The sequence below is a fragment of the Acinetobacter rudis genome, assembly GCF_031157835.1.
Classification (GTDB): Bacteria; Pseudomonadota; Gammaproteobacteria; order Pseudomonadales; family Moraxellaceae; genus Acinetobacter; species Acinetobacter rudis_A.
In genome coordinates this window covers 1-57,671 of sequence record NZ_JAVIDR010000005.1, presented here as the reverse complement: position 1 = coordinate 57,671, position 57,671 = coordinate 1, and the positions used below count along the sequence as shown (strand labels likewise).

General features: G+C 39.0%; 54 protein-coding genes and 1 pseudogene (1 of these 55 running past the window's edge). 31 read left to right on the top strand and 24 right to left on the bottom strand.

All coding sequences use genetic code 11. From position 1 onward, the window contains the following. Together lnt and RFH42_RS07075 are read right to left on the bottom strand one after the other, a co-directional pair. Nucleotides 1-1,241 carry the 5' portion of an apolipoprotein N-acyltransferase gene (gene lnt, locus RFH42_RS07080; RefSeq protein ID WP_308974901.1) on the bottom strand. Its footprint begins 319 nt before the window's first position, so 1,241 of the gene's 1,560 nt are visible here — the first part of the coding sequence; the start codon lies at nucleotides 1,239-1,241; its stop codon lies off the left edge, out of view. Further along, nucleotides 1,238-2,077: an HlyC/CorC family transporter gene (locus RFH42_RS07075; RefSeq protein WP_308974900.1), complete on the bottom strand. Its 840-nt coding sequence runs from the start codon at nucleotides 2,075-2,077 to the stop codon at nucleotides 1,238-1,240. Before RFH42_RS07075 ends, lnt begins: the two co-directional genes overlap by 4 nt. 186 nt (nucleotides 2,078-2,263) lie before the next feature. Here RFH42_RS07075 and tusA point away from each other — a divergent pair, with 186 nt between their 5' ends. From tusA to RFH42_RS07060, 3 genes are all read left to right on the top strand, one after another. After that, a complete protein-coding gene (gene tusA / locus RFH42_RS07070; RefSeq protein ID WP_308974899.1) occupies nucleotides 2,264-2,521 on the top strand; it encodes a sulfurtransferase TusA in 258 nt (85 codons plus the stop codon). A gap of 179 nt (nucleotides 2,522-2,700) precedes the next feature. After that, entirely contained in the window at nucleotides 2,701-3,357 is a 657-nt protein-coding gene (locus tag RFH42_RS07065) for a hypothetical protein (protein WP_308974898.1), read from the top strand. 51 nt (nucleotides 3,358-3,408) lie between these two features. Further along, entirely contained in the window at nucleotides 3,409-4,308 is a 900-nt protein-coding gene (locus tag RFH42_RS07060; RefSeq protein WP_308974897.1) for a lysozyme inhibitor LprI family protein, read from the top strand. A 92-nt stretch (nucleotides 4,309-4,400) separates the two neighbouring features. Here RFH42_RS07060 and RFH42_RS07055 read toward each other — a convergent pair whose 3' ends face one another. Continuing rightward, a complete protein-coding gene (locus tag RFH42_RS07055; protein ID WP_308974896.1) occupies nucleotides 4,401-6,113 on the bottom strand; it encodes an electron transfer flavoprotein-ubiquinone oxidoreductase in 1,713 nt (570 codons plus the stop codon). A gap of 221 nt (nucleotides 6,114-6,334) precedes the next feature. Here RFH42_RS07055 and RFH42_RS07050 point away from each other — a divergent pair, with 221 nt between their 5' ends. From RFH42_RS07050 to RFH42_RS07030, 5 genes are all read left to right on the top strand, one after another. Further along, entirely contained in the window at nucleotides 6,335-6,907 is a 573-nt protein-coding gene (locus tag RFH42_RS07050) for a DUF1285 domain-containing protein (RefSeq protein WP_308974895.1), read from the top strand. 46 nt (nucleotides 6,908-6,953) lie between these two features. Continuing rightward, entirely contained in the window at nucleotides 6,954-7,844 is an 891-nt protein-coding gene (gene murI / locus RFH42_RS07045) for a glutamate racemase (protein WP_308974894.1), read from the top strand. A gap of 119 nt (nucleotides 7,845-7,963) precedes the next feature. After that, nucleotides 7,964-8,959: a DUF4062 domain-containing protein gene (locus tag RFH42_RS07040; RefSeq protein WP_308974893.1), complete on the top strand. Its 996-nt coding sequence runs from the start codon at nucleotides 7,964-7,966 to the stop codon at nucleotides 8,957-8,959. A 104-nt stretch (nucleotides 8,960-9,063) separates the two neighbouring features. Beyond that, complete coding sequence (gene hemH, locus RFH42_RS07035; RefSeq protein ID WP_374990820.1) at nucleotides 9,064-10,074, top strand: ferrochelatase; 1,011 nt, start codon at nucleotides 9,064-9,066, stop codon at nucleotides 10,072-10,074. Nucleotides 10,075-10,106: 32 nt separating this feature from the next. Next, nucleotides 10,107-10,751: an MBL fold metallo-hydrolase gene (locus tag RFH42_RS07030; protein WP_308974891.1), complete on the top strand. Its 645-nt coding sequence runs from the start codon at nucleotides 10,107-10,109 to the stop codon at nucleotides 10,749-10,751. Between the two features lie 30 nt (nucleotides 10,752-10,781). Here RFH42_RS07030 and RFH42_RS07025 read toward each other — a convergent pair whose 3' ends face one another. Next, on the bottom strand, nucleotides 10,782-10,955 hold the full coding sequence (locus RFH42_RS07025) for a DNA gyrase inhibitor YacG (RefSeq protein WP_308974890.1): 174 nt from the start codon (nucleotides 10,953-10,955) through the stop codon (nucleotides 10,782-10,784). A gap of 83 nt (nucleotides 10,956-11,038) precedes the next feature. Between RFH42_RS07025 and RFH42_RS07020 the strand changes: the two genes are divergently transcribed. The 3 genes from RFH42_RS07020 to RFH42_RS07010 all read left to right on the top strand — a co-directional run bounded on the left by RFH42_RS07020 (nucleotide 11,039) and on the right by RFH42_RS07010 (nucleotide 13,397). Next, nucleotides 11,039-11,701, top strand: a complete 663-nt coding sequence (locus RFH42_RS07020; protein ID WP_308974889.1) for an SAM-dependent methyltransferase — start codon at nucleotides 11,039-11,041, stop codon at nucleotides 11,699-11,701. Nucleotides 11,702-11,706: 5 nt separating this feature from the next. Beyond that, nucleotides 11,707-12,906 carry a TIGR03862 family flavoprotein gene (locus tag RFH42_RS07015; RefSeq protein ID WP_308974888.1) on the top strand — a complete coding sequence of 400 codons (1,200 nt, stop codon included), beginning with the start codon at nucleotides 11,707-11,709 and terminating at the stop codon, nucleotides 12,904-12,906. An 80-nt stretch (nucleotides 12,907-12,986) separates the two neighbouring features. Further along, nucleotides 12,987-13,397, top strand: coding sequence for a GFA family protein (locus RFH42_RS07010; protein WP_308974887.1), 411 nt, complete (start codon nucleotides 12,987-12,989; stop codon nucleotides 13,395-13,397). Nucleotides 13,398-13,525: 128 nt separating this feature from the next. Here the strand turns inward: RFH42_RS07010 and RFH42_RS07005 are convergent, their stop codons facing one another. Then, nucleotides 13,526-13,867 carry a hypothetical protein gene (locus tag RFH42_RS07005; protein ID WP_308974886.1) on the bottom strand — a complete coding sequence of 114 codons (342 nt, stop codon included), beginning with the start codon at nucleotides 13,865-13,867 and terminating at the stop codon, nucleotides 13,526-13,528. Nucleotides 13,868-14,152: 285 nt separating this feature from the next. On the opposite strand from RFH42_RS07005, the gene blaOXA reads away from it, so the two are divergent. Continuing rightward, entirely contained in the window at nucleotides 14,153-14,974 is an 822-nt protein-coding gene (gene blaOXA, locus RFH42_RS07000; RefSeq protein WP_308974885.1) for a class D beta-lactamase, read from the top strand. A 53-nt stretch (nucleotides 14,975-15,027) separates the two neighbouring features. Here blaOXA and RFH42_RS06995 read toward each other — a convergent pair whose 3' ends face one another. After that, the gene (locus tag RFH42_RS06995; RefSeq protein ID WP_308974884.1) at nucleotides 15,028-15,360 is read right to left on the bottom strand and encodes a HopJ type III effector protein; all 333 of its coding nucleotides are present in this window, start codon (nucleotides 15,358-15,360) and stop codon (nucleotides 15,028-15,030) included. A 210-nt stretch (nucleotides 15,361-15,570) separates the two neighbouring features. Here RFH42_RS06995 and crcB point away from each other — a divergent pair, with 210 nt between their 5' ends. Next, nucleotides 15,571-15,954, top strand: coding sequence for a fluoride efflux transporter CrcB (gene crcB / locus RFH42_RS06990; protein ID WP_308974883.1), 384 nt, complete (start codon nucleotides 15,571-15,573; stop codon nucleotides 15,952-15,954). A gap of 64 nt (nucleotides 15,955-16,018) precedes the next feature. On the opposite strand, the gene RFH42_RS06985 is transcribed toward crcB, so the two are convergent. From RFH42_RS06985 to RFH42_RS06970, 4 genes are all read right to left on the bottom strand, one after another. After that, nucleotides 16,019-16,828 carry a tetratricopeptide repeat protein gene (locus RFH42_RS06985; protein WP_308974882.1) on the bottom strand — a complete coding sequence of 270 codons (810 nt, stop codon included), beginning with the start codon at nucleotides 16,826-16,828 and terminating at the stop codon, nucleotides 16,019-16,021. A 238-nt stretch (nucleotides 16,829-17,066) separates the two neighbouring features. Then, complete coding sequence (locus tag RFH42_RS06980; protein ID WP_308974881.1) at nucleotides 17,067-18,371, bottom strand: ABC1 kinase family protein; 1,305 nt, start codon at nucleotides 18,369-18,371, stop codon at nucleotides 17,067-17,069. Between the two features lie 167 nt (nucleotides 18,372-18,538). Further along, on the bottom strand, nucleotides 18,539-19,858 hold the full coding sequence (locus RFH42_RS06975; protein WP_308974978.1) for an MATE family efflux transporter: 1,320 nt from the start codon (nucleotides 19,856-19,858) through the stop codon (nucleotides 18,539-18,541). An 88-nt stretch (nucleotides 19,859-19,946) separates the two neighbouring features. Then, a complete protein-coding gene (locus RFH42_RS06970) occupies nucleotides 19,947-20,405 on the bottom strand; it encodes a DMT family transporter (RefSeq protein ID WP_308974880.1) in 459 nt (152 codons plus the stop codon). Nucleotides 20,406-20,521: 116 nt separating this feature from the next. Between RFH42_RS06970 and hemW the strand changes: the two genes are divergently transcribed. Then, the gene (gene hemW / locus RFH42_RS06965) at nucleotides 20,522-21,676 is read left to right on the top strand and encodes a radical SAM family heme chaperone HemW (RefSeq protein WP_308974977.1); all 1,155 of its coding nucleotides are present in this window, start codon (nucleotides 20,522-20,524) and stop codon (nucleotides 21,674-21,676) included. A 97-nt stretch (nucleotides 21,677-21,773) separates the two neighbouring features. Here the strand turns inward: hemW and RFH42_RS06960 are convergent, their stop codons facing one another. Beyond that, nucleotides 21,774-23,597, bottom strand: a complete 1,824-nt coding sequence (locus tag RFH42_RS06960; protein WP_308974879.1) for an acyl-CoA dehydrogenase C-terminal domain-containing protein — start codon at nucleotides 23,595-23,597, stop codon at nucleotides 21,774-21,776. Nucleotides 23,598-23,845: 248 nt separating this feature from the next. Between RFH42_RS06960 and RFH42_RS06955 the strand changes: the two genes are divergently transcribed. Continuing rightward, complete coding sequence (locus RFH42_RS06955; RefSeq protein ID WP_308974878.1) at nucleotides 23,846-26,152, top strand: hypothetical protein; 2,307 nt, start codon at nucleotides 23,846-23,848, stop codon at nucleotides 26,150-26,152. Between the two features lie 53 nt (nucleotides 26,153-26,205). On the opposite strand, the gene aroE is transcribed toward RFH42_RS06955, so the two are convergent. Both aroE and hemF read right to left on the bottom strand, forming a co-directional pair. Beyond that, nucleotides 26,206-26,994, bottom strand: a complete 789-nt coding sequence (aroE, locus tag RFH42_RS06950; RefSeq protein ID WP_308974877.1) for a shikimate dehydrogenase — start codon at nucleotides 26,992-26,994, stop codon at nucleotides 26,206-26,208. Between the two features lie 97 nt (nucleotides 26,995-27,091). Next, a complete protein-coding gene (gene hemF, locus RFH42_RS06945; RefSeq protein WP_308974876.1) occupies nucleotides 27,092-28,045 on the bottom strand; it encodes an oxygen-dependent coproporphyrinogen oxidase in 954 nt (317 codons plus the stop codon). A gap of 219 nt (nucleotides 28,046-28,264) precedes the next feature. Between hemF and hemN the strand changes: the two genes are divergently transcribed. Then, a complete protein-coding gene (gene hemN / locus RFH42_RS06940) occupies nucleotides 28,265-29,629 on the top strand; it encodes an oxygen-independent coproporphyrinogen III oxidase (RefSeq protein ID WP_308974875.1) in 1,365 nt (454 codons plus the stop codon). Nucleotides 29,630-29,843: 214 nt separating this feature from the next. On the opposite strand, the gene ribA is transcribed toward hemN, so the two are convergent. Further along, on the bottom strand, nucleotides 29,844-30,446 hold the full coding sequence (gene ribA / locus RFH42_RS06935) for a GTP cyclohydrolase II (RefSeq protein WP_308974874.1): 603 nt from the start codon (nucleotides 30,444-30,446) through the stop codon (nucleotides 29,844-29,846). A 305-nt stretch (nucleotides 30,447-30,751) separates the two neighbouring features. Between ribA and dxs the strand changes: the two genes are divergently transcribed. The 10 genes from dxs to craA all read left to right on the top strand — a co-directional run bounded on the left by dxs (nucleotide 30,752) and on the right by craA (nucleotide 42,004). After that, nucleotides 30,752-32,665, top strand: a complete 1,914-nt coding sequence (gene dxs / locus RFH42_RS06930) for a 1-deoxy-D-xylulose-5-phosphate synthase (protein WP_308974873.1) — start codon at nucleotides 30,752-30,754, stop codon at nucleotides 32,663-32,665. Nucleotides 32,666-32,798: 133 nt separating this feature from the next. Further along, nucleotides 32,799-33,629, top strand: a complete 831-nt coding sequence (locus RFH42_RS06925) for an inositol monophosphatase family protein (RefSeq protein WP_308974872.1) — start codon at nucleotides 32,799-32,801, stop codon at nucleotides 33,627-33,629. Nucleotides 33,630-33,884: 255 nt separating this feature from the next. Then, nucleotides 33,885-34,499, top strand: coding sequence for a MarC family protein (locus tag RFH42_RS06920; protein ID WP_308974976.1), 615 nt, complete (start codon nucleotides 33,885-33,887; stop codon nucleotides 34,497-34,499). A 366-nt stretch (nucleotides 34,500-34,865) separates the two neighbouring features. After that, nucleotides 34,866-36,719, top strand: a complete 1,854-nt coding sequence (locus RFH42_RS06915; protein ID WP_308974871.1) for a DEAD/DEAH box helicase — start codon at nucleotides 34,866-34,868, stop codon at nucleotides 36,717-36,719. Between the two features lie 524 nt (nucleotides 36,720-37,243). Continuing rightward, complete coding sequence (locus tag RFH42_RS06910) at nucleotides 37,244-38,062, top strand: ABC transporter ATP-binding protein (RefSeq protein ID WP_308974870.1); 819 nt, start codon at nucleotides 37,244-37,246, stop codon at nucleotides 38,060-38,062. Continuing rightward, nucleotides 38,059-38,838, top strand: a complete 780-nt coding sequence (gene mlaE, locus RFH42_RS06905) for a lipid asymmetry maintenance ABC transporter permease subunit MlaE (RefSeq protein WP_308974869.1) — start codon at nucleotides 38,059-38,061, stop codon at nucleotides 38,836-38,838. The genes RFH42_RS06910 and mlaE overlap by 4 nt, the downstream gene beginning before the upstream one ends. Beyond that, nucleotides 38,838-39,500, top strand: a complete 663-nt coding sequence (gene mlaD, locus RFH42_RS06900) for an outer membrane lipid asymmetry maintenance protein MlaD (RefSeq protein ID WP_308974868.1) — start codon at nucleotides 38,838-38,840, stop codon at nucleotides 39,498-39,500. The genes mlaE and mlaD overlap by 1 nt, the downstream gene beginning before the upstream one ends. A 20-nt stretch (nucleotides 39,501-39,520) precedes the next feature. Further along, nucleotides 39,521-40,150 (top strand): MlaC/ttg2D family ABC transporter substrate-binding protein, encoded by a 630-nt coding sequence (locus RFH42_RS06895; RefSeq protein ID WP_308974867.1) that lies wholly within the window; start codon nucleotides 39,521-39,523, stop codon nucleotides 40,148-40,150. Nucleotides 40,151-40,174: 24 nt separating this feature from the next. Then, nucleotides 40,175-40,462 (top strand): STAS domain-containing protein, encoded by a 288-nt coding sequence (locus tag RFH42_RS06890; RefSeq protein ID WP_308974866.1) that lies wholly within the window; start codon nucleotides 40,175-40,177, stop codon nucleotides 40,460-40,462. Between the two features lie 312 nt (nucleotides 40,463-40,774). After that, nucleotides 40,775-42,004: a chloramphenicol efflux MFS transporter CraA gene (gene craA, locus RFH42_RS06885; RefSeq protein ID WP_308974865.1), complete on the top strand. Its 1,230-nt coding sequence runs from the start codon at nucleotides 40,775-40,777 to the stop codon at nucleotides 42,002-42,004. Between the two features lie 52 nt (nucleotides 42,005-42,056). Here craA and yccS read toward each other — a convergent pair whose 3' ends face one another. The 4 genes from yccS to RFH42_RS06865 all read right to left on the bottom strand — a co-directional run bounded on the left by yccS (nucleotide 42,057) and on the right by RFH42_RS06865 (nucleotide 46,827). Beyond that, nucleotides 42,057-44,207, bottom strand: a complete 2,151-nt coding sequence (gene yccS, locus RFH42_RS06880; protein WP_308974864.1) for a YccS family putative transporter — start codon at nucleotides 44,205-44,207, stop codon at nucleotides 42,057-42,059. 135 nt (nucleotides 44,208-44,342) lie between these two features. Beyond that, complete coding sequence (gene sodC / locus RFH42_RS06875; RefSeq protein ID WP_374990819.1) at nucleotides 44,343-44,909, bottom strand: superoxide dismutase [Cu-Zn] SodC; 567 nt, start codon at nucleotides 44,907-44,909, stop codon at nucleotides 44,343-44,345. A gap of 67 nt (nucleotides 44,910-44,976) precedes the next feature. After that, nucleotides 44,977-46,095 carry an AI-2E family transporter gene (locus RFH42_RS06870; RefSeq protein WP_374990748.1) on the bottom strand — a complete coding sequence of 373 codons (1,119 nt, stop codon included), beginning with the start codon at nucleotides 46,093-46,095 and terminating at the stop codon, nucleotides 44,977-44,979. Nucleotides 46,096-46,182: 87 nt separating this feature from the next. Beyond that, nucleotides 46,183-46,827 (bottom strand): ParA family protein, encoded by a 645-nt coding sequence (locus tag RFH42_RS06865; protein WP_308974862.1) that lies wholly within the window; start codon nucleotides 46,825-46,827, stop codon nucleotides 46,183-46,185. A 133-nt stretch (nucleotides 46,828-46,960) separates the two neighbouring features. Between RFH42_RS06865 and RFH42_RS06860 the strand changes: the two genes are divergently transcribed. Both RFH42_RS06860 and RFH42_RS06855 read left to right on the top strand, forming a co-directional pair. Beyond that, nucleotides 46,961-47,428, top strand: a complete 468-nt coding sequence (locus tag RFH42_RS06860) for a Holliday junction resolvase-like protein (protein ID WP_308974861.1) — start codon at nucleotides 46,961-46,963, stop codon at nucleotides 47,426-47,428. Between the two features lie 227 nt (nucleotides 47,429-47,655). Beyond that, nucleotides 47,656-48,225 carry a hypothetical protein gene (locus tag RFH42_RS06855; RefSeq protein ID WP_308974860.1) on the top strand — a complete coding sequence of 190 codons (570 nt, stop codon included), beginning with the start codon at nucleotides 47,656-47,658 and terminating at the stop codon, nucleotides 48,223-48,225. 92 nt (nucleotides 48,226-48,317) lie between these two features. Here RFH42_RS06855 and RFH42_RS06850 read toward each other — a convergent pair whose 3' ends face one another. Beyond that, nucleotides 48,318-48,833 carry a hypothetical protein gene (locus RFH42_RS06850; RefSeq protein ID WP_308974859.1) on the bottom strand — a complete coding sequence of 172 codons (516 nt, stop codon included), beginning with the start codon at nucleotides 48,831-48,833 and terminating at the stop codon, nucleotides 48,318-48,320. Nucleotides 48,834-48,867: 34 nt separating this feature from the next. Beyond that, nucleotides 48,868-49,641 (bottom strand): annotated as a pseudogene (locus RFH42_RS06845) (class I SAM-dependent methyltransferase). A gap of 306 nt (nucleotides 49,642-49,947) precedes the next feature. Here RFH42_RS06845 and RFH42_RS06840 point away from each other — a divergent pair. After that, a complete protein-coding gene (locus RFH42_RS06840; RefSeq protein ID WP_308974858.1) occupies nucleotides 49,948-51,210 on the top strand; it encodes a hypothetical protein in 1,263 nt (420 codons plus the stop codon). A gap of 39 nt (nucleotides 51,211-51,249) precedes the next feature. Here the strand turns inward: RFH42_RS06840 and RFH42_RS06835 are convergent, their stop codons facing one another. Then, complete coding sequence (locus RFH42_RS06835) at nucleotides 51,250-51,681, bottom strand: hypothetical protein (RefSeq protein WP_308974857.1); 432 nt, start codon at nucleotides 51,679-51,681, stop codon at nucleotides 51,250-51,252. A gap of 148 nt (nucleotides 51,682-51,829) precedes the next feature. Between RFH42_RS06835 and RFH42_RS06830 the strand changes: the two genes are divergently transcribed. Continuing rightward, nucleotides 51,830-52,786, top strand: a complete 957-nt coding sequence (locus tag RFH42_RS06830; protein WP_308974856.1) for a 2-hydroxyacid dehydrogenase — start codon at nucleotides 51,830-51,832, stop codon at nucleotides 52,784-52,786. Nucleotides 52,787-52,800: 14 nt separating this feature from the next. Here RFH42_RS06830 and RFH42_RS06825 read toward each other — a convergent pair whose 3' ends face one another. Continuing rightward, nucleotides 52,801-53,424 (bottom strand): hypothetical protein, encoded by a 624-nt coding sequence (locus tag RFH42_RS06825; RefSeq protein WP_308974855.1) that lies wholly within the window; start codon nucleotides 53,422-53,424, stop codon nucleotides 52,801-52,803. A 423-nt stretch (nucleotides 53,425-53,847) separates the two neighbouring features. Between RFH42_RS06825 and RFH42_RS06820 the strand changes: the two genes are divergently transcribed. Beyond that, on the top strand, nucleotides 53,848-54,249 hold the full coding sequence (locus tag RFH42_RS06820) for a hypothetical protein (RefSeq protein ID WP_308974854.1): 402 nt from the start codon (nucleotides 53,848-53,850) through the stop codon (nucleotides 54,247-54,249). Nucleotides 54,250-54,329: 80 nt separating this feature from the next. Here RFH42_RS06820 and glyS read toward each other — a convergent pair whose 3' ends face one another. Both glyS and glyQ read right to left on the bottom strand, forming a co-directional pair. Continuing rightward, entirely contained in the window at nucleotides 54,330-56,399 is a 2,070-nt protein-coding gene (gene glyS, locus RFH42_RS06815) for a glycine--tRNA ligase subunit beta (RefSeq protein ID WP_308974853.1), read from the bottom strand. Next, nucleotides 56,396-57,391 carry a glycine--tRNA ligase subunit alpha gene (gene glyQ / locus RFH42_RS06810; RefSeq protein WP_308974852.1) on the bottom strand — a complete coding sequence of 332 codons (996 nt, stop codon included), beginning with the start codon at nucleotides 57,389-57,391 and terminating at the stop codon, nucleotides 56,396-56,398. Before glyQ ends, glyS begins: the two co-directional genes overlap by 4 nt. Nucleotides 57,392-57,671: the final 280 nt, after the last annotated feature.

Here is a 57,671-nt window from a genome sequence, read left to right as displayed (position 1 = left end):
TCATTAGATACAGTAACTAAAAAGTCACTATTCTGAGCATTACGACGGGTTAAGTTTGGATAAGCGACCTCATAGCATATAGCAGCTGCTAAAGGATGTTGTTTAATCATGAGTGCTGATTGTTGTTCAGGTCCACGACTAAAACTACTCATACTCGGGTCATTTTGTAGTGCAGGTAAGACCCAACTCAAGAGGCCATGTAACGGGATATATTCGCCAAATGGTACGAGACGTTGTTTCTTATATAAGCCTTCACTATTTGACCCTGAAGCCATAATACTGTTGTAAAACATTGGGGTATTGTTTTGAATGCTTTGCTGAACATCAAAATAAGGAATACCTGTCACCCATGCTGTACCCGTACGTTTTGCTTGCAATTCCATATTGAGCAGGAATGGCTGAATATCTGTTTGAAAGAGTGGGATGGAGGATTCTGGCCATACAATGAGATCGCGTCCCCATTCACTTTTACTTAGATTCTCATAGATGATTAATGTTTTTTCTTGATATTCTGTTAACCATTTTAGGTCTTGAGGAATATTTCCCTGTATTAAGGAAACACTAAGCGGTTTTTCTGCTTTAACATGAACAAACTGTAGCTGCGCTGCGCCAAAAGCACCAAGCAATACAATAGCACTGGGTATGCTCCAGAACCAACGACCCCGAATAATTTCAACTAATGCGCAAGCCAATAAAATAACTGCGAATGAAACAGAGAAAATTCCAAACAGTGGGGCATAGGAGTCTAAATAGCGTTCAGTAAAAGCATAACCTGCGAAAAGCCAAGGGAAACCCGTAAAGACCCATGTTTTAGCCCATTCAAATACAATCCATAGAGGGGCAAAAGTCAGTGGTGTTTCGGGGAAAAAACGCCGATACAGCCAAGTTTGTATCGCACTGAATAGGCCCATGACCAAAGCCATGAGAAAGATCATCAGCACACTTAAGGCAGCACTGGTATCACCATAGACGTGAATTGAAGTGTATAACCAAAAGGCGCCAACAAACCAAAGGCCTAAACCATACGCCCACCCAATAAAAAAAGCCTGCTTGGCACTACGCTGTCGTAGACATGCATAAAGTAAAGCAGGTGATAAAATTGCTAACCACCACCAATAGAAAGGTGCGAGCGCTAGGCTAAAAAGCGCACCAGCACCCAAAGAGATTAACAATGGAAAGATCAAAGGTAGTGCTTTGTCTTGGTCTTTAAGGTTGAGCAGGCGGTCAAAGTGATTTCTCATTGACGTACAGCTCGAATCAAATGAATACTTCTCGAATCTGCCTCAATGATGGTAAAGGTCCAGTTTTCTAGTTCAATGACCTGTCCTTGTAAGTCACTTACTAGTTCAATTTCTTGTAATAATAATCCACCAACAGTCTCAACTTCATCGTCAGAAAAATTGGCATCTAAGATGGAGTTAAAGTGTTCGATAGGTGTAAGTGCTTGTACTAGCCAACTGTTGGCTTGGGATGCGTTATGGTCAGGTACAATAAATTGTGCTTCAACATCAATTTTATCGTGCTCATCCTCAATTTCACCAACAATTTCTTCAAGAATGTCTTCTAAGGTGACTAGACCTGAAGTCGTGCCATACTCATCAATTACAACTGCAATATGCGTTTGAGTATTTTTAAGCATGCGCATGACTTGATCTGAACGCGCACTTTCAGGTACGTAAAGTGGTTGTCGCATCAAATTATGAATATTTAGTTTTTGACTACGATCTTTTAAAAAGGGGAGTAGATCCTTGGCAAGGAGCATGCCCACAACATTGTCTGGTTGATCTGCTGAAAACACAGGAAAACGAGAATGAGCTGATTCGATCAATACATCTAAAATATCAAGTAATTGATCATCTTCTTGTAAGCTTACCATGGCTGTACGTGGAGTCATGACCTCACGTATTTTTGTGGCTGGTAAATCCAATACTCCTTCAAGCATTGCTACGGTATCGGGTTCCAGAAAACGGCGTGAATCTTGAACTAATTTGAGTAGCTCATCGCGAGTTTCGGGTTCCGTTTTTAGCCATTTACGTAAACCGCGCATACCCCACGACGGGTTTGATTCCTCTTGCATGATCTTTCCTAAAGATACTGAAATTGATAAAGCTGTTTTTTCATCATACCGTAGAAAATACAGATGTCTAGAATTAACGGTAGGCGATGGGGTGATTCTAGTTCTGTAAAGAGTTACTTGTACAAAGCTTAGGGTGTCAAGTAGAGAATATGTTAGAATATGGCATGTTTTTTATTGAGTATTCGCATGTCAGCTTTGGATATGACTCCCACTATTCAGCTCAACACACGCGGTCTGCGTTGCCCTGAGCCTGTCATGATGTTGCACCAAGCAATTCGTAAATCAAAATCAGGTGATATTGTAGAAGTATTTGCAACGGATAATTCAACTTCATGGGATATTCCTAAGTTTTGTACACATTTGGGGCATGAATTGTTATTACAAGAAGAAATACTCGATTCTGAGGGTAACAAAGAATTTCACTACCTGATTAAAAAGGGTTAATTGAAAGATACTAACACGATGAGTTGTCATATATTTGAGAAAATATCAAACTAAATAAAATGAATTGAGTTATGTAAAACACATTGAAAATAATAAGTTAGTTTTAATTTTTACAATACAAATGTGTATGATTTTATAAAAATTGTTATCATATTGTAAATTTTTTGAGATTGCTAATCGTGAATTTACATAAAAAAGTATTGTTAATTGCTATGCTGGGGCTTACATTGAGTGCATGTAATAAGTTGGGTTCAAAACATGTAAAATGTGCTGACCCAACAGTAGAGCCATTATTAAAACAAGAAGTTCAAACCCAACTTGAAAAAAGCTTAGACGTTAACTTAAAAGAACTTATTCGAAATGGTTCTATTAAAGACCTTGATCCAGCCAAACTCAAAGTCATGGCTAAAAATCTACATTACAGATTTGAAGATGTACGGACAGATTTTATTGATCCAGATAGCTCTAAAACTACCTGTGTGATTAGTTTCGAAGCTACGATTCCTGCAGATGTACTAAAAAAGGCTGATGATGCCAGATCAAAATTTGATAAAGAAAGTACCGCTGCCTATGCTTTCAGTAAAAGTATTGACTTACGTGATACCAACAAAGTTGATCTTAATCTTGAATATGTTTTACATCCTACCGATGATGGAAAAAAAGTTTTTATTAGCTTAAAAAACTTTGCTGAAGTAGAGAAACTATTGTCTGAGACATTGACTTACGCTTTTGTTAAACCTCAAATTGAAAAAAATCAAATTGCCAACCCGGCAACTTATATTGCGCCTATAGATGCAACTTCGACAGTTGAAGCTGACGATTATTACGGTGAGTAGGGTAAGGTCTGAAATCAATATTTATACAATTAAAAATTGAGGAATATTTTTATGAAGTTAAAAATCATGACATTGTTGGTGGCCACGGCTCTACTGTCAGGTTGCGGCAAAGTTAAACAACTAGCTGCTGGTGATGCACGCTGTGATAGTGATACTTCTAAACAAATGATTACTGAGGTATTTAGTAAAGCTATCTCAGATGATGCGACCAATCGTGTAAAAGAATTGATCGAAAATGAGAATATCACCATTGATATGGGGAAACTAAGAAGTACTCTTAATCAGATCACCTTTAATGTGAATAATGTTCGAACCAATAATGAAGATCCAAATAGTAAAAAAGTGTTCTGTGTTACTGAGTTTACGGTAAAAATTCCAGACCAACTGATTAAAGATGCTGATGCATCTCGTACTGTGTATGGGGAAAATAATGTTGCACAAGATGCGGTTTTATCTGAGCTGAATTTTGAACTTAATCAGTTCAAAAAAGAGTTAGAGTACTCTGTTCAACCAACAGATGATAAAAAGAAAATTTATTTGGCCTTGGAGAATGCTGATAGCTTGGCAGCATTTGTGGGGGATATTACAGTTGATGCTTTGGCAAAATCTGCGCGACAAACAGCAGTAGAGCGAGCAAAGCAAGAAGAACTAAGACAAGAGGCACAAGAACAAGCTGATGCACAGGCGTATCAGAATCTATTAGTTGCGGAAGCCAAGACGAATCTGGATACTGCAAATAAAAACTTAAACCAGGTTTGGAATTCAACCACAGCACAGGTACGTTCTCAGTTACTTGATGAGCAACGTCTTTGGTTGAAAAAGCGTGAGCTTGAATGTCGAATTGAAAGTGCTGAGACAGATAATCCAGAAGTATTTGCCTTGAATTGTCAAACAAATATGACTAATCAGCGTTCACGAGAGTTGGCCAATAGAATTTATTATCTCCAATAATATTATAATGTAAATTTAGCCTCCAAAAGAATACCCCTCAAATGTTAAGGGGTATTTTTATATCTAGTTTAAAAGTGCGTTGATAACATTACTTACATATTTGGATAGTTTGGACCACCGCCGCCTTCTGGGCATACCCAAGTAATATTTTGGCTAGGGTCTTTGATATCACATGTTTTACAGTGAACACAGTTTGCAGCATTAATTTGGAAACGCTTAGAACCGTCTTCATTTTCCATGATTTCATACACACCAGCAGGGCAGTAACGTTGTGCAGGTTCATCCCATTTTGGTAAGTTTACATCAACCGGAATACTCGCATCTGTCAATTTTAAATGAGCAGGCTGGTTTTCTTCATGTACTGTATTTGAAACAAAAACTGAAGATAAGCGGTCGAAAGTTAATTTACCATCTGGTTTAGGATAGTTTGGTTTAACATTTGCAGTATCGACGGTTTTTAATGCACCAAAGTCTGTTGCAAGATCACGTAATGTAAATGGTACTCTAAAGACATTTTGGTCGATAAAGTTAAATGCACCACCAATCCATAGACCAAATTTATGCATTGCTGGACCAAAGTTACGAGAGTTATATAACTCTTCTTTTAACCAGCTGTTGTTAAATTTAGTCGTGTAAGCAGTGAGTTCTTTCGCAAAGAAATCTTCACCTTCAGTGACACGAGCATAGGCAAGATCACCACCTTTTTCTACACCAGCTTGAATTGCTTCAAATACTGCTTCAGCACAAAGCATGCCTGACTTCATTGCTGTATGTGAGCCTTTGATTTTGGCAAAGTTTAAGAAGCCAGCATCATCACCAATCAAACAACCGCCTGGGAAAGTAAGCTTAGGTAGAGCATTGAGACCACCTTTCACTACGGCACGAGCACCGTAAGAAATACGTTTACCACCTTCTAGATACTGTTTGATTAGAGGATGAGTCTTCCAGCGCTGCATTTCCATAAATGGATACATATGCGGATTTTGATAAGATAAATCTACGATCATACCCAAGGTAACTTGGTTATTTTCAGCATGGTATAACCACCAACCACCAGTAGAACCAGTTTCAGTTAATGGCCAGCCAGTACCATGCATAGCTAAACCAGCTTTGTGTTTAGCTGGATCAATTTCCCATAGCTCTTTGATGCCAATACCATAATGTTGAGGATCTGCATCTTTGTCTAAGTTGAATTTAGAAATGAGGCGTTTACCTAAGTGGCCACGGCAACCTTCTGCAAATAATGTATATTTTGCATGTAACTCATAACCTGGTGTGAAGTTATGCGTTGGCTTACCATCTTTACCAATCCCCATATCACCAGTTTGAATGCCTTTTACTGTACCATCTTCATGATACAAAATTTCAGAAGCAGCAAAGCCTGGGAAAATAGAAACTTCTAGTTCCTCTGCTTTTTGACCTAACCAGCGAACCACGTTGCCTAATGAAATGACATAGTTGCCATCATTATGCATCGTTTTTGGAACCATCCAATGAGGGGCTTCTTTCGATGTAGATTCAGAAAGTAGGAAGAATGTCTTATCTTCTGTCACAGGTACATTAACAGGTGCACCTAATTCTTTCCAATCTGGGAATAATTCATTCAGGGCGCGAGGCTCAAGCAAAGCACCTGATAGAATATGAGCACCAACTTCGGAGCCTTTTTCTACGACGCATACAGATAAATCTGCAAGATTGTTTGCAATTGCTAGTTGACGAATTTTAATCGCAGCAGATAGACCTGCAGGGCCTGCGCCGACGATAACGACGTCAAACTCCATCGATTCGCGTTCGATGTGCTCCATGTCGGACTCCTCATATGGATAAGGGTGGCAACCGTGTCAATAATCACGGTGCTGCCATGAGTATGCTTTTAGTTAGGGACGAGTTATCGTACCATTGCTTTTGTTTGGGCTAGTATAGTTTTAATCCATTCATCCGCCAATTGGCTGAGCCATTATTTTTTGACGTCAGCTAGGCATAACTTATGGTAAAACATAAATATTCACCAAAAGAGGCGAACTAAATGCCAAACACTGATGATAAAAACTTAATGCGTGTAGCACAATACCTTAAAACTGAACAGTTAGGTCATAAACGGTCAATACCTCCTTTACATGAGTGGCAACCAAAGCATTGCGGCAAAATGAATCTGTTGATTAAATCAAATGGAGAATGGTGGCACGAAGGTCAATTGATTCGTCGGCAGGCACTTTTAGATTTGTTTAGTTCAGTACTCTGGAAAGAACAGGAAAAGTATTATTTAAAGACACCAGTAGAACAGATTGAAATCACGGTGGAAGATGTCCCTTTATTGGTGACAGAAGCTGATCAGATTGAACTTGATGGACAAACATATATTCAACTCAAAACCCGACATGGAGATGTCGTTATTGTTAATGCTGAACATCCAATTGAAATGCGTGAATACGGCGGAGAATTGCGCCCCTATGTACATGTCAGATTTGGTTTAGATGCTTTAATCCAACGCTCGGCTTTCTATCACTTGGTCAATATGGGAGAGATGAGCGAAAATGCACAAGGACAGATCATTTTATCCCTAAGAAGTGGTGATTTGCACTTGCATTTACACAGCTGAGGTTTAAGCTTGATGGCAGATTTATTACACTTTATTGATCCACATCATGATTGCACTTGACCCGACTTGGATAGACGATGAACCAATGCCCTCAGCACGTGCTGATGCGCCAATTGGTATTTTTGATTCTGGGGTTGGGGGCTTATCCGTGTTAAATGATATTGCCCGTCATTTACCACAAGAAAGGTTTATCTATTTTGCCGATACAGCACATGTACCTTATGGTCCTCGTGATGCAGATGATATTCGGCAACTGACTGCACACGCAATAGAATGGTTATATCGACAAGGTTGTAAAATTGCAGTGGTGGCATGTAATAGTGCTTCAGCTTTTAGCCTTGATTATTTGCGTGATCATTATGGTGAGCATTTTCCAATTATTGGTCTAGTACCAGCATTGAAGCCAGCTGTACTTCAAAGTAAAACAAAGAAAGTTGCAGTATTAGCAACGCCTGCAACTTTTCGCGGTAAATTAATTAAAGATGTCATCTCTGGTTTTGCTGAACCAGCGCAAGTTGAAGTACTTACATTTACATGTTTAGATCTTGTTCCTTATGTTGAAAATGACCAAGCGAACAGTCCGCAATGTCGCGACACATTACGTAAATTGCTCGATCCTGCTGTGGAGCAAGGAATTGATTATTTAGTTTTGGGTTGTACTCATTATCCATTTTTAAAACAAAGTATCGAACTACTCTATGGTCAGCGTTTAAACCTCATTGATTCAGGGCTTGCGGTTGCACGTCAGACCTCTCGTGTCTTGATTAAACATGGTTTATTAGCACAAGTTGCGGATCCCACACGAGTACAGATACAATGTGTTGTCACAGGTCACAATGTTGAACATTTACGCTCTGTATTAACGCATTTAATCCCTACAGATCTTCGGTGGTCGATTGAACATGTGGACGTTACTACTGAAAACAATAGCCAATAACCCAATCATTAATGATTTGATCTATCTGATATTAAACCAAGAAAAGTGACATAATTAATTTTGCATATTTCGTTAGACCAATCAGGTTCAATGAAGGCAAGTGAATATTGGAGTGGTCTATGTTGGACCGACGTTATCAAGTATTTTTAATTACCTCTGGTAAAGACATGCAGCCCGAACGTGAAGTGGTTATGCAAACTTTAATGGGAATGGGGTTTTTTATTTGGGGCTTAGAGTCGAGATCAGCGCTTGGGCGAGCTTATTCACGCCGTCAAATCGAAGATTGTGATTATGTTTTATTGTTATTGGGGAGTCAGTATGGTGAGCTATCTGCATCAGGTATTGGCTATATGCATCTTGAATATATTTATGCAGTAACGAAGCAAAAACCCATTATTGTGCTTATGCATGATCAGCCTTTTGAACGTGCCATTGAATTACAAGATTCTGATATTGAACTACAACAAAAATTTAGAAGTTTCCGCCATCAGTTATTGAAAGAAGTTGATCATGTTGTGTTGTATCGTGAACTTCGAGATTTAGAGTCACTTGCACGACGTCATATGCCTAAACTAATTGAACATCATCCTACAATTGGGTGGGTTCGTCCGCAAAGTTTACAGGTATTTCAAGATGAAATTGATCACTTAAAAGTAAAATTAGCTCAAGCACGAATGGAGCGAGAGGATGAGGTATTCGATTCATTCTCCTCTTTACCCGTTGTATCTGTTGATGAGTTATTTAGTTTTGAATACCACATGCATGCTTATCAAACGAATTATATTCAAGAGTTAGCAATGACTCGGCAATTAACATGGGGAGCGCTATTACAGATTTTATCTGGCGTGTTTCGGCAAGCTCAGGCAGAGACTTTATTCTCAATCGTGATTAATGACTATCTCAAACAACAAGCCTTACAGGATGCCCAAGCTGAAATACCACAAGTCCATACTGTAGCTCAGGTACAAGTGCATTCGAGAGCTTTACGTAGTATTAAACAACAAATGTATCGTAATGATTGGATTACGCCAGTGGGACGAGATGATCGGCAGCGTAAACTTTGGAAGATCACCAATAAGGGTTTATTGTTGGTGAGGGAAATGACGTGTGTATAGTCGGGTGGCTGACGAAAACATTTTAATGATAAGTTTACAGCGTTTGTGCAGGTGAGAGTGATCAAGTATGCTGTAAACAATAGTATTGAGCAGAATAAAGAGTGATGTCTGAGACTAAACCTAATGTATTGTTAATTGTTGCTAATTTAGGTACACCTGATGCTGCTACAGTGCCAGCAGTACGTCATTTTTTACAAGAGTTTTTGTCAGATTCGCGTGTAATCGAAATTCCCCGAGTATTGTGGAAAATAATTTTACATTGCTTTATTTTACCATTTCGACCGCATCGCGTTGCAGAAGCCTATAGCAAGATTTGGTCAGATGACTCACCAATGCGTAAAATTTTAAATGCTCAGGTTGCTGCCTTACAACAACAGTTAACTACGAAAAACACTGATCTTGACGTTACTATTGTGCCTGCGATGACTTATGGTAATCCTGGCATTCAACAGGTCTTGGCAGAAGCTACAATACAGTGTTATGACCATATTGTGCTGTTACCCCTGTTTCCTCAGTTCTCTGCAACTTCGACAGCACCTTTATATGATGCCTTGGCAAATTGGGTGAAAACTCAACGTAATTTGCCAGGAATCAGTGTTATTCGTGATTATTACCAACACCCTGATTATATTGAAGCGTTAGCGCAGAGTGTCCGAGTTTATCGTCAAGAAAATGGCTGTGCAGAAAAATTATTAATGTCATTTCATGGTATTCCACAACCTTATGCAGATAAGGGCGACCCTTATGCGGATCGCTGTCGTGTGACCGCAGAAAAACTGGCTAAGGCACTTCATTTAGAACCTGAACAATGGGCGATTAGCTTTCAATCTCGTTTTGGAAAACAAGAGTGGGTAAAACCTTATACTGACCAACTATTACAACAATGGGCAGAACAAGGAGTACAATCTGTACAGATTTTAAGTCCAGCATTTTCAGCAGATTGCTTAGAAACCTTAGAAGAATTGGCATTACAAAATGCAGAACTGTTTTTAGCAGCAGGTGGGAAAAAATATGAATATATTCCAGCGTTAAATCAAGATACTGCACATATTGAACTGCTTGTACATTTACTTCAAACCCAGCTCGATGCTATAAGGTTGAGTTATCGTGTTTAGCGAATGAACACATCCTATTTTTTGAGGCCTTTATGTTACAAGTCAAAATCGTACCAGTGACTGCATTTGCTCAGAACTGTTCAATTTTATGGGATTCTGAGAGCAAAGATGCCGTACTGATAGATGCTGGTGGTGAACCAGAAAAGTTGTTACGTGAGGTTGAGGCCCTGGGGCTGAATGTAAAAGCATTATGGTTAACACATGGTCATCTTGATCATGCTGGGGCCGTTGGTGCTTTGGCTAAAGCATGGCAAGTGCCTGTAATTGGCCCACATCATGCAGACCAATTTTGGTTAGACATGATTCAAGAGGTCTCTGCACGTTATGGTTTTCCTATTCCTGAGAATGTGGAAGTCTCACAGTGGCTTGAAGGTGGTGAAATATTAAAACTTGGTCATGAGGAGTTTGAGGTTCGCTTTGCACCAGGTCATACTCCAGGCCATGTTATGTTCTATAATAAAAACAATGACTTGCTTTGGACGGGTGATGTATTGTTCAAGGGATCTATTGGGCGTACAGACTTTCCACAAGGCAATCATCAGCAATTGCTCGACTCAATCCGACGGGAATGTTTTAGCCTACCTGAACAAACACGCTTTATTTCGGGTCATGGCCCAATAAGTACCATTGGTGAAGAGAAACGCAGTAATCCATTTGTTGCAGGTCAAGCTGGTTAAAACATTGAGACTGTATCGCAGGCAAATACTCTAGTAGATATCTTGTTCAGCCTGCGGTGCATCTTCTGTAGGCAATTTATAGTCTTCATTTGCCCAAGCACCTAGATCTATTAATTTACAACGATCTGAACAAAAAGGTCGAAAATCATTATCTTCCCAAGTTGAATTTTGTCCACAACGAGGGCATGGGAAAGTGCGCGGCATAATAACTCCAAAGTCACGAACCAATAGGAAAGTCTAAACAGAATTGTTAGACTTAGCGTGATTTTTATAAGTTTGATCTGATTATGCCGATTCGTCAATTTCAAGCGCAGCGTATTCATGCTCCGCGTGAGTTTCAAGCTATTCCCGAACAAGCCCTGTGTATTGAAATTGGGGCAGGTAAGGGTAAACATGCTTTACTGTTTAGCCAAAACAATCCGACACAGCATTTGGTTGCAATTGAACGTACGCGTGAAAAATTTTTGGCAATGAAAAAGCAACTTGAGCTAAGTCCACGAGAAAGCTTGAGTATTGTGCATGCTGATGCAATTGCTTGGATGGTTCATGCGTTATATCCAAAACAAGTACAACAACTTTTTATTTTATATCCTAATCCTGAACCGCATAACTCGGCACAGCGTTGGTTAAACATGCCGTTCTTTGAATTTTTATTGTCACGTATGGCGCCTGGAGCAAGTATTACCTTAGCAAGTAATATTCCTGAGTATATTAGCGAAGCCCAGCAGCAGTTAGATCATGTATGGCAGTTACCTTATTGTTTAGAAAAAATAGCAGCTGATTCGGCACGAACACATTTTGAAGTTAAATATTTAGCACGTAATGAATTGTGTCAGCAACTTATCATAACTAAACCAGAGCAATATCGTACTCGGTTTGATGACTTTATGCCTTTACAGGGCAAAGTGATTGGCCATGATACGCAAACTGATTTGGGTGAGATTGTTTAGACTCTATGACTAAGAAATGCATTGCAATAGTAGGTGCTGGCCCTGCAGGTTTGATGGCTGCAGAAGTATTGAGTCAGTATGATTATGAAATTCATGTTTATGAACATAAGCCTTCAGCTGCACGTAAGTTTTTGATGGCAGGGAAGACGGGGTTAAATATTTCCCATGCAGAAGAGCTAACACAGTTTATTGGGCGTTATGATCAGGCTGAATGGTTGGCACCATGGATTCACAGTTGTGATGCAAAGTGGATTAGACAATGGATGCAAGGCTTAGGTATTGAGAGTTATGTTGGAAGTTCAGGGCGAATTTTTCCTTTAGAGATGAAAGCAGCCCCATTACTTCGTGCCTGGTTAAGACGTCTTGCTGAGCATCAGGTACAGTTTCATTATCGTCATCGTGTAGAACATTTGACTGGGCAAATACTCACGATTTTAGATATTAAACAACAAAAACAACAACAAAAGGTTTTTGATGCCATTATTCTTGCTTGTGGTGCAGTCTCTTGGCCACAACTTGGTAGTGATGGTACTTGGCAACAATGGCTAAAAGCAGATGAGTTAAATGCTTTTCAAGCCAGTAATGCTGGAGTGTGCCATATTTGGTCGAGCTATATGCAGCCTTTATTTGGACAGCCTTTAAAACGTGTTGCTGCTTGGGTGGATGGTGCAGAAAAAAGTATCGGCGATATTGTGCTGAGTCATTATGGTTTAGAAAGCGGTTTAATTTACAAGCAAAATAGAGCCCTACGACAACAGCTTTTAGCAACTGGACAGATGACATTAAAGCTTGATCTGCTGCCTGAACTGACTGAAGTGGAGTTAGTGCAGAAGTTGCAATCTAGCAAAAAGCAATCTACGGCAAACCTCTGGCGTAAAATTGGTATAGATCAGACTAAAGCAGGCTTAATCCGAGAGTTGGTTGCTAAAAAGGATTGGAATAATCCGAGCGTATTGGCACGACACATCAAACAATTAACAGTTCATTTAGATGGTTTTAGAGCGATTGATGAAGCTATTAGCTGTGCTGGAGGGGTTAAGCAAAGTGCATTGACGGATGATCTACAATTGAAACAACATCCAGCCGTATTTTGTTGTGGTGAAATGTTAGATTGGGATGCACCAACAGGAGGTTATCTGTTAACAGCTTGTTTTGCTACAGGGCGCGCAGCTGCACAGGCTGTACATAAGATGGTATTGAATTAAGCGTCTAGAATAGCGTTAACATGTTGTGTGAGCAGAGAGGGATATGCTAGTTTGGTTTTTTATATCACTAGAGAATCCGCATGTCAGCAGATCAAATTTATACAGGAAGTTGTTTATGTGGTGGTATTCGCTATGAAATTCATGGCGAAATTGGTCCAATTTTACTGTGTCATTGTCAGCGTTGTCGTAAAGCCAATGGCACTGCTTATGCAAGTAATGCACCAATTAAGGTTAGTGATTTTCGGATTACTCAAGGCGAACATCTACTGAAAAAGTACCCATCCACTCCGACAACTACGCGTTGTTTTTGCAGTGAATGTGCAGCACCCATTATAAGTATTAAGGCAGATACTCCAGATCTATATCGTTTACGTATAGGGACCTTAGATACACCGCTGACACAGCGACCAACACAGCATATTTTTGTTGGATCTAAGGCAGAATGGGAAAATATTTGTGACGATTTACCTCAGTACGACACTCGTCCTTAAGTGTAAATCAGGATCGAAATTCAGATAAATACAAGCGCCTAACGACATGATGTTCAGGCATCATGTTGCTTTAGTTAAGGAATATATTGGCAAGTCTTTGTTATGTACTGCATAAGAGTAACGAGTGCTTACTTGTCTTCTGGTAGTGGCCAAGTGATGTTGTTCTGTAGAAACTGTTGATACCAATATTGTCTTATATATTCGTCATACGCTCGATCAAAATGATAAACAAACAGAGAGAGTTCATGATTTAACTGTAGGTCATAGCCGTGTTGAGCAGAGGCTAAGTAACCCTGTATTTCATAGAGCTCATCAAATATAGGAACAGCTTGTTCGAAGGTAAGTTGTTTAATTTTAATGATAAGTGATTTAATATGATTTTCATAAACAGATAGCATTCGAGACAGGTCTATAACGGTATCTCGATAAATAATAAGTCGCTGTTCGAACTCATTCCAAGTGTAGATCATTTTCGTTTAATCCGAGGTTTTGGTATTTCTATTGCATTGATAACTCATGTGATTGATATAAATTTTAAATCCTTTTCATGCTTGCAAGAATATATTTTATGAACTGATTTTAAGTAAATAGAACAGTCATAAATAGCATCGTTTATTTATTTTAAAGTACTTCAATTGAACGATATGCTCATCATTTTTTAGTTGTTTATCTGTGATTTTAAAATTTATTTTTCTATAAAAATATTATGCTATTCAGTCTAGTTGATTTGATTTTGTCTGTCTAAAAGGTTTGTGATGAAAAAAACAGTGTTCTCTTGCTTAGTATTATCAACACTTTTAAGTTTAACGGCTTGTACCTCTTTGCAACCATCATTTAAACCTGTGAGCACTGTGTCTGCTCAACAACAGGAAATTAAGTCCTATTTTGATCAAATACAAACTCATGGCGTTATTGTGGTCCTAAAAAAAGATGGAATACACAGTTATGGTAATGATCTAAGTCGAGCCAATAGCGAGTATGTACCTGCATCAACTTTTAAAATCGTCAATGCCTTAATTGGGTTAGAGCACAATAAAGTAAGTGTGGATGAAGTATTTAAATGGGATGGAAAAAAGCGCTCCTTTGAAAGTTGGGAAAAAGATATGAATATGGTAGAGGCCATGAAGCTTTCAGCTGTTCCTGTTTATCAATCATTGGCTAAGCGTATTGGTATAGATCTCATGGCACAAGAGCTTAAACGGATCAATTTTGGTAATGCGCAAGTGGGGGATCAAGTGGACAACTTTTGGTTGGTTGGTCCATTAAAAATTACACCAGTTCAAGAGCTTAAGTTTGTAGATCAATTGGCACGTCAACAATTGCCTTTCAAAACTCAAGTACAACAAAGTGTTAAAGATATGTTGTTAGTACAAGAAATCAATGGTAATAAAATTTATGCTAAGAGTGGTTGGGGCATGGATGTAGATCCACAAGTCGGATGGCTGACAGGTTGGGTGGAGCGTACTCATGGTGATATCGTTCCATTTTCATTGAATATGGAAATGAAACCTAAAATGTCAGGTGCAATACGTAATGACATCTTGTTAAAGTCATTGACGAGCTTAGGAATTATTTAATTTATTCAATATTTGATCAGCCCTTGCTTATACATCGAAGGGCTGAATGCTGCTTATTTTGCTGTTAAGGCAGCACCTTCAAACTCAATACCACTCCATCCATTGAGCATAAACTGACGGATATTTTGGTGGTCAGTACCTTCAGGAGTTGCCAAAACTGCTTGATAATGTTCAGCAAACAGACTTAAAGTTTGTGCAGGGTCTAAATTTTCAAGTTGAGCAAAGCTAAATACTTTAGCACTACCTTGATTTTCTGTTGCTGCATTGTGTTGAGCACCATTTTTAAATGCTGTTGGGCGATGCTGGTAATGTGCATCAATGAAAGCGAGTACATCACTAAATTGAGCTTGGCCTTGTTGCAGTTGTTCAAGTAGTTGCAAAGACATAGATTTATTCCTTGTGGTTAATTTAGGCATCATAACCAAAAAGCCCAAGTGGGCGAAGTATTTTGCCACGATTGTATGAATTGCTAGCCTATCTTAGAGCTAACTTTGATTAGGTTGATGGATATTGTGGATAACTTTAATGTTATCCGCATAAGGCCAACTATTTAAGATTTAGATTTAACTAGACGAGTATTTGGAGAGGAAAGATTTATGAATTGGTTACTGGTTGCGTGTGGTGGTGCGCTTGGGGCAATGAGTCGCTATGGATTAGGGCTCTATATCAGCCAGCCAAGCCATATTTTTCCATGGGCAACATGGTGGATCAATATTATTGGTTGTCTGTGTGCAGGAATATTTTTTGCCTTAAGTCAAAGTTTTCCCACCTTACAACAAGAGGCTCGCCTATTGTTAATGGTGGGTGTACTCGGTGGGTTTACAACTTTTTCTAGTTTTGGTTTAGAAACTTTTCTCTTGCTAAAACAAGGCCAATGGCCGCTTGCTTTAACTTATGCGTTGAGTAGTCTCTTTATTGGTGTTATTGCCTTGGCCATTGGTTATGCTTTATTGCAGCTATTATTCTCAGTACGTACTTAATATGGTGCTCCCCTTAAAAATAAAAGTACTCAAAAATAGAATTTTTTCTTGAACTGATTAATTCTTATTGTAATTTATCCAAAGTAACTTTTGCTTCAGTATGACCTTGTTTTGCTGCTTTGTTGAGCCAATACAACGCTCGTTTTTTATTTTTTGCTGCATCATGGTCTTCTGTAAGATAGCCCATAGCGAGATTAAACTGCGCATTTGCATTGCCACTATTTGCAGCTTTTAAAAACCATTGTTGTGATAAAGCATGATTTACAGCAACACCTTGGCCTTGTACATACATCATCCCAAGATTATTTTGCGCAGAACTGTCACCTTGATCTGCCGCTCGTTGATACCATGCCAATGCTTGTACATTATCTTGTACCACACCACGGCCATCGCTATACATTACACCAAGGTTATATTGGGCGGCAGCATTGCCCTGAGCTGCAGCTTTACGATACCAATTTAATGCTTGTGCATAATCTTGTGCTACACCATGGCCATAGGCATATATACTGCCAATGTTAAATTGTGCTGGGGCATATCCTTGCACTATAGCTTTGTTATACCATACCAATGCTTGTGCATAATCTTGAGTTACACCATGACCTTGAGCATACTTCGTCCCAATATTAGTTTGTGCAGCCGCATGCCCCTGAGCAGCTGCTTTGTGGTACCACGCCAAGGCCTTCGCATAGTCTTGTGGCACACCACGGCCCTCGTCATACAACATTCCTAGTTGAGTTTGTGCCACTGCATTACCTTGCAAAGCTCGGTCTTGAAGTTCATTAAAATTTAAACTTTGTGCCCAAACCTTACATGGAGCAAAACTCAGTACAGCAGCTAAAAATAATGCACCGACAACAGTAATTTTTTTCACTTCCCCTTACCTCATCGCTAACATCACCACGACAGTTAGATCAACGCTGATGTAAATTAAAAAAAGAATATCTAAGCTTTGGTTGAAAAGTACTCGTATGCTTCGATATGGTATGGGCACACTGTCCAATCACCACATAGATTACGTAAAACTTTATCGATCGCCTTGCATCATCATACTAGACCATTTAGTTAACAATGATCTAAATACAACTGTACTGAACTAAAGTTAACGTAACTTAATGGTTAGAGTCTTTAGGTACTAATGATTCAAAGAGCTCACTGAGATCATCATGGACTTTTAGATGAATCAAATTCCAGTAATGGCCAGAGATGGTACGGTTCACCATGAGTGTGTCTGGTGAAGGTTTAAAGACATCCCAATATTTTAATGATTGTTTCACCAAGCGCATACCGTCATGGTGTGAGGAGTTTTCTGCAAAGTCATAATAGGTGACGAGTGGGCGCAAGAAAATTTCGATCCAAGCAAGATAGAGCTCTGCTGGGAATTGTCCTTTTTCAGCTAAAGCATTTAACGCGATAAGATGGTTTTCTATCGTGTCAATGTCTCCACGGCGCCCTGCTTGAATTAGCGTAGTAAAATGCTGTAATAAGTCAGTTGAAAGTGTCTTAACACCGCCAAAGTCATAAATAATTACACTACCATCCTGACGAAAGGCAAAGTTGCCTGGATGAGGGTCGCAGTGGAAACGCTTTAAGTAGAAAATTTGTTGGCCTAGCGCTTGAATTAAACGTTGTCCAAGTTGATTACGTATATCAAGATCCCAAGTACTTGCTGTTTCTATACTTTCACCTAATTCTAGGCTTAAGGTTAGTACACGGCGGCTGGAGTATTCTTCATATACATGTGGAATGATAATTTTACTGTCTAAAGCTTCGTGAAAGGTTTTGAAGACTCTAAGGTTTTGAGCTTCTATTTCATAGTTTAGTTCTTCATGCAGACTTTCTTGAATTTCTTCAAATAGGCGATCTTGTAGTTTTTTATCAACTTTAAGTACACCCATAAGACGTAAAGCCAAACGGACTTGCTTAAGGTCACTTTCACAAGCTTCATCTACACCAGGATACTGTACTTTTACAACAACATTGTCACCGTTAGGAAGGGTGGCGCGATGTACTTGACCAATAGAAGCTGCTGCAAAAGGTTGTTGTTCAAAGCTGGTAAATACGTCTGCTAACGGTTTGCCAAATTCTTTTTCGACTTGTTGTTTAATTTGTTCAAAGGGCATTGCTGGCGCTTGGCGTTGTAATTTGGCAATTGCTTTGGCTACTTCGGGTGGGAAAATATCTTTGTACTGTGATGCAATCTGTCCAACTTTCATGACTGCACCTTTCATCTCACCTAAGGTTTCGGCAATTTGTAAACCAATAGTTTGGAACAGCTCGCTGCGTGCTTGATTTTTTTTCTCTTCATCAGCAGTTAAATTACGAATGGAATTACTAACAGTCTTGGTTGCAATACTGGCTGTCATACTGGCCAGTTTCATAAAGCGACGACCTGCGCTTGCATTATTTTTTGCCATTCGTTTTAAATCCCCAAACTTACATCAAGTCTCGATTGATCATAGGTGACAAATACTCACCTGCCTAGTTCTAATTGTTAATGAGTTGTAATATTTTATCGGAAAATCAGTAAAGTGAAAAACTTAACTGCCTTTCACTTTACTGTGGCTTGTGAAGCAAAGCGCTTTTAGCTTGATTGTAGTGGTTCTTGTGGTAATGAAGCACAGCGCTTATTCATCACATGTAGTCGTACTAATAATAAGATACAGGCGATACTCAGACCAACAATCAGACCAATCCAAACACCTGCGGCGCCAATATCTGTATAACGTGTTAGATAAATCCCGACAGGGAACGCGATGACCCAGTATGCCAGCATTGTAATCCACATTGGGCCTTGAGTATCTTGCAGACCACGTAAACAGCCAGCAGCACTGACTTGCCAACCATCCATGAGCTGATAGGCCATTGCAAAGAGCAACAAGTACATGGTGACATCACGCACCCATGGGTCATCATTATAAAGTGCAATAATTTCAGGGCGGAAGAACCAAATCAAAGACATGGTAATGAGTGCAAACAGTGTACTCATGATTAGGCCAACTTGTTGCACTTTACGAATAGCTATCCAGTTTTTCTCGCCATAATACAAGCCAATATGGATGGTAAGGGCAATGGCCAAGGACATTGGAATCATAAATAAAACTGAAGTAACGGACATGGCAATTTGATGAGCAGCAATGGTTACTGCACCAAGCGGGCTAAGCACAATGGCAGCGGTACTAAAAATACTGACCTCAAAAAAGATAGCAAGACCAATGGGCAGGCCAAGCTTTAAAATGCGTTTAATCCATGTTGCATCAATAGGTTCCATACGATCAAACACGGGAGTGCTTTGGTAGCGTTTGGCTTTAAAAATAAAAGCAGCTAATGCTATGAACATTAACCATTGCAATATAGAGGTTGCAAATCCACAGCCCGCACTACCTAAGTGGGGGATTGGCCCAATCCCATTCATAAAAATATAATTTAAAGGAATGAGGACCACGAGAGCAATTAAACTGATTGCTGTAACAGGTCGTGGGTAGCCTAAAGCTTCAGAGTAACCACGTAATGCTGCATACATGGTAACAGCAGGCATACCAATACCAATTGCATGCAGAAACAAACTGGCTTTGGGCTGTAATGATGTAGGAACTCGTAACATATCAAGGAATAACGGCATGATTTGTAGTAGTAGGCCTGCCAAAGTGCCAATGATGAGTGCCAGCCATAACGACTGTCGAGCAATACGGCTAATATCTTGGGGTTTATTGGCACCACGTGCTTGTGCAACGAGAGGTGTGGTCGCAATAAGAATACCACTTGATAACAACATAATTGGAATCCAAATTCCAACTGCAACACCAATTGCAGCAAGATCATCGGCTGACATATGTCCAGCCATGATGGTGTCAATGAGACCAAATCCTGCTTGGGCAAATTGGGTGACGAGTATTGGCAGCATCAGCCATGAAAGTTGTTTAAATTGATAAAGACCTTGCGTGACTTTTGACACAAAAAATACCTATTACTGAAGTGTTAACGATAATAAATCAACGTTGTAGTGTGAGTAAAACGCCAATGAAAATGGCGCTGGCACCAAGAAGGCGAGTAAAAGAGATAGGTGTTTTGTCTAACCCAAACCAAGCGAAATGGTCGATGAGTAAAGAGCTGATGATTTGACCAAAGATTACAAGACCCGTAAAGGTGAGTAAACCCAATTTTGGTGCAGTATAAATGCTTATACTAATTGCATATACCCCTAAACATCCTCCTAAGTAAAGATACCATGGGACTTGTTGTAATACAGATATGCTGGGTTTGGTGCTTGCTTGTAGTAAAACTAAAATGGCTAATACACAGCTCCCCACAATAAATGAAATTAAAGCAGCCAGTAATGTTGATCCTACCGCATGGCGTAATTGGGTGTTGAGAGAGGTTTGTACTGCCATTGCTAGACCAATGCCCATAGTGAGCGGAAAGAGTAAGAAGAGCTGTTGTGTGATTTTCATGTTTTGATCGTCCATTATGTCGTTATTTTTTCTTCAGTTTAAAACAATTTGATGACAGTGACGAAGTCCTGATCGAAGCATGTTAAAATGAGGTTTATTTGCCTAGAGCATTAGCGTTGTCTGCTTTGAATCCCAGCACTATTCCATTATCTTTATATATTCATATGCCATGGTGTGTACGTAAATGTCCATACTGTGATTTTAATTCACATGCCGTACCTGATGGTGCATTGGCTTTATCATTAGAACGCGAATATTTACATGCCTTGGTTGAGGATTTTAAAACTCAACTTGATTTTATCCAAGATCGTCAGATTCATAGTATTTTCATTGGTGGTGGGACACCATCATTAATTTCTGCTGAGGGATATCAGTGGTTATTTAATCAATTACAACAATGGGTTGTTTTTGAATCGAATTGTGAAATTACCTTAGAAGCCAATCCAGGTACATTAGAGCATGAACCTTTTGCTGCTTATTTAGCAGCAGGGATTAATCGTTTATCTGTTGGTGTACAGAGCTTTAACACCACGCATTTAGAAAAATTAGGTCGGATTCATAGTGAGCATGATGCACTAAATGCGATTCGTTTAGCACGTGAAGCTGGTTTTGAGCGTGTGAATGTAGATCTCATGCATGGTTTACCTGAGCAGACCCTAGAGCAAGCTTTATTAGATCTAAAGTACGCTGTAGAGCAAGGTGCAACACATATTTCTTGGTATCAACTTACTATTGAGCCTAATACTGTATTTTTCCGCACTCAACCGTTATTACCTCATGATGATGTGCTTGAACAGATTCAATTACAAGGCGAAGCATATTTACGCGCGCAGGGTTTTGTCAATTATGAGGTTTCTGCTTGGCGCAAAGAGCGAGCATCGGCACATAATTTAAACTATTGGCAATTTGGTGATTATTTGGCGATTGGTGCGGGTGCTCATGGCAAAGTAACTTTAGCTGATGGAGTTTATCGCTACCAAAAGACACGATTACCCAAAGATTATTTGGCGAAGTTGCCTGCTGAAAATCAGCAGTTTAAGATGATTGCAGCAGAAGATATGCCTTTTGAATTTATGATGAATGCACTTCGCCTCAATCAGGGTGTTGCCGCAGAAACTTACGAGGAGCGGACCGGGCTTTCATTACAACATCTGGCACCTGTCTTAGAAAAATTACGTCATCAAGGGTTGCTGCTTGAAAATCAGGAACGTTTGGCATGCAGTGAACACGGGCATTTATTTTTAAATTCTGTTTTAGAAGCATTTTTATAGTGTGGTGTTGGGTATATTTGCGTAGCGTGTGACTATTACCCCAAAAAACAAGAGCGCCGTAGCGCTCTTGTTTAATCTCTCATATTAACCTAACAAATTAGTAATCAAAGCTAAAATGATCAGCAGGTAAAGAGGTGAGTGTACTTGATGGATTTACCATAGATTCAGCATGCCCTTGGGCACGAGGTAATAAACGTTCAAAATAGAAATCTGCGACTTTGATTTTCGCTTTATAGAATTCAGTTGTTTCTTTACCTTTACCTGTTTCCAACATTTCTGATGCAGTAGCTGCTTGTTGAGCCCAGAAGTACGCCATCATGGCATAGCCAGAGAACATCAAATAGTCTACAGAAGCACTTGATACGATATCACGGTCTTTACGTGCAGCAAGTAAAATACGTACAGTGAGAGCATTCCATTGTGCACAAATCTTCGTTAGATCCCAAGCAAAACGGCGCATATATTTATTACGTGCATGGCGACCACAGAACTTTAAGATTTCAGCGGTATATTCACGAACAACTTTACCTTTAGAAGACAATAAAACTTTACGACCAATCAGATCTAAAGCTTGTACACCAGTTGTTCCTTCGTACAAGGTTGCAATACGTGCATCACGCGCAATTTGTTCCATCCCTTGTTCTTTAATATAGCCATGACCACCATAAACTTGCATCCCTAAGTTTGCAGCTTCTAAACCAAGTTCAGTCAAGAAGCCTTTAAGAATAGGGGTATAGAAGCCTAGCTTGTCATCATATTCATCAAATTTGGCTTGATCACCTTGAGCTAAAGCATCTGTCATTTTATCTGCAATTTGAGCTGCATAATAAATCATGGCACGACCACCCTCAGCGATTGCTTTTTGAGTGAGCAGCATACGACGTACATCGGCATGATAAATAATAGGATCAGCTACTTTTTCAGGTTCTTTCTTACCTGAAAGCGCACGCATAGAAAGGCGATCTTTGGCATAAGGTAGAGAACCTTGGAAAGAAAGTTCTGCATGTGCAAGTCCTTGTACTGCTGTACCAATACGTGCTGTATTCATAAAGGTGAACATTGCATGTAAGCCTTTGTTTGGTTCACCAATGAGATAACCTGTGGCTTGGTCAAAATTCAATACCGCAGTTGCAGAAGCGCAGATCCCCATTTTGTGTTCAATAGAACCACAGCTAACACGGTTGCGTTCGCCTAAGCTACCGTCTGCATTAATCAGGACTTTCGGGACAATAAAGAGCGAAATACCACGAGTACCTTGAGGAGCATCTGGTAATCGCGCAAGTACAATATGGATAATATTATCGGTCAGGTCATGTTCGCCCGCTGAGATAAAAATTTTGGTTCCTGTAATTTGATAACTGCCATCTGCATTCGTTGTAGCTTTGGTTTTTACCTGCCCTAGGTCAGTACCGCATTGTGGTTCAGTTAAGCACATCGTACCTGACCAAGTGCCTTCAACGAGGTGCGGCATATAGGTATTTTTTTGTTCATCACTACCAAATTGCATGATGGTGTTCATACAGCCCATGCTGAGGCCAGGGTACATGGTAAAAGACCAGTTTGCTGTTCCCATCATTTCAGATTTGATTAAATTCAAAGACATTGGTAGGTTTTGACCACCAAATTCTTCAGGGTAGGAGAGCCCTTGCCAACCACTTTGTACAAATTGGTCATATGCTTCTTTGTAGCCTTTTGGTGTGGTTACTTCACCATTATTAAAATGACAGCCTTCTTCATCGCCACTGTGATAAATCGGTGAAAGCACATTTTCACAAAAATCGGCAGCCCCTTCCAAAATCATTTCTACTGTATCTGGATCAGCATTTTCACCATTTTTCAGGGTTTTGTAATGCGCTGGATAGTCGAACATTTCATTCATTAAAAAACGAATATCACGTAAGGGCGCTTTATATGTAGGCATGCGGTAATCCTATAAAAATTGTTATGGACTTTGAATCTATGATTCGATTATTCATTTTTAGATACAAAAAGCATTGATAATAGAAGGCAAATAAAATGTCAGAAAGGCGAATGAGAAGAAATTAGCTGAGCAATCCAGTTTATTTTTTGATAGTATTTTTTAAATTTACCAGCTATTTACAATTTAAAATTGGGGTGAAGCAACTAATGCGTTTAAAACAATTAACTATATGTTTACTAGGATTAAGTATGGCAGCTTGCTCGACTTATCCGATCAACAGTCATTCGAATAACGCTGTAAAGTTGGATGATCGTGCGGTACAGGGTTTAAATGCCATGTATAACTACCCAAATTATGATTTTAATGGTCGTTTCAATGTCAATTTTGCTGCTGAGAAAAAAGCGGGCAATGCTGAAAAGCAAGTTATCGATGCGAAGTTGAAAAGTCAATTGGATCAGTATATCGCAGCCCAAAATATTAAGTTAAGCAAGCAGGAAAAGGCTGACTTGTATGAGGCAATTGCGGGTCGTGATAGTTCTGGACGCTCAGATCGTGCACAACAGTTTCTCAGCAGCTTTTTAAAACATACTCAATTTGGCTATGAAGGCTCTATTGATTTTCGTGAGCGTCTAGCAACTTTTGATTTTTCTGCAAAATATGAAAAACAAACGTTGTTGGTACAAACCAAAGTTCCAATGGCGCTGGATTTGAAGAACCATAAATTTTATATTAATTACTTCGGTGTAATGCCATTTATGGTGAATCAGGAAAATCAAGATAACTATGCTTATGTTGATTTCTCTGAATATAAAGATATCGTTGATAAAATTGACTATAAAAACTTAGTCACTTATCTACAAGAAAATACCGCTGTTCCTTATTTGTTGGCGAATCCAGAAAAGTTACAGCGTCAAAGTTTAAGCGCTGCAGACAAAAGCCAAGGCGTTGTTGAAAAAATCCGTCTCAAATCGAGTCTCGAAGAGTTTATGTTACAGCAGAACTTTTTCGAAGCAGCAAACCGTGGTTACGTGAAGCATTCTGTGATTGATTTTGAAAAAGTTTTTAATGAAAAACTTGAAAAGATGACAGAAGAAGCAAGTAAATACGATGAAGATAAATATAGTACCTATGGTATGGGTGCAGAAGAAGCTGAAGCGTATAAAGCCAGTACTAAACTTTATCGATTAGTGAACGAAAAGCTGCATGATCGTAGTGATGAGAGTGAAGCACTTGAGGCTGAAGAAGCGCACGTACCAGCAGATTATGCAGAAGATGACGTTGCAGCAGCAAGCACCGCTGCAACAGATTCAGCCGCTGATGCGGCAGCTGCAGATGTTGCTGCTGCACGTGCTGCTGAAGATGATCGTGAAGAGGGCTTATCAGAAGAACAGTGTGAAGCATTACGTGATGGTAAACAGCGTTTCTCAATGGGTGATGTGACTTATTGCCAAGAAGAGCATTATGTTTATTTATTACCAAGTACAGATGAAGATATTGAGCATCCATTCAAACTGATCATGAGTGATAAGTATGAAGACCTGGTTAAAAAGTTCGAAGCAAGTGGCTCTGAAAAGTTAATCACTGCTGCTGAATTTAAACAGCTTTGGGCCGATAACAGTACCGAGATTAAGGCATTACTAGCAACTCAAAAACCAAATGATTTTGTAGTTGATGTTGGTTTAGATGAAAAAGGCCGTGCAGTTAAAGTTGATTACGATGTCGATATGTATGTACAAGGCATGGGGACATTTAAACTCAATTCGGATAACCATATTTTAAATTATGGTCAGGCGAAGAAAATTTCACGTAGCCAATTTAAAAATGCGAAAAGCATTGAAGAAGTGACTAAAGATTCTCCTTTTGAATATATGATCGGGTCTTTGACACGAGCATTAGGAAATAAAGGCAGCGCTGAAGCGGCTTCTGGACAATCTGTAAAATCTTTTGATCGACAACTCGAAGAGCTTGCTGCGCGTATTTATGATAGTACGGGTTCTTATAGTAAGGTATATGAGGCAGTATTCTTAATGATGTTAAGTCATGAGAAGCCGCAGATCGTTCAGTACTACACACCGCGCGAATTGAGTGAAATTGCACGTGTTTATGCCTATAGCTATGCTGATCAAGATATTTATGATCCTCAAGGTAAAGAGTTAGCGGAACTTGAGAAACTTGAGGTGAAACATAAGTTGGAACGCCGTGATCAATTTGCTGATCGTATTGGTAGTGAAGCTTATGACGTGACTACAGAAGCAATGGAGAAACGTAAAGATCGTCAAGCTTGGAATAAATTTGTTGCACAGTATAAGCAGCCAAAAACAGTGTTTGCACAGTACTATATGCAGCAGTTCATTGAAGGTGAAGATCTTAATACTAAGCAAAAAGCACAGTTAAAGCGTGTTTCTGAAATTTTGGCACAAACTTATTTAGATGCTCGAAAAGATCAGTTAACAGCAAAATCTATCGCAAATATTACTGAAGATGATGAAGAGTTTATTGATTATTCACTTTACAGTGAAGTGTATGAGAAAGTAGCAAGCTACTTTAAAAAGTAATCATTTTTTCATTTTGGTATAAAAGGGAGCTTCAATTGAAGCTCCTTTTTTGATTAAAGGAATTTTTTTAGATCGGGACGGACCATATGCCAAATTTCAAAGGCTTCAATGGCTTGCCCAACTAACATGCCATAGCCATCACTTGAGCTTACACCGCGTTGGTGGGCCTGATCCAAGAAGCTTGATGCTTTGCCATAGGCCATTTCATAGGCATGATCAAATTTGAGTGTTTCTGGGAGTTGAAGTGCTTCACCTGTTAGACTTGCAGATGTTGCGTTAATCACGAGATCGAATTCACCATGAAGTTGATCGAGCGCTGTGGCATGAAGTTGAGTTTTACCTATAGCAGTTTTTAAATCTTCAACCAGTTGTTGTGCGCGTGAGAGCGTACGATTGGCAATTTGAATATATTGTGCACCTGCTTGGGCAAGTGGGAAAATGACCCCTCGAGTTGCGCCGCCAGCACCTAAAATGAGAATACGGCTATTTTCTAATGACCAGCCTAATGCTGCAATTGCATTAACTAAACCCTGACCATCTGTATTGTCGCCATGAAGTACGCCATTCTCCATCCAAAGCGTGTTGACTGCTTTAGCAATTTTGGCACGTTCAGTTAAATGGCCACATAGAGCAAAAGCTTGTTCTTTAAATGGAACTGTGACGTTTAAACCTTGTCCACCTTGTTTAAAGAAGTCTTCTATACTCTGCTCAAAACCATCAAGCGCTGCTAAACGTTTATTATATTGTAAATTGATGCCAAGATCTTGGGCAAAGGCTTGATGAAGTTCAGGTGAGCGAGACTGTTCGATTGGGTTGCCAATGACTGCAAATTGTTTAGGCATAATGGGGGTCCATTAGGGTCTGAGATAAATAAAGATAAGGTGAGGCATTGAATAAATGCGAAACCACCTTATCAGAGCGTGTTGGCCAAAAATCAACTTATGGCGATGCATTTTTTAGTTCGTTTAACCAGTCCCTCGGTTTGAGATAATAGTCAACGAGACGTTTTTCAGCTGATTGTTCATCCCAGATCGGGCGATAAGTCCATGCTGCTAGATTGGGTAGGCTCACTAAAATTGATTCAATGCGTCCACCTGTTTGTAGACCAAACAAAGTACCACGGTCATAAACGAGATTATATTCGACGTAGCGGCCACGACGGTAGAGTTGGAAATCACGTTGTGCTTCGGTATACGGTTTATTTTGGTTTTTTTCAAAGATAGGAATAATCGCTTCAAGATAACCATTAGCCACAGCCTGAATATAATCAAAACATTTCTCAAAATCCCAACAATTTAGGTCATCAAAGAATAAACCGCCAACACCACGTTGTTCATCGCGATGCTTTAAATAGAAGTAATCATCACACCACTGTTTATGCTTGGCATAAACTTGATCACCAAATGGAGCACAGAGATCATATGCTTTTTGATGCCATGCTAAGACATCTTCATCATTAGGATAAAAAGGGGTTAAATCGAAGCCTCCACCGAACCACCAAATTGGTTGCTTACCTTCAGGCTCAGCAACAAATAAGCGTACGTTAGCATGCGATGTTGGTACATTTGGATTTTTGGGATGAATAACTAAGGACACCCCTAGAGCTTGAGCTTTTGCACCTGCAATGTCTGGGTGACGTTCAGTTGCTGAGGCTGGTAATCGGGTGATGTCAATGTGTGAAAACATGACTCCACCTTTTTCAATTACATCACCATTTTGTAAAACACGTGACAGACCGCCACCGCCTTCTGGGCGCTTCCAGTGATCAAAGTCAAATTGTGCGCCACCGCCATTTTTTTGTTCTTGTAGTTCCAGTGCTGCACAAATACGGGATTGTAAGTCAAGGAGAAATTCACGGACACGTTGGATGTCCATTGAAGTCGGGTTGGGCATGTGAGTCCTCAGAGACAAGGGGGTAATATTGGCTACATCAAAGCATAAAATCATTGAAAAGGAAAACTTGTGTGCGAACAAAGTCTTTGAAAATAATTTAAAATCCCGAGCATTTCACTGGGTTGAAATCTAGATTTAAGCTTAGCACAATGTAGTCATGGTGAATGAACAGAGCTTTTTTCATCTTTATTAATGTTAATCATATGTTGGGCAGTGAATATGAGTTGTTCTTTAATTCAAAAATATAATGTAACAGGTCCACGTTATACAAGTTACCCAACAGTTCCATACTGGAATCAAGAATCATTTTCACTGCAACAATGGCAACAAACGTTAAAGCGTTCGTTTGATGAGTCTAATCAAAGTGAAGGCATTAGTATTTATATTCATTTGCCGTTTTGTGAGAGTCTTTGTACTTTTTGTGGATGTCATAAGAAGGTGACCAAAAGGCATGAAATGGAATTGCCTTATATTGAAGCGGTGTTAAAAGAGTGGGATTTATATTGTCAGTTATTAAAAGATAAACCCATTATTAAGGAAATTCATTTGGGTGGTGGTACACCAACATTTTTTTCTGTTGAACATTTACAGCAGCTCATTCGAGGGATTCTAGCCAAAGCTCAGGTTGCCAATACACATGAGTTTAGTTTTGAGGGTCATCCGAATAGCACTACACGAGAACATTTGCAGGCTTTGTATGATCTTGGATTTCGCCGTGTGAGTTATGGTGTGCAAGACTATAACGATACCGTGCAAAAAGCGATTCATCGAATACAACCCTTTGAGCATGTTGAAAATGTTACAAAGTGGGCACGTGAAATCGGTTATAGCTCAATTTCACATGATTTAGTTTTTGGTTTGCCTTTTCAACAATTAGCAGATGTATTGAATACCATAGATTTGACGAAAAGTTTAATGCCTGATCGATTAGCATTTTATAGTTATGCACATGTGCCATGGATTAAGGGGAATGGGCAGCGTGGATTTAAAGATCATGATGTTCCCAAGGATGATGTAAAACGTACCTTGTATGAGGAAGGTAAAAAGCAACTATTGGCGCATGGTTATCATGAAATTGGTATGGATCATTTTGCACTTGCTGAAGATGGTATGTACCAATCTTTCCAAGCTGGCAAATTACATCGTAACTTTATGGGTTATACCTCGTCTAAAACACAAGTTATGATTGGACTAGGCGTATCCTCGATTAGTGATAGCTGGTATAGCTTTGCGCAGAATGAAAAGGATTTAGATGCTTATTATGCTTGTCTACAGCGAGATGAGATTCCCGTAGTGAAAGGACACGTATTAAGTGTAGAGGATTTAAAAATCCGCCAACATATTTTAAATCTTATGTGTAGTTTTCAGACGTCATGGGCTGACCCAGCAATGGATTTTCCAGAACGTAACCAAGTCCAGCAACAGTTAACAGAAATGCAATCAGATGGTTTGTTAAATATTGAGCAAGATCGAATCTTAGTTACAGAGCAAGGTAAAGCCTTTGTTCGTAATATTTGTATGGCCTTTGATCTACACTTAAAGCGCAAACGACCTGAAACGCAAATTTTTTCCATGACCATTTAATGTTTTGAAATAAATTTTGTGTAGTGACAGAAGTATGTAGATAAATATAAATAGCGTAGAGTCTTGAGCTTTGCCAAAAAAACAGCTTAGCCCAAGACAAAGTTTAGTTGAGGGCTTTTGAGTAGACATAGGCATTCCCAAACTGCTGATAACATCCATGTTATGTCTTAATCGCAGCTTCTATTTATGTATTGTTGAGTTTTAATACATGTCTTTAAAAATCATCTTCACTGTACATATGTGACATACGTTCGTGTTTTGTTTTGAGATATTCGGCATTTTTCGGGTTTAAACCTACTGTTAAGGCTACACGCTCTACAACATCAATTCCAAGTTCTTGTAATGCCTTAATTTTAAGAGGGTTGTTGGTAATGAGTTTGACTTGTTTAACTTTTAAATGTTCTAACATAATACTACACATGTCATAACGACGTGCATCTGCTGGAAGGTTTAGAAGTAAATTGGCGTCTACCGTGTCATGCCCTTGATCTTGTAATGCATAAGCACGAATTTTATTGGTTAAACCAATGCCGCGTCCCTCTTGGCGTAAGTAGAGAATCACGCCTTGACCTGCGGAATTAATCATTTTCATCGTGTTTTGTAGCTGTGGACCACAATCGCATTTGAGTGAGGCAAAGGCATCGCCAGTTAAACATTCGGAATGTAAACGAACGAGTACAGGTTCTGTTGGTGTGTTTTCTAGTCCTTTGGATAAAGCAACATGTTCTTCACCAGTCTGAGGATCTTGAAATACACTGACTTTAAAGTCCCCAAAAGCGGTTGGGAGCTGTGAGGTTGCAACAAATTCTATCGGCACGATTTGATCCATTTATGAGATTCGATATAGGCTAAAGTATAGCTTAAAGCTCAAGTATTAATAGAACTGTGAATTATGTTTAGATACTTTCCGTTTTCTTTTTTGTATAAAGCTAACAATAATAGTTGATAAGTTGTAAGAATATTCAGGATAATCGGGGCTAAGATACAATTACGATATGCTTTTTATCCTTAAGCATGACCAATCACCATGTAATTGATTGGAAGTGATATAATTCGACCCTAATCGCATTTACCCGTTTACCTAGCTTAGGATTTGCCAGGCTAAAGAAGGCTTTGCCATATATGTTGTATACAGAAATACCTGCTCAGCGTCCAGTTACGCCTTTGTTAGATGAAATTAATCATCCACAGCAATTACGTCAACTTGAGCAAAGCCAGTTAACTCAAGTGGCGGATGAATTACGCCAGTATATACTTTATGCCGCTGGGCAAAGTGGTGGTCATTTTGGTGCAAACCTTGGTGTCATAGAGCTTACTGTTGCTTTGCATTATTGCTTTAATACGCCCTTAGACCGTCTAATTTGGGATGTTGGTCATCAGGCTTATCCTCATAAGGTTTTAACTGGTCGCCGAGACCGTTTAACCACAATCCGAGCCAAAGATGGCTTGGCAGCATTTCCGGCACGAGATGAGTCTGAATTTGACACCTTTGGTGTAGGACATTCATCGACTGCAATTTCTGCTGGCTTAGGCATGGCTTTGGCTCGTCGTTATCAAAAAGATCCATGCCAAGTGGTTTCTGTTGTTGGTGATGGTGCTATGACCGCAGGAATGGCATTTGAAGCATTGAATGATGCTGTTGCCCATAATGCTGATCTTATAGTCATTTTAAATGACAATGATATGTCAATCTCATGTAGTACGGGTGGTTTTGCAAAACATTTAGCTGCTATATGGGAGCAGGGCCAATCTGTCCAACTTGATGCCGATGGTCAAGCATTTATTCAGTCACATCCAAATTGGAGTTATAACTCTCGTTTGCATCAACCTGCAACAGATGCAGCTGATAACTTATTTAAAGCGATTGGCTTTGATTATTTTGGTCCCTTTGATGGTCACGATGTTGACCAATTGGTGAACGTACTTACTGCCGTTAAAAAACGTAAAGGACCACGTCTAATTCATGTTTATACGACGAAAGGTAAGGGCTTTGCACCTGCTGAGGCAGATCAAATTAAGTATCATGCAATAGGTAAAAGTACAGTTACAAGTTCTTCAAATCAACCAAGTGCACCTAAGTATGCTGATGTGTTTGGGCAATGGTTGTGTGATGAGGCTGAACAAGATTCACGCTTATTGGCTATTACTCCTGCCATGTGCGAAGGTTCTGGAATGGTCAAGTTTGCAGCTCAATATCCTGATCGTTATTTTGATGTGGCAATTGCAGAACAACATGCGGTAACACTTGCAGCAGGAATGGCTTGCGAGGGGTTAAAACCTGTCGTAGCAATCTATTCGACTTTTCTGCAACGTGGTTATGACCAGTTTATTCATGATGTCGCATTACAAAATCTTGACGTAACATTTGGAATTGATCGAGCTGGTTTGGTTGGAGAGGATGGTCCGACACATGCAGGTGCTTATGATTATGCCTATATGCGTACTGTTCCAAATATTGTGATTATGGCACCGAAAGATGAAAATGAATGCCGCCAAATGTTGCATACAGCTTATCTATATCCTGGACCCGCAGCCGTGCGTTATCCACGGGGTAATGGTCTAGGGGTTAAGATTGAGACTGAGTTACAAAGCTTGGAAATTGGTCGTGCAGAATTGGTAGCAAGTTTTCATATTGATGCATCAGATCGAATTACGATTTTAGCTTTTGGTAGTCGTGTTCACGTTGCTATTGAGGCTGCTGAGCGCCTAGCTAATCGTTTACAAGTTGCTGTTGATGTCATTAATATGCGTTTTATTAAACCATTAGATGCACAAATTATTCGTGACTATGCAGCGAAAACAGATTTGTTTGTAACGGTTGAAGAACATGCTGTAATGGCAGGCGCTGGTAGTGCAGTAAATGAGTTGCTCGCTCAAGAACATATTTTAAAACCAATCGTAAATCTTGGACTACCCGATGCATTCTTGGCACAAGCAACACATGCCGAAATGCTATCTGCATGTGGACTTGATGCATCTGGTATTGAGCAATCAGTCACTCAAACTTGGTCTAATCTTACTGCAGAAATTGAATGAATAATCTGCGTGATTTCAAATGATTAAAAAGTTTTAGAAAAAACATCCCCAAAAAGCGTCGATATTTGCTAAAATGTCGACGCTTTTATGCATTATTCTTTATCAGTATTTTTAAATTTGTAGTGGGTGTTCAATGGAACCTATGGTGGTGATGGCTGCGCGTGCGGCTCAAACAGTTGGTCAAGAGCTTTTAAAAGCGCATCAAAATCGTCATAAACTTGATCTACAAGTTGAAGAAAAAGGTATAGACGGTCCTGTAACACGTGTTGACCGTTACCTTGAACAATTGACCATTGATACACTTCGTAAAAGTTATAAAAGCCATAGCTTCTTAGGTGAAGAATTTGGTCTACAAGAAGGTAAAGGTCATGATGCAGATTGGTGCTGGGTGATTGATCCTTTAGATGGCACTTTAAACTTCATTAATGGTTTTCCTCATTTTTGTATTTCTATTGCAGTACAACACAAAGGTGTTACACAGCATGGCGTAATCTACGATCCAGTAAAAGACGAGCTATTCTCAGCAAGTCGTGGTCGTGGCGCAATGATGAATCAACGCCGTATTCGCGTTAATATTAAAGATAGTTTAGAAAATACTTTCCTTGCGGTTGGGCATGCATATCGTGCTAAACGTAACGGTGAAATTATTTCATATGCAAAAAATCATTTTGACTCATTACTTGCTGTGACTGAAGCTGGTGCACAGTATCGTCGCTCTGGTTCAGCTGCACTTGATTTGGCTTACGTTGCTGCTGGGCGTTTCGATGGCTACTTTGAGTTAGGTCTAAAACCATGGGATATTGCTGCTGGTGAGCTGATTGTTAAAGAAGCAGGTGGTACAGTTGTTGATGCGCGTGGTGGTACTGACGCAATGCAAAATGGTCAAGTTATTGCAAGTTCAATGAAAATGTTAAAACCGTTAATGCAAGCAGTTGTTCCTGCTTGGGGTGAAGCTGCAAAATAATTTTAATTATTAATATGAACATTAAATCGCTGTATTTGATGATCTCTTTTAAAAAGCCTGAGTAATATTATTACTCAGGCTTTTTCTATTTACTTCGTGTGGTCTAGATAAAAAGCAAAATCTTGTTGTTAAGTTCATGTTAACTAAAATAAAACATAATATTGCGTTTAGGTTTTGGATAAACCTAGCTTACATTGTATTCTGAACATATTTCGTTCGTGTTTTATCATTAGATCAGTGGGCTGGATCATTATTTTGTTGACCTCGCATATTCATTCTTTCGCGTTATTCTTTGCTTTATTGAACCCTTTTTTAATGAGCATTTATATGCTGGGGTTGATTCGTAATTTAGAATTTAAGGTATTTACCCGAGCTTTGATTCAAGGTGCTTTCATTGCACTGAGCGTTTTTATTCTTTTTGCCTGGGGTGGGGAAGCGATATTTAGTGATTTTCTTCAGGTGCGCTTTGAAGCCTTTCAAATTTTCGGCGGTATTATATTTTTGGTGATTGGTTACCGCTACGTATTTGAAGGAGCCGATACAATTGGAGCTATTCGTGGTGCCTCAGAACACGCCGCCGGTATGATTGCTATGCCCTTTATGATTGGGCCAGGAACAATTAGTGCAGCTGTTGTTACAGGGGTGCATTTACCGTTACTCAGTGCTGCATTAGTGATTGGTTTAACATTGCTATTAAGCTGTAGCATCTTAATTTTGATGAAATATGCACATGATAATTTGCGCACAAAACATGCCAAATATATTGATCACTATGTAGATATTGTGGGACGTTTATCAGCACTTTTAGTTGGAACAATTGCAATTGATATGATGATTACAGGGGTGTTGGGAGTTGTGAAGGATTTCTAATGCGAGGTTGTGATGGCTGTTTATTTGATCATGAAAATAAAATTAGGAAGAATCATGATTTTTAGCGTGACTTTTGCATAATAGCTGTTATACTTCGGCCACGCACCTCAATTCAGTTCAATACCTGAACATTCTCTACTTATCATTGTGTATGCGCGTGCAGTCCAAAGAGGACGATATATCGCGCCCCAATCGCTAAAGCGATTCTTTCAGGTTCCGGCCGTATTCATACGTGCGTTATATCACATCGTCCTTAAACACGGATTGCCGCTGATTTCATTTTTTCAGCGTCTATTGCTGTGCCGCTTTTTGCCGATGTCCATCTGATTATATTAATGGAGCACCCAGTTTAGGGTGAACGTCTCTATGAGCAAAACTTTTGCTGAATTTCCTTTGCATGAATCTCTACATAAAGCACTTGAAAGCCTAGGCTTTACTGCGCCTACGCCTGTGCAAGAACAGTCGATTCCTGCTGCTTTAGAAGGTAAAGACCTTCTCGTTTCTAGCCAGACTGGTTCTGGTAAGACTGCTGCTTTCTTACTCCCTACTTTAAACGCGCTTGCTACACAAGATACTTTTGTACCTTTTAAAGAGCGTATGCGTGCAGTAACACAGCCAAGTATTTTGGTATTGTGCCCAACACGTGAATTGGCTCAACAAGTGAGTCAAGATGCGATTGCATTTGTACGACACATGAAAGGTGTACGTATTGCTGCAATTATGGGTGGTATGCCTTTTGGTAAACAAATCCAACAATTAAAAGGTGCTCAAGTGGTTGTTGCCACTCCAGGCCGTTTATTGGATTTAGTGAATCGCCGTCAAATTAAACTTGATCAAGTTAATGCATTAATCGTTGATGAAGCAGACCGTATGCTTGACTTAGGCTTCTCTGAAGATCTAGAAGCAATCAGTGATCTTGCTGCTAATCGTACTCAAACATTAATGTTCTCTGCGACTTTTGCTGACCGTATTATTCGTTTAGCTGAGCGTATGATGAATGAACCTGAGCGTATTGCGATTGAAACTGGTCATACAACAAATACTGATATTACGCAGACTTTGCACTGGACTGATGGTTTTGAGCATAAGAAAAAATTGCTTACGCATTGGTTAAGTGAAGAAGACTTAGATCAAGCAGTTGTATTTGCAAGCACACAAGAAGATACAGATATGCTTGCAGAAGAACTTGCTGAAGCTGGTCTTTCTGTCGTAGCACTTCATGGTGCGATGCCTCAAACTGTACGTAACCGTCGTTTACGTAGTATCCGTGAAGGTCGTGCAAAAATTTTAGTTGCGACTGATGTTGCTGCACGTGGTCTAGATGTACCAACAATCTCTCACGTGATTAACTTTGGTCTTCCAATGAAAAACGAAGATTATGTACACCGTATTGGTCGTACAGGTCGTGCGGGTCGTACTGGTAAAGCAATTACTTTAGCGACTTATCGTGAACGTGGTAAGATTCGTGCGCTGGAAGACTATTTAGATGCACGTTTAAATGTATCTGAAATTGAAGGTTTAGAGCCATCTCCACCACCAGCAAAACAACGCCGTGATGGTGGTCGTGGTGGTAAACGTGATGGTGGCCGTGGTGGTTTTGGCGGTGGTCGTCGTCGTTTTGAGGGTGAAGGTAACTTTAAACGCCGTGAAGGTGGTCGTGATGGCGAACGTCGTTCGTATTCAGAAGACCGTCCACGTCGCGAGTTTAATGAAGACCGTCCACGTCGTGAATTTAACGAAGACCGTCCACGTCGCGAATTTAACAACGATCGTCCACGTCGTGAATTTAACGAAGATCGTCCACGTCGCGAATTTAACAACGATCGTCCACGTCGTGAATTTAACGAAGACCGTCCACGTCGCGAATTTAACAACGATCGTCCACGTCGTGAGTTCAATAACGACCGTCCTCGCCGCGAAGGTGGTTTTAATGATAAACCGCGTTTTGATGCGAATGATGACAACCGTGGTAATCGTGTAGATTATAAGCCACGTCGTGAAGGCAACTTCTCTGATCGTCCTAAACGTAACTTTGCTGGTGATGATCGTCCTAAGCGTAACTTTGCTGGTGATGATCGCCCTAAACGTAACTTTGGTGGCGAAGATCGTCCTAAACGTAACTTTGGTGGTGAAGATCGTCCACGTCGTGAATTTAACAATGATCGTCCACGCCGTGAAGGTGGTGAAGGTTTCGATCGTCGTCGTAAATTTAACGACTAATCAGATACGAAGAATTAAACCAGTCTACGGACTGGTTTTTTTTCATTTAAATCAAATAAAATAAATGTGATGAATGTCTTGTTATTGAAAAAAAATGATAAATATATAAAATAGTGGGGTCATTAGATCTAGGCACATAAGGTTACGTTGCTCGTGATGTACGCAATATTTGGTTTATTAATGCTCTTTAATATCATTTTTTTTATTGTAAATCAGCTGATTAACGGCATTTTTTAACAGTATAATTGGGTAATTAGAACAACAATTTGGCTTGAATTTACAGTGATAACATAGGCTTGTTGGTTTTTTAGTCAGCTGTAAATTGTACTTTTTTTTCTAATTTATGGGATAATTCACTTAATTGGTGCAGGTTAAAATTTACAAAAAATAGAGGCTGATTAAAAGTTGGGTTCGATGGTGCTTTCTTATCATTAGAGCGTCGTCTCTTTCCAATCAGCATATCCTATCGTTAATTTCAGGTGCTATAGTATGCAGGCTGATATATTGCAGGAAAATGTTCAGTTATGAATAATCCATTGCACCTTGAGTCTGAAGTCTTAGTCGAGGTCAAAGATCTAAGCTTTAAACGTGGTGAACGCGTCATTTATGAAAATGTTAGCCTGAAGATTCGTCGTGGACAAATTACCGCAATTATGGGTCCATCTGGTACAGGTAAGACAACCTTATTACGTTTGTTGGGCGGTCAATTGACCCCTGACCACGGTGAGGTGTTATTTGATGGTACTGATATTGCGGGAATGACCCGAACCGAACTATTTCAAGCGCGTGCACGCATGGGCATGCTGTTTCAAAGTGGTGCTTTATTTACAGACATGTCTGTTTATGAAAATGTTGCTTTTCCACTTAGAGCACATACCCAATTACCCGAACATTTAATTGCCGAACTGATTGGACTGAAGTTAGAGGCTGTTGGGTTGAGGGGAACAGAGCAACTTATGCCTTCAGCGCTTTCTGGTGGTATGAATCGCCGAGTTGCTTTAGCAAGGGCAATTGTCTTGGACCCAGAGTTAATTATGTATGATGAACCTTTTGCTGGACAAGATCCAATTGTGAAGGGAGTGTTGACGCGTTTGATTCGTTCTTTACGTGAAGCATTAGATTTGACATCTATTATTGTTTCACATGATGTCACTGAAACTTTATCAATTGCGGATTACATTTACGTCGTCGCTGAAGGCATTATTCAGGGTGAAGGGACGCCAGAACAATTGAAAAATCATCCATCAGCATTTGTACAACAATTTTTATCTGGTTCAAATGAAGGTCCTGTTGATTATCAGTTTAGTCATCAGCCTTACTTAAGTCATGAGGTGAAGTCATGAATGCGATTGCCTCTTTAGGCCAACGTGTTATTGCCAGCATTCGTGGCGTTGGCGTAGCAACGGTAATGTTATTGCAAATAGTTTTTTCACTACCGACTTGGCAAGGCGTCCGCTTATTTATTTACCAAATGTACCGCGTTGGTGTGTTATCACTTTTAATTATCGCAGTATCTGGTTTATTTATCGGTTTGGTTTTAGGGCTTCAAGGCTATTCAATCTTAGTCAATATTGGCTCTGAAGCGATGCTTGGCACGATGGTATCATTAACCTTATTACGTGAATTGGCACCTGTTGTTGCAGCATTACTTTTTGCTGGTCGAGCAGGTTCGGCATTGACTGCAGAAATCGGTCTAATGAAAGCGACTGAACAGCTTTCTAGTATGGAAATGATTGGGGTTGATCCGTTAAAGCGTATTGTCTCTCCACGGTTGTGGGCTGGTATGTTTAGTTTACCAATGCTATCAGTGATTTTTGCTGCAATTGGTATTATTGGCGGTAAGCTTGTTGGCGTAGATTTTTTAGGTGTAGATGAAGGCTCATTCTGGAGTGGAATGCAAAACAGTGTAGAGTTTATGCATGACATTTTTAACGGGACAATTATTAAGAGTATTGTTTTTGCCTTTATTTGTACTTGGATAGCTGTGTATCAAGGCTATGCCTGTGTACCGACCTCGGAAGGGATTTCTACTGCGACAACACAGACAGTAGTGTATTCATCACTATGTGTTTTAGGTTTCGATTTTGTTTTGACTGCGGTCATGTTTGGAGGAATTTGATGAAATCACGTACTAGTGAACTGGCCGTAGGTATCTTCGTCATTATTTTTGGTGTTGCATTATTCTTTCTTGCTATGAAGGTGAGTGGTCTAGTCGGCAGTAATTTACGTGACAATTATACTATGACTGCCCAATTTGATAATGTGAATGGATTAAAACCACGTGCAAAAGTCACCATGAGTGGTGTAACAATTGGTCGTGTTGATCGTATTACTTTAGATCCAGTTACGCGTATGGCAACAGTTACATTTGATCTTGATGGTCAGCTAACAACGTTTAATGCTGAGCAATTAAAGACAGTACAGAAAAATGCGCTTGAAGAACTTCGTTATAGTTCGGATTATGAGGCTGCCGCTCCTGAGAAACAAAAAGAGATGGAACAGCAACTAATTAACAATATGAAATCCATAACAAATATTGACGAAGATGCTTATATCATGGTTGCGACAAACGGTTTATTAGGTGAAAAATACCTGAAAATCGTTCCAGGTGGTGGATTCAAATATCTCAAACGCAATGAAAGTATTGGTAATACACAAGGGACAATGGACCTTGAAGATTTAATCACTAAATTTATTACAGGTGGAGCATCTAAACCTGCTGCTGGTTCGACAGAGCATGCAGGCGAACAAGCTGATGCTCAAACATCATTTGTAGAATAAGCTCAAGAGGAATCTCTGAAATGAATATGTTTTTAAAAACGACTTTAACTGCAGGTGTATTGTCTAGCATGCTTATGAGCAATGCATTTGCAGCACCGAGTGAGACCCCTCCAGCATTTGTAAAGCGTGTTGCAGATAATTTAATTGTACGCCTTAAAGCAGATCAAGCTAAGCTTAAAAATCCAGCAGTGGTAAAAGCTTTGGTACGTCAAAACTTAGATCCATATATTGATTCACAAGCATTTACACGTACAGTCATGGGTACGTATGCAACAAATCAATATAGTACTGCTGCGCAACGTGCTCAATTTGAGAAAAATTTCCGTGAAACTCTGATTGAAAACTATGGTTCAGCTTTTGCTAAGTACTCAAACCAAAGTTATACCATGCGTCCTTATAAGGAGTCTGGTAGCAAGTTTCCTGTTGTAACGATTGACTTCAATAACAATGGGGAAAAAATTCCAGTATCATTCCAGTTGGCTGATAGTAATAACCAATGGAAAATTAGAAACGTAAACGTTTCTGGTATTGATCTTGGCTTACAGTTCCGTAATCAGTTTGCTGCTAACGTGAAGAGCAATGGCGGTAATATCGATAAAGCGATTTCTAGCTTTAAACCAGATGCAGAAGCAGCTGTAAATAAAAAATAATGGCAGATAGACAGTAGGTACAGAGTGATTGAATTTAAAGATCAACAATGTCACGTTTCTGGTGAAATTAACTTTGAAAATGCTCAGCAGGTGTATTTGGCTGGTCGCACTATAATTGAAAAGCAGCACAGCTTTCCATTGACTGTAAACTTATCTGAGTTAAAGTCTGCGAATACCATTGCATTAGCAGTTTTGGTGCGTTGGTTGCGTCAAACACCTGAGGCGAAAGGTCTTATTTTTACTGCTGTGCCAGAAAAAATGCTGAAAATTATTGAAGCAAGCCATTTAACAGATCATTTACAAATCATCTGATTGCAAAAAGGTCTATCACAGTTTCAATGCTGTGATAGATTATTTAGAGTCGTTTGCAGAGTAATAATAAAAAAATACTAGCACATTAAAGTGGGCATTGTTAAAATGCGGCTCTAGTCAAAACAATCGTTTTGTTCAAAATAAATATCTCCTTTCTGTTCTAGATCTAAACACCTTGTGAATACGGTGTGTGTCATCGCTAGTTAATAGTGTGTTTTTTATTCAATTTTATCCATATCTATAATCAACATTATTGTGCTTGATCTTATACAGGTCTTCTTTAGCATGTTGATTTATAATGAGAAATTTATAATGCAGAATGCTTCAACTGTGAGCTTGAGTCGCGCCACGCTGATGTTTCCGCTGGCATTGGTCTTATTTGAATTTTCCGTATACATCGGGAATGATTTGATTCAACCAGCGATGTTGGCGATCACACGCGAATTCGGAGTAAGTAGTGTTTGGGCACCTTCATCGATGTCCTTTTACCTCTTGGGGGGAGCCTGTGTTGCTTGGTTACTTGGGCCACTCTCTGATCGATTAGGTCGTAAACCTGTATTACTTACAGGCGTACTGTTTTTTGTTGTTTGCTGTTTACTGATTTTATTCACTCAGGATATTTATCAATTTTTAGTTTTGCGATTCTTACAAGGTGTCGGGCTAACTGTAATTTCTGCAGTGGGTTACGCTGCAATTCAAGAGATTTTTGCAGAACGTGATGCAATTAAAGTGATGTCCTTGATGGCGAATATCTCTTTACTTGCTCCTTTGCTCGGCCCAGTGGTGGGAGCTGCAATGATTGATCACATTTCTTGGCATTGGGGTTTTATTGGTATAGCCTTCCTCGCTTTTATGAGTTGGTTTGGTTTGAAATATAAAATGCCAAACGCACCTAAGCCAGAAATTACTCGTTCATTTCGCTACATCTTTAAAGACTTTTCCCAAGTCTATAGAAACCGTCGCTTCTTATCTTTAGCTTTTGCTTTACCTATGCTTACGATGCCGTTAATGCTGTGGATTGCACTATCACCGATTATGATGGTTGAAGAGCTAGGTTTGAGTAGTTTTGACTATGGCCTAGCTCAATTCCCTATTTTGGGTGCATTGATTTTAGGTAATGTTGTATTAATTAAAGTCATTGATAAATATGCTTTAGGGAAAACAATAATGGTTGGTGTACCAATTATGTTGTTGGGCGCAGTTGTTTTAGTCTTAGGCACAATCTGGCAGGACTATTTTATTTGGAGCCTGATCATCGGAATGAGTTTAATCAGTTTTGGTGAGGGAATTAGTTTTTCTGTCATGTATCGTTTTGCCTTAATGTCTTCAGATGTTTCTAAGGGAACGGTCGCGGCAGCTGTATCAATGCTGATGATGTTCTCTTTCTTTTTTATTTTAGAAGCTGCACGAGTGCTTTACATTGAATTTCATATTCTGGCATACAGCTTATGTTGTTTCTTCTTGGTGCTAATGTGGTTTGGTTTCCCACGTAAGGCTCTGAAAAAGGAAATGAAACAGCGTGTTGAACAAGGACTTTTCTAGTTCATTCTTTAAAATCCACTTGTTATAAATGTGAGCCCAAATGCGTTTGGGCTCAACGAATTTCTAATTGAAGCAGTTGGTTCTTGAGTCGGGCTAATTCTGGTAAAGTTTCAAGTAATAAACTAAGTTGTTTTAAAATTAATGCTAAATATTCAGTATGTTCATTCTTTTGTCCTAACTCTTCAATTTCTTTAAGTTTCTGTGTTAATAAATCACTATTAGGATGATGTTGTTCTAATAGGCTTTGCTTGAGAATAGATTGGCAACTCGACATCAAATCTAGCAAGAGAGAATCATTTAGCTGTAGGCGATGGCTACCCAAAGCCGAAATATAGCTTAATTGGCTGTGGCTATAGACGAGATAACGAAAAGCAGTTTGTACCAACTCCGCATTGGGATTGGGTTCGGTACTGAGGCTAGAAATCATATTTGATAATTCGATTTGTGCATTATGTGCAGCACGACGAACGTGTTGATAATGGATACTGTTGTTTCGACCGGTTTGGTATTGTTGTACAACAGCATCAAAATATTCTAAATTACTCGTTAAATTGCGCTGAATATTGCGTGAAATATTACGAAAGTTCCAGTCTGGCCAGATAAAACTGACCGCAAACCAAGCCACAAAGCAACCTAATAAAGTATCAATAACTCGCGGTAGCATTATGCTATAACCTGCACCTTTTAGATTGAAGATGAGCATGACCATTAGGGTTGCCATGAGTGTCGCCATAGCATATTTTTTAGAGCGCAGATAAAAGAAACAAACACCAAAAATAATGGTGAGAATAAGTTGCCCTTCAACACTCGGCACTAAATATAAAACAGGTACGCCTATAATTACCCCTAAAATTGTGCCCAATGTCCTGAGTTTTAATCGACTTTTAGTTGCAAAGTAACTGATTTGGCATACAAATAAACTGGTGAGTAATATCCAATAGCCATGCTTAGCAAAAGGCAATAAAGATAAGAGTGAACCTGCAGCAAACACAAAGCCAATACGTACAGCGTGACGAAATAAGGCCGATTGCGGATTAAGCTGTTGTTTTATTTTTAACCATAAGTCTGTTAGGTTTTGAATATCATCATCGAGTAAATTAATTTCGGCAAGTAGAGGACGAGATGAATTTTCTATGAATGGTGCATGTTTATTTAAGCGATTGAGTTGCTCAAATAAAGTGGTCAAATTCTTAAGAATGAGCTGTAAATTTTTGACTTCAATATTGTTTGGGTGGGCTTTTGTCCAATCATTAATGGAGTATTGGAGTTGGGTTAAGGCATATTCATGCTCTGGATCAGGAATATATTCATGCTGTTGTAAAATGGAAGTGGCAACGTGTTCACAAGCTGTTGCTAAAAAATGGATATTCTTTTGAATCCGAAAAATAACATCTGTGCGGCTAAATTGTTGTTGAATCTGTTGGTAATGTAAGTAATTTGAAGTGGCTTGTTCATGAATATCTTGGGCTAAAAAATATAATTCTAGCGATTCAATGGTTTTTTTATTGGCGCGAGAAGCCTTTAATCTGGTGAGTAATGTGCGTTTACTCAAGTTTAAACTTTGTACAACTTGACTGTTTTGTAAAGATAGTTGGTAAAGTAATTGTTCGACTTTTATGGTGTTATCAGGGTCAAATAATTTTGCTTTGATACGGAAGAGTTTGGCTAGTTCTTCAAAGGACTGGGCTAAATTGTCTTGAATGGCCTGAGTAGGTTTGAGTAAATAAAAAATAATTGCACTCAAGCCATAATATAAAGCGCCCAGTACAAAGTAACTGGGTTGTGTGTACCAGTGATTATATTCTCCAATGCCAAACAAAGTGTAGATAGAGAGTAATATCGTACCAAAAGAGATGGTGGCATAGCGCTGTCCTAAGGCACCCATCAGTATAAATAAAGCACTTGAACAAGATAAATATAGAATTGATAAAAGTTGATAAGGGTGGAGTAGTTCTAAAATACTGCTCACACCAAAAAATAAAATGCAAACATAAACTAGATTACGTAAACGGATACTTAATCGATCATCAAAATCGGTAAGCGCAGTTGCGATTGCACCAAGTGTTACAGGAATAATCAGTGGTTCATGGCCAAGAAAAAATAAGCCTAATGTTGTTCCAGAGAGAACAATAAAAATTTGTATGCAATATACCCATAAAGAGTTTGAAAAAAGTTGTTGTAACAGTGAGGGTTTAGATTGCATTTTTATCGAAAGATGACCTTATCTTCATTACAGCCTGCTATGAATATATTTTACAGTCAATCTATTTTTAGTATTAAGGGCGAATGCAAGTAGACTGTGGATATCTCAAGTGATATCCACAGGGATTAGTGATGCTTAACGAATAACGCCACAAGCAATACGTGCTCCACCACCGCCGAGTGGTTCTGGATGATCAGAATGGTTGTCACCACCAGCATGCAACATGAGCGCTAGCCCTTGAATATCAGCTCTTTTTAAGCGGGGAGCATATACTGTCATGTTACTTTCACCATTTTGATTAAAAGTCAGGGGAGGTAAATCACCTAAATGTCCTGTTTTTTCATCGCCATGTACAACTTTGAGCGGATTGAAGTGTCCTCCAGCAGCTTGGGCAGCAATCATTTTTCCATCTTTTTCAGCTGCTGCACATGATCCATTTTCATGAATATGAAACCCATGGATTCCCGCTGGTATTTTTGTTAGCTCAGTGTCAATTTTTAAGCCCTGTGTGCTATCACTTAAGTAAACAGTACCAACCACTTCATGAACACCTTGAGCTGAAACTTGATGTAAATTAATAGCTTGACGTTGTAGCGTAGTTTGTTTCTCTTTATTTAACGTGCTACAACCTGCCATCACAATCAGTAAGGCAATGGTTGCTGGTAATCTAACAGCTTTAACTACCGCAGGTATATTTGTCATATTTTCGTTCTCGTTTAAAAGTGAGTTGCTCCATAGTCGGTGCTTTTAAAGTATAGGGCTTGATTTTTTAAGATAAGTCTTTGTGATCAAGTTGCTCTGTTGGTTCTAGCTGTGGTTTTTGGCTTTCATGTATCCATTCACGCCAGATTGCTAACAATATTGCCAAGATGACAGGACCAATAAATAAGCCAACAAAACCAAAACTGCTGATTCCACCTAATACACCGAACATGATGAGCAGGAAAGGAATTTGAGTTGCGCCTGAAATGACCAATGGGCGAATAACGTTGTCTGATGTACTCACAATACATACGCCCCATAACATCACACCAATAGCTTCAATCATTTGACCTTGAGAGAGTAGCCATAAAGATACAGCACCATACGCGACAGGTGTACCAAAAGGAATTAAGGCAAAAAAGAAAGTCACAATGGTTAATAGCATTGGGTTAGGAACACCCGCAACAAAGTAACTAAGGCCTGCTAAGATTGCCTGAGCAACTGCTGTTAAACCAATACCATAAACAACAGCACGTGTTGTCTCAGAGATGGTATCGAGATAATGATGAATACGTGGTCCAATGATATTTTCTAAGGCTGCGCTGACCTGCTGTAAAATGGTTCGACCATCACGATAGAAAAAGAAAAGGGTAAAAATAACAAAACCAAATTTAATTAAGTTTTTACTAATTTCACCGACAACAATCTTGCCATAATTAAGATGGCCTTGAATCCAGGTATTAATGGTTTGAGTGAGGGCGGCAGGGTTTGCATTTATTTCATTTACACTTTCAGTAATGATTGGCCCAATGATAGGAAACTGTGCAATAAAAGTGGGTAATTGAAAGTGTCCAGACGACAATTGACTATGTAAGTCGAAATATAGATTGCGTCCTTCTAGCTGAAGAAGAAAAATGGCAAAAACAAGAGGCACACCAATGACTACAATGACTAAACTAATCATGAGTGTTGCACTTAAATTTACACGTTGTTCGCCACAACGCCGCATAATGTATTTATAAATTGGCCATGTCATATAAGCAATAATACTGGCCCAAAGCACTGGGACAATAAAATACTTAACAACATCAAAGCCCAGATAAATGAGCGTAAAACACAGACCAAAAAATAAAATTCGTTTTAAAGTGGGTATTTCGTACACTCTATTCTCTTTAATATGAGTTATCTGGTAATTTAAGCAGATAATGTACAACAACATGCAAATAATTATGATTGAATGTTGTAATCCGATTAAATGACAATAATTTGTGAATTAAAACCAATCAGTGGGATCATCAATTAAAGCATCTAAGAGTGGTTGCCATTGTTGTTGGATTGCCAGAATATGCTTTTGGCTACGGTCAAAAATAGTCAGACCTTGCATTGCCAATTGGCTATAAATACTTCGTTCTGAAATCCAAGCTGTGGGTTGTTGTTCAATTTTCTCAAAGAAATCTTGAATATTTTTAGAACTTGAGCTGTTGGCTTTAATACGATTGGCGATGAGGTGAATTTCCACTTTACCTTTACGAATACGTTTAATATCTTGAATATGTTTTAAAAAACGTCGCGTACTATCGATATCAAAAAATGAAGGTTGTAATGGCGTGACGATGGCATGGCATTCACTAATCAGTTGTTCAGCATGCTCACCACTTAATGCACCAGGCGCATCGATGATTAAATAATCTAACTTTTTAGGTGCATCACCAATTGATTTCTCATTACGCCAATCTAAGCTTAAAATAGTTGGACTTTGTTCACCACGTTGTTTTAACCAATGTAAAGCAGACTTCTGATTATCAGCATCTGCAAGAGCAACTTTATAGTTCTTATGGGCCAGTGCTGAGGCGAGTGTGATTGCAGTTAAAGTCTTACCGCAGCCACCTTTTTGGTTTGCAATTAGTATCGTTTTCATATTATTACGTTGAATCAGGTCATGTGAGCTTTGTTATTAGCTTACATCATTTTAGGTTGAAAATGATGTGATATAAATAAAGTTTATATTTAGTGTTAATTAGAAAATATTACTGAAAATTGAAGGATATAAGATGTCAGTGAGTGCCGCTATATTAATTGGGATGGTGTTAGGAGCATTATTGACATATGTATTGCTGTTTTCCAGTCGAAACTCAAGAATTAAGGCTGAGTATGAAAAATATATTGCGGAATTAGAATTAGAACATCAACAACAATTAACCAAGGCAAGAAAAAGCAGTGTGAATACAAGCAGAGCCGTACTCAAAGGTAAAATGGCAGAGCAACTCGCACCCTTACTTCCAGAATTTCAATATCTACCTAGTGATGCCAAATTTTTAGGTGATCCCGTGGATTATATTGTCTTTGATGGGTATAGCGACTTTCGAGATGGTGATGGTCATGCGGAAGATATAGATGTGATTTTTATTGATATTAAAAGTGGCGGAGCTCGTTTGAGTAAAGGACAACAGGCAATTGCTGAGGCGATTGCGCAGGGGCGTGTACGTTTTGAAACTTTAAGAATTAATTTTGATGATTAAAAAGAGTAAAACCAGTCCTTTATATTAGTTCTGTTTCTTCTTGCTATTAGAGTGACAAATATATGACAGAGTGTAATCGAAATGTTGGTTAGCATCATTTTAGCTAATTAATATTTGTTCTTTACTGTAGTAGAGAAAGCGATACGTTTATAACGAACGTCCTAAGAAAAGCATTTATTGAACAATATATTGAAAAGCATTCGTTACTGGTGATCAGGGGATGCAAGATGAAATTCATTCAGTTTAAACATGCTGTGGCTATTACCATATTGCTATGTAGTGGTTTACAGGTACATGCGGCATCAAGTGCCTATAATATTGCAAATGGTTTAGCTCCAACTTTGAAAAGCCAGCAGATGTCTGTGCTTGAACCTTTTGAAGGTCAGTTTCGTATACTCGGTTCTAAAGAATATCATGATGATGAACAAGCTAAATTTTCACCAATAGATTTTGCAGTAACGCGTGGTATGTTTACTGCGCCAGATATTGCACGACAAATTTCAATCAATCAATATGATCGTTATTTAAACTGGAAGATGCCACATCCTCCGATTCATCCGCAATTGGCTACTCAGTTGGTGAGTAATATGCATATTATTCCAGCTAATCCTGAAATTGCGCGCCAAATAAAACAGGTTAAACGTGGTGATTTGGTCCGTTTAGAAGGAGATCTCGTGCAGATTAATGATCGTGACCTAGTGTGGAAATCGGCATTGGATTGGAATGGTGTGGGAGATGGTGCTTGTAAGTTAATTCGTGTTGATTCAATACAGTGGATTGAACATCAAAATATTTAAGCCTATCCAAGTACTGTGTTATTGAAAAAACAAAATGTTATTTTACTCCCTCCTTTTGTAGTTAGGAGGGATATCAGTCTGATTACGATGAATTAATGTTGCATGGATTGCCAGTAATTAAGCTGAGCTTCTGCCTGACTTAGTTCATTGGCTGGTGTATTCACTGGAGCAGTACTGTTCGTTTCATAATGCTGATATTGAGTCTCCCAATATTGGTAATACAAACCTTGAATGTAGCGACCCTGTTCAGTATCTAACTCAAGTGCTTTAAGCATATTCATTGCTGAAAGTGCTTGATCTCGGTGACGATCTTTTTCCATATCTGTTGTTAAATAACCATCCTGTTTAAGACGAGCGAGATCTTTTTCGAACTCAATACTCATTGTTTGAAACTTATCTTTATAGTTTTTTATGAGTGCAATATCGTGCGCATCTTGTGGGGTAGAACTAAACTTGCGAACATTTTGTGTGATTTGCTGTTCAGTGGTTAATGTTGCCGATGCTGTTTGTTGGCTATTTTCTTGATTGTTTGTTTTAGGACTACAAGCTCCCAAAAGCAACATGATGCTGCTTAAACCAATAGACATAATATGTGTGTTGCGTAGCATCAATTTGCTCCAAGATAATGTATTGCGTACGTGATTAGATTTTTTCATAAAAATAAGCATAGGTCTTATACGGAAAATCAATAAGATCCTTGACCAACTTACCTGTATATGTAGCGACGATTTGCTCAAATTGTTGTTGTAATGACTGTTGTTGTTTCTGTGGCATAGCTGCAATAAAACTGGTAGACAGTAAACGTTTACACACAACCTCTTCAACTGGACCACTTTGAAAGTTTTGAAAAGTGACGACGTCTAGAAGTTTAAACATCTTTTGATTCTCAAACACTTTTTGCCAATCTTGATGATGATAGCGTGGTGTATCGGCTTCATAGGGTTTAATGCAGTTTGCCAATGCTTTAACCTAGTCTATGGATTCATCTCGCTGATTCCAAATCAAGCCTAATTTTGCACCAGGTTTCAATACACGATACATTTCTTGCAAGCTCGCTGAATCTGCAAACCAGTGAAAGGATTGTGCGCAGAAGATGGCATCAAAGTTGTTATTGTCAAAAGGTAATTCTTGGCTAGAGGCCTGTAGGCTATGAACGTGTGGATAGGTTATTTGTAGTTGTTCTAGCATTTCAGCTACGGGTTCAACGGCAGTGATTTCTTGTGAAATTAGGCTAAGATTGGCAAGAAACTTACCAGTACCAGAGCCTAAATCGAGTAATTTATCATGTTGTCCTAGGTGTAATTGCTCTATTAGCCACTGCGTTATTTCATGCGGGTAAGATGGGCGAGCCTGTTGATATAATTCCGCAGCGAGCCCAAAGCCACTTTGAGCAACTGGATGGACTGTTTTAATCATCATTGTGAATCCTTAAATTTGGAAGGAACATCGTGAAGGATATACGCTTACTTTAACGTGCTTTTTCAGTTAACGCAGCTGCGATTATCGGAGTAACGTGGTAAAAACGTAATGCTAGGAATTGTTTATACTTATTTTTTGCTGAAAAAAACGACATAGACGGCATTTTTTTTGATTGTGGAAGATAATGTGCTTTTCTATCTGTGTGTCATGATTAAAATAGACCTCTTGGTTTTTAATTAGGTCGGTAAAGCTGATTAAAATGCTGGCATATAAAGTTGATCTTAACTATCTCTCGGTGTTGCAATGGAAAAGCAAATAATTTTTGAAGATGACCACATTCGAGCTATTCATTTACCAGGCACATCAGCAACATTGGTGATTTCATTTGGTGATTTGATTACACGCGCCAAAGGCTTAAGCATCAATGCTGAAAAATCACTACAAAAATACGATTATGCTGTTGTTGGCATTATGCCTAAACAAAAGTCTTGGTTTCCAGCCAGTAGTATGCAAGCTTTGATGGAAAGCATTCGTCCAATTTTAGCGCAATATCAACGTGTTGTATCCTATGGTGGTTCAATGGGAGGCTATGCCGCCATTAAATACTCAAAAGACTTAGGTGTGCAGCGAGTTATTGCGATGGTGCCGCAGTATTCGATTAATCCTGATGAAGTGAATGATCGCCGTTATACAGACTTTTTTGATTCTGAATTGCATCAGAGTATGCATATTGCTGAGCAAGATGTTTCAGCACTATGTGAATATATCGTTATTTATGATCCTTACTATGCTGAAGATAGTGAGAACTTTAATAAAATTCAGGATGTTATACCTCAATTACATTGTTTAAAGCTTCCTTATACTGGGCACGATGTTATTGCGGTATTGGCGAATTCAGCATTACTACATGATTTTATTGAACGAGACTATGATGAAACTTATTTTTATCAGCAAATGCGAGCTGTAAAGAAGAATAGTAAGTTTTATTACCGTAGTGTCATTGCTCGTTTATTAGGAACACACAATGCTGCACTAGGCAAAATCTTAAAAAGTCAGGATTTACAACTTGATGGGCAATTTTTTGATAATCAATTAAAGCAGCAAATTACGCGTATTCTCTTGACCAATAAGCGTGTTGATGAACAGGATCTACTTAAGCTTGGTATTCAAGTAAATCTACCCTTTGAACAAGCAAATCAGTTGGTTGATTACATGGGTAATACCTTGGTTTTTAACATGATTACGCAAAAAATAGAGGCTTATCCGCGTGAGGTTGTTGATATAAATGGAAAATATATCATTGCCTTATATGTTAAAGATCATGGGCTTGCTCAGGTTGAAATTAATAAAGAGCATTATTTAATTTGCATGAATGATCGTCGTGTTACCAAGCTTTTTAAACGCAGTGAAGCACTATCTTTAGATATGCATCCGATTGTTGTGAAAAAGTGCGAAGATTTCTATCTGCTTTGCTATAAAAATTTATATTTAAACAGTGATGCCGATGGTAACTGTAATTTTAATTCGGAATCAGTTCAAGAAATGGAAAAGTTCCAAATCAGTTAGTTAATCAGACTTAGTCAGATTTATACTATTTAAGTCTGATTAACACTGCTGTAATACAGAATTTGCAAATAGCGAACGATAAACTTGAAATTGGCTTTGTATTTGAGGATCGTGGATTTTTAAAGCCAATTTATTATCTGGTATATGATCAAATTTTCCATGATTATTTTGCAGGTTAGCGAGTCCACCAAGGGTATAGTGGTAATCTTGTCGTTGTGCTTTAATTAATGCCTTGCCTTTAAACCAATAATGTTCAACAGTTCTACCTGTTTCATAATAAAAAATGCCTTCAAACTGGCAAGTTTCACCTAAATTAATCAACTCAATCGTATTGCCTTCAGGTGATTGGAATAGTTCAATATTGGCAATAGATTGTAAAGTGATTGGATGATTTACAGATGCAATCGTTGTTTGAGTGGAATGCTTTGCCCAAAGTGTGGGGGGTAAAAGCAAATAAAGCGTAAAATTCAATAAGTAAAGATTGCACCTCCAAGGACGATAAGGCATAAATTATATTCGCTAGCTCAGATTTGGTTGTAGTTTATTCAATATAAACTGTATCAAAGATGAATTTTCATTTTATTCACCTAGAACGATATTAGCTTAGGAAACCTAAATCATGAAAGCCGTATTTTTAGATCATGCTTCTTTAGATAAAAATGATTTAGACCTTAGGGAACTAAATGCCCTGTTTAGTGAATTTATACTTTATCCAGCAACTCGTCCTGCTGAGCGCTTACAACGCGTTATGGATGCTGATGTGATTATTAGCAATAAAGTATCAATTGATGCTGAGCTTATACAGCAGTGCCCAAAGCTTAAGTTAATTCTGATTTCTGCAACAGGAACGAATAATGTTGATTTAGATTTTGCCCGTCAGCAAGGTATCGTTGTTGCCAATTGTCAGGGTTATGGCACAGCAGCAGTTGCACAGCACACACTAAGTTTAATGCTAGCTCTCGCCACATCTTTAATTCCTTATGAACGTGCAGTGATGCAAGGTCAGTGGGCGAAGTCAGATCAATTTTGTTTACTTGATTTTCCTATTGTGGAACTGTCCAATAAAACTTTAGGAATTGTAGGTTATGGAGAGTTAGGTCAAGCTGTAGCGAAACTTGCTCGGGCTTTTGAGATGAAGGTTGTAGTCGCTCAATTACCAGGACGTGCTGCACAAGATGGTCGAGTTCCTTTTGAGCAGCTTGTTTCGCAAGTTGATTTTTTAACTTTACATTGCCCACTGACAGAACAAACCCACAATTTAATTGACCACAATGTTTTAGCCAATATGAAAAAAACAGCTTTCTTGATTAACTGTGCTCGTGGTGGGATTGTAAATGAAGCAGCATTGGCTCAGGCATTGTTAGATAGGCAGATTGCTGGTGCAGCTATGGATGTGCTCAGTATAGAGCCACCTGCTGCGGATCATCTACTGTTGCAAGGTAATATTCCAAATTTAATTATTACCCCCCATAGTGCATGGGGGAGTGTAGATGCAAGGCAGCGTATAGTGCGGCAAATGATTGAAAACACACAAGCGTTTCTACAAGGTCAATCCCTTAGACAAGTAAACATCTAAAATGAGATATAAGCCTATAGTAAGAGCGTAGGATGGGTTGATGAATTTAACTCTTTCAAGCTACTTGCTGTAGGTTTTACTTGTGGTGTTGGAGTTGCTGGATCTTGAGTTGAGGGAGCTACTGATTTTTCAGGTACTTTGTCTTTTACTGGCTCAACAGGTATCTCCGAAGTCTTGTTTGATCCTGCAGGGGTAACAGGTGTTTGAACTTGTGGCTGAGCTATCTGTTGAGTTTGAGATGGTATAGCATCTATTGCTGTAGATACAGTCGCTGCTGGTGTTTGGCTGATTTTAGGTACAACTTCATTATTTGAAGATTGACTTAATGGTTTCTGTTCGATAGGAACATCTGTGGTGTGTTTAGCTGTAATATTATCCCAAGCTTGATCTACCTTGGGTTTTATTTTTGCGACACCTCGTTCTGTTGCATCACCCACTTTTTCCGCTGTATTGACGACCTTATCTGATGTTTTATGCGCTATTACTTCAAAAATATTCGGATTATCACCATAAGCAGGTGTAGGTTTAGCTGTCGCTTGTGTTGCACCATTGATTTCGGTTTGGGCAGTACTTAATGATGATAAAAAAAGTAGACTCAAAAACGTAGGGGCAACATATAAACTTTTCATCAAACTCATGATGTAAATTCCCTGTATATAGGCAAAGACTATGAACCGTGTTATATCAGCCGCAGTTTAAGCGTAATTGAATGTAAAATTAAGATCACTGCTACATTTTTTTAATAAAAACATACAGCGCTTGCGCTTTAGTGACTGGATGTTACGAGATATGCATGATCTATTGATTTTCCAAGAAAAAATTAGGGCAATGTAGCGAAAGAATTGAGAAAGTTGTCTCTAGTATGAGAAATGAAATTGAAGCAACTTGAGCTTTTACGTTTAGTACAGTCGATGTGTTGCCTATAGATAGTTATAATTTCTTGAATAAATGAAAAAAATTTTTATATCATGGAAAAGAGCTGTAATTTTAACTGATTTTGTGATACAAAAAGAATACAAAATATACAAAGTTAACGTACAGTTACTCAGAAAGATAATATTATGAATATTCTAAGAAAAATAACGATATGCCTTGGTCTGCTTGTGTTACAGCCTAGTATTGCACAGGGTTATGCAGGAGGTCTTCTCTTAATTCATTCACTATTTACTTGGTTAATGTGGGTGCTGTTTGTTGCACTTTATTTTTTACCTAGCATTTACTATATATTGCGTTATCGACGGTGTAATTTATCTATTAATAGTTTATTGATTCCACATTTAGCTTTTGCATGCTTATTATTGATGGGGTTCTATCATAATGAGCTGGGTCTGGCTCCTCTACTTCTAAAACTTATTCAGTATATTTCTGCTGCAGCTGTGTTTGTGGTTTTTTGTATTTTGTCTTTATTTTCATGGAGTTATCCTGCTTTTTATGCGTATAGCCGTGAAATAAAATCACAATAATACGCTTAAAAAACTCCCTACATTGGTCAACATAGGGAGTGAAAGATCGGGATGATTCGTTTAGTTACTTTAAAAAGCTTTTAGTGTTGCAAAACAGAGATATCTGCAATACTTGTAAATAAACTACGAATCTGACCTAAAATTAGGAGACGATTTGCTTTAAGTACAGGATCTTCAGCCATAACCATGACACTATCAAAGAAAGCATCAATAGGAGCACGTAATGCAGCGAGTTTAGACAAAGCTGTAGTGTAATCCTTGTTGGTCAATAACGGTTGTACGATAGGACCAATGGCTTGTAACTCTGCATAAAGTGCTTTTTCAGCAGCTTCAACTAAGTTTGCTTCAACAACTTCACCTTGTACCGCACTCTCTTTGGCTAAGATGTTGGCAACACGTTTGTTCGCTGCTGACAATGCCGCAGCTTCTGCTAAATTACGGAAGTGATTGACTGCATTTACACGTTTGTCAAAATCTACTGGGGATTTTGGTGATAATGCCTGAACCGCTTGAATCACATCTACATCTACACCTTGGTCTTCGTATTTAGCACGGTAACGACCTTCTAAGAAGTTCACCGCATCTTGACGTGTTTTTGCATGATCTTGGATAACATCAGCATAAGCATTAAGTGCTAAATCAACTAATTGCTCAATTGAAACATCAAGATTATTTTCAATGACTAAGCGTAAAATACCAATAGCTGAGCGACGTAGTGCAAATGGGTCTTTAGAACCTGTTGGTGCCTGACCAATCCCAAAAATACCAACTAAGGTGTCTAAACGGTCAGCAAGAGCAAGGGTAGTCCCTGTCTTGGTTTGTGGTAATACATCACCTGCAAATTTAGGTAAGTATTGTTCACCTAGTGCTTCAGCGACCTCATTATTTTCACCTTCTAGTCGTGCATAGTATGTGCCTGCAATACCTTGTAATTCAGGAAATTCACCGACCAGCTCAGAAGTGAGATCACATTTTGCTAATAGTGCAGCTTTTTCAGCATCTGCTGCTTGAGCACCTGTGATTGGGCTTAATGCTACAGCTAATTTAGCAATACGGCTTGATTTGTCCCAAAGCGTACCTAATTGTGCTTGGAAAACCATATTGGCTAATTTGTCTTTACGGCTTGCTAAAGGTTGCTTTTGATCTTGTAGATAGAAGAATTCAGCATCAGATAAACGTGGACGAACAACTTTTTCATTACCTTCAATAATCTGACTCGGATCTTTAGATTCAATATTAGATACAGTAATGAAGTAAGGTTGTAGTTTATTCTCTTGGTTGATTAAGCAGAAATACTTTTGGTTGTCCTGCATGGTTGTGATCAAGGCTTCTTGAGGTACAGCTAAGAAGCGTTCTTCAAAACTAGCACGTAGTGCAACAGGCCATTCAACCAGCGCTGTGACTTCGTCACGAAGATCGGCAGGGACAATCGCAATTGCATTTACTTGATCTGCAAGAGCTTTAACTTGTTGATCTATAATTTCTTGACGCTCTGCAAAGTCTGCAATGACTTTTGCTTGACGTAAAACATCAAGATAGTCATTGGCATGTGCAAGCGTAATAGCTTCTGGTGCATGGAAACGGTGACCAAAAGTAATATTTGATGTTTGGTGATCTTGAATAGATGCATTGATCACTTGGTCATCTTTTAGTAATACAACCCATTTGACTGGACGTACAAATTCAGTGCGACTTGCCGCAGAACGCATACGTTTGGCAATAGGTAAATTATCTAAAGCAGCTTGTAAAATTTGAGGTAATAAGATGTCAAGGCTTTGACCTTTTACATCTTTTAAATAACATACTTTTTCAACCTTACCTGCTTGGAACGTACTTACCTGATCCGCTGTGATCCCTTGACCACGCATAAAGCCTTCAAGCGCTTTTGTTGGTTTACCTTCGGCATCATAAGCTGCTTGTACAGCAGGACCATCAAAACGTTTTTGTGTATCGGCTTGCGCTGCATCTACATCTACGATTTTAAGGGCAAGGCGACGTGGCGCTGCATAAGCAATGACTTCAGCAAAGGCAAGACCTGCATCTTTTAAGCCTTTCACTGTTTCTGCTTGTAGAGCATCACGCAAAGTTTTTAAGCTTTTTGGAGGAAGCTCTTCACAGCCAAGTTCGAATAAAACGGTATGTTGACTCATGCTTTATTCTCCTCTTTGCTATTTTGTGTTTTTGCAAGTTCTACTTCGGCTTGAGCTTTGAGCTGCGCCAAAACTTCATCACGTAAATGTGGTTCAGCCATTGGGAAGCCGAGTTCAGCACGCGCTTGTACATAACTTTGTGCAATTGCTCGTGCTAATGTACGAACACGTAGAATAAAGCGTTGGCGCTCAGTGACAGATATTGCTCCACGAGCATCAAGTAAGTTAAAGCTATGCGAAGCTTTAATTACCTGTTCATAGGCAGGTAATGGGAGTTTTGCTTCCATTAAACGATTTGCTTCAGTTTCATAGAAGTCAAAGAGTTTGAATAGTTCTGCAATAGGTGCGTATTCAAAGTTGTATGTAGATTGTTCTACTTCATTTTGATGGAAAACATCACCATAAGTAACGGTACCAAACTGTCCTTTTGTCCAGACTAGATCATATACAGAGTCAACACCTTGAAGATACATTGCTAGGCGTTCTAGACCATAAGTGATTTCACCTGTGACTGGATAACACTCAACACCACCCACTTGCTGGAAGTAAGTGAACTGAGTAACTTCCATACCGTTGAGCCAAACTTCCCAACCAAGACCCCAAGCTCCGAGAGTTGGAGATTCCCAGTTGTCTTCAACAAAGCGAATATCATGCACTAAAGTGTCAATACCAATTGCTTTAAGTGAGTCTAGATACAGTTGTTGAATGTTGTCTGGGTTCGGTTTCAGTACAACTTGAAATTGATAGTAGTGTTGAAGGCGGTTTGGGTTTTCGCCATAACGACCATCTTTAGGACGACGAGACGGTTGCACATAGGCCGCATTCCAAGTTTCAGGCCCAAGTGCGCGAAGGAATGTTGCTGTGTGGAATGTACCCGCACCCATTTCCATGTCGTAAGGTTGTAGAACCACACAGCCTTGTTCAGCCCAGTAGTTTTGTAAGGCAAGAATTAAGCCTTGAAAAGTATCAATATGCGATATGGCGCGACTCATGTTGCATCCATTAAAATCAGAGTAAAAATTGTGTTTAAGTATAAGGATTTTGCTACATCTAGGCAAAGGCTTGTTGTTTCTAAGCAGGAAAAAGATGATTGATTACATATACTATGTAACGGATTAATCTTTTAAATGAATTTATATGCCATTTCAGTTTGCAATTGACATCCTCACCCCCTTAAATGATGGTGATTCCTACTGCTAGACGCTTATGTCCTGAGAAACACTGTTTCGTAAGAAGAATATTCAGTGCGGAATTTATATCCCGATCCCATGA

Bases quoted from the DNA above. Each gene is read 5' to 3' on its own strand.
- RFH42_RS07075 (WP_308974900.1), bottom strand. From the start codon at position 2,077: ATGCAAGAGGAATCAAACCCGTCGTGGGGTATGCGCGGTTTACGTAAA.
- tusA (WP_308974899.1), top strand. From the start codon at position 2,264: ATGTCAGCTTTGGATATGACTCCCACTATTCAGCTCAACACACGCGGT.
- RFH42_RS07060 (WP_308974897.1), top strand. From the start codon at position 3,409: ATGAAGTTAAAAATCATGACATTGTTGGTGGCCACGGCTCTACTGTCA.
- RFH42_RS07055 (WP_308974896.1), bottom strand. From the start codon at position 6,113: ATGGAGCACATCGAACGCGAATCGATGGAGTTTGACGTCGTTATCGTC.
- RFH42_RS07050 (WP_308974895.1), top strand. From the start codon at position 6,335: ATGCCAAACACTGATGATAAAAACTTAATGCGTGTAGCACAATACCTT.
- murI (WP_308974894.1), top strand. From the start codon at position 6,954: ATGATTGCACTTGACCCGACTTGGATAGACGATGAACCAATGCCCTCA.
- RFH42_RS07040 (WP_308974893.1), top strand. From the start codon at position 7,964: ATGTTGGACCGACGTTATCAAGTATTTTTAATTACCTCTGGTAAAGAC.
- hemH (WP_374990820.1), top strand. From the start codon at position 9,064: ATGTCTGAGACTAAACCTAATGTATTGTTAATTGTTGCTAATTTAGGT.
- RFH42_RS07030 (WP_308974891.1), top strand. From the start codon at position 10,107: ATGTTACAAGTCAAAATCGTACCAGTGACTGCATTTGCTCAGAACTGT.
- RFH42_RS07025 (WP_308974890.1), bottom strand. From the start codon at position 10,955: ATGCCGCGCACTTTCCCATGCCCTCGTTGTGGACAAAATTCAACTTGG.
- RFH42_RS07020 (WP_308974889.1), top strand. From the start codon at position 11,039: ATGCCGATTCGTCAATTTCAAGCGCAGCGTATTCATGCTCCGCGTGAG.
- RFH42_RS07015 (WP_308974888.1), top strand. From the start codon at position 11,707: ATGACTAAGAAATGCATTGCAATAGTAGGTGCTGGCCCTGCAGGTTTG.
- RFH42_RS07010 (WP_308974887.1), top strand. From the start codon at position 12,987: ATGTCAGCAGATCAAATTTATACAGGAAGTTGTTTATGTGGTGGTATT.
- RFH42_RS07005 (WP_308974886.1), bottom strand. From the start codon at position 13,867: ATGATCTACACTTGGAATGAGTTCGAACAGCGACTTATTATTTATCGA.
- blaOXA (WP_308974885.1), top strand. From the start codon at position 14,153: ATGAAAAAAACAGTGTTCTCTTGCTTAGTATTATCAACACTTTTAAGT.
- RFH42_RS06995 (WP_308974884.1), bottom strand. From the start codon at position 15,360: ATGTCTTTGCAACTACTTGAACAACTGCAACAAGGCCAAGCTCAATTT.
- crcB (WP_308974883.1), top strand. From the start codon at position 15,571: ATGAATTGGTTACTGGTTGCGTGTGGTGGTGCGCTTGGGGCAATGAGT.
- RFH42_RS06980 (WP_308974881.1), bottom strand. From the start codon at position 18,371: ATGGCAAAAAATAATGCAAGCGCAGGTCGTCGCTTTATGAAACTGGCC.
- RFH42_RS06975 (WP_308974978.1), bottom strand. From the start codon at position 19,858: ATGCTGCCAATACTCGTCACCCAATTTGCCCAAGCAGGATTTGGTCTC.
- RFH42_RS06970 (WP_308974880.1), bottom strand. From the start codon at position 20,405: ATGAAAATCACACAACAGCTCTTCTTACTCTTTCCGCTCACTATGGGC.
- RFH42_RS06960 (WP_308974879.1), bottom strand. From the start codon at position 23,597: ATGCCTACATATAAAGCGCCCTTACGTGATATTCGTTTTTTAATGAAT.
- RFH42_RS06955 (WP_308974878.1), top strand. From the start codon at position 23,846: ATGGCAGCTTGCTCGACTTATCCGATCAACAGTCATTCGAATAACGCT.
- aroE (WP_308974877.1), bottom strand. From the start codon at position 26,994: ATGCCTAAACAATTTGCAGTCATTGGCAACCCAATCGAACAGTCTCGC.
- hemF (WP_308974876.1), bottom strand. From the start codon at position 28,045: ATGCCCAACCCGACTTCAATGGACATCCAACGTGTCCGTGAATTTCTC.
- hemN (WP_308974875.1), top strand. From the start codon at position 28,265: ATGAGTTGTTCTTTAATTCAAAAATATAATGTAACAGGTCCACGTTAT.
- dxs (WP_308974873.1), top strand. From the start codon at position 30,752: ATGTTGTATACAGAAATACCTGCTCAGCGTCCAGTTACGCCTTTGTTA.
- RFH42_RS06925 (WP_308974872.1), top strand. From the start codon at position 32,799: ATGGAACCTATGGTGGTGATGGCTGCGCGTGCGGCTCAAACAGTTGGT.
- RFH42_RS06915 (WP_308974871.1), top strand. From the start codon at position 34,866: ATGAGCAAAACTTTTGCTGAATTTCCTTTGCATGAATCTCTACATAAA.
- RFH42_RS06910 (WP_308974870.1), top strand. From the start codon at position 37,244: ATGAATAATCCATTGCACCTTGAGTCTGAAGTCTTAGTCGAGGTCAAA.
- mlaE (WP_308974869.1), top strand. From the start codon at position 38,059: ATGAATGCGATTGCCTCTTTAGGCCAACGTGTTATTGCCAGCATTCGT.
- mlaD (WP_308974868.1), top strand. From the start codon at position 38,838: ATGAAATCACGTACTAGTGAACTGGCCGTAGGTATCTTCGTCATTATT.
- RFH42_RS06895 (WP_308974867.1), top strand. From the start codon at position 39,521: ATGAATATGTTTTTAAAAACGACTTTAACTGCAGGTGTATTGTCTAGC.
- craA (WP_308974865.1), top strand. From the start codon at position 40,775: ATGCAGAATGCTTCAACTGTGAGCTTGAGTCGCGCCACGCTGATGTTT.
- yccS (WP_308974864.1), bottom strand. From the start codon at position 44,207: ATGCAATCTAAACCCTCACTGTTACAACAACTTTTTTCAAACTCTTTA.
- sodC (WP_374990819.1), bottom strand. From the start codon at position 44,909: ATGACAAATATACCTGCGGTAGTTAAAGCTGTTAGATTACCAGCAACC.
- RFH42_RS06865 (WP_308974862.1), bottom strand. From the start codon at position 46,827: ATGAAAACGATACTAATTGCAAACCAAAAAGGTGGCTGCGGTAAGACT.
- RFH42_RS06860 (WP_308974861.1), top strand. From the start codon at position 46,961: ATGTCAGTGAGTGCCGCTATATTAATTGGGATGGTGTTAGGAGCATTA.
- RFH42_RS06855 (WP_308974860.1), top strand. From the start codon at position 47,656: ATGAAATTCATTCAGTTTAAACATGCTGTGGCTATTACCATATTGCTA.
- RFH42_RS06850 (WP_308974859.1), bottom strand. From the start codon at position 48,833: ATGCTACGCAACACACATATTATGTCTATTGGTTTAAGCAGCATCATG.
- RFH42_RS06840 (WP_308974858.1), top strand. From the start codon at position 49,948: ATGGAAAAGCAAATAATTTTTGAAGATGACCACATTCGAGCTATTCAT.
- RFH42_RS06830 (WP_308974856.1), top strand. From the start codon at position 51,830: ATGAAAGCCGTATTTTTAGATCATGCTTCTTTAGATAAAAATGATTTA.
- RFH42_RS06825 (WP_308974855.1), bottom strand. From the start codon at position 53,424: ATGAGTTTGATGAAAAGTTTATATGTTGCCCCTACGTTTTTGAGTCTA.
- RFH42_RS06820 (WP_308974854.1), top strand. From the start codon at position 53,848: ATGAATATTCTAAGAAAAATAACGATATGCCTTGGTCTGCTTGTGTTA.
- glyS (WP_308974853.1), bottom strand. From the start codon at position 56,399: ATGAGTCAACATACCGTTTTATTCGAACTTGGCTGTGAAGAGCTTCCT.
- glyQ (WP_308974852.1), bottom strand. From the start codon at position 57,391: ATGAGTCGCGCCATATCGCATATTGATACTTTTCAAGGCTTAATTCTT.